Origin of the sequence: Pseudomonas sp. 37 R 15 (assembly GCF_900004865.1) — a bacterium.
GTDB classification, from domain to species: domain Bacteria; phylum Pseudomonadota; class Gammaproteobacteria; order Pseudomonadales; family Pseudomonadaceae; genus Aquipseudomonas; species Aquipseudomonas fluorescens_AM.
Genome location: NZ_CVTV01000008.1, coordinates 57,542 through 112,304, shown reverse-complemented (window position 1 = coordinate 112,304; position 54,763 = coordinate 57,542). Strand labels below are relative to the sequence as shown.

Annotated in this window: 59 protein-coding genes (2 of these 59 cut by a window edge); 32 read left to right on the top strand and 27 right to left on the bottom strand. The window is 60.8% G+C overall.

Translation table 11 applies throughout. The features are described from left to right. A protein-coding gene (locus BFQ04_RS01005) for a pyridoxal phosphate-dependent aminotransferase (RefSeq protein ID WP_065949174.1) crosses the window boundary here: on the bottom strand, positions 1-727 show its 5' portion. Its footprint begins 485 nt before the window's first position; the window shows 727 of its 1,212 coding nt (coding positions 1-727); its start codon is at positions 725-727; its stop codon lies off the left edge, out of view. Positions 728-928: 201 nt separating this feature from the next. On the opposite strand from BFQ04_RS01005, the gene msrB reads away from it, so the two are divergent. Next, complete coding sequence (gene msrB, locus BFQ04_RS01000) at positions 929-1,321, top strand: peptide-methionine (R)-S-oxide reductase MsrB (RefSeq protein ID WP_065949173.1); 393 nt, start codon at positions 929-931, stop codon at positions 1,319-1,321. A gap of 199 nt (positions 1,322-1,520) precedes the next feature. Next, positions 1,521-2,006: a glutathione peroxidase gene (locus BFQ04_RS00995; RefSeq protein WP_065949172.1), complete on the top strand. Its 486-nt coding sequence runs from the start codon at positions 1,521-1,523 to the stop codon at positions 2,004-2,006. Positions 2,007-2,022: 16 nt separating this feature from the next. On the opposite strand, the gene BFQ04_RS00990 is transcribed toward BFQ04_RS00995, so the two are convergent. After that, positions 2,023-4,332 carry a hybrid sensor histidine kinase/response regulator gene (locus BFQ04_RS00990; protein ID WP_065949216.1) on the bottom strand — a complete coding sequence of 770 codons (2,310 nt, stop codon included), beginning with the start codon at positions 4,330-4,332 and terminating at the stop codon, positions 2,023-2,025. A 161-nt stretch (positions 4,333-4,493) separates the two neighbouring features. Here BFQ04_RS00990 and BFQ04_RS00985 point away from each other — a divergent pair, with 161 nt between their 5' ends. Both BFQ04_RS00985 and BFQ04_RS00980 read left to right on the top strand, forming a co-directional pair. Continuing rightward, positions 4,494-5,384 carry an ATP-binding protein gene (locus BFQ04_RS00985; protein ID WP_065949171.1) on the top strand — a complete coding sequence of 297 codons (891 nt, stop codon included), beginning with the start codon at positions 4,494-4,496 and terminating at the stop codon, positions 5,382-5,384. Beyond that, complete coding sequence (locus tag BFQ04_RS00980) at positions 5,381-5,863, top strand: GAF domain-containing protein (RefSeq protein WP_065949170.1); 483 nt, start codon at positions 5,381-5,383, stop codon at positions 5,861-5,863. The genes BFQ04_RS00985 and BFQ04_RS00980 overlap by 4 nt, the downstream gene beginning before the upstream one ends. Positions 5,864-6,021: 158 nt before the next feature. On the opposite strand, the gene BFQ04_RS00975 is transcribed toward BFQ04_RS00980, so the two are convergent. From BFQ04_RS00975 to BFQ04_RS00945, 7 genes are all read right to left on the bottom strand, one after another. Next, positions 6,022-9,657: a transporter substrate-binding domain-containing protein gene (locus BFQ04_RS00975; RefSeq protein ID WP_065949169.1), complete on the bottom strand. Its 3,636-nt coding sequence runs from the start codon at positions 9,655-9,657 to the stop codon at positions 6,022-6,024. Positions 9,658-9,665: 8 nt separating this feature from the next. Beyond that, positions 9,666-10,292 carry a response regulator transcription factor gene (locus tag BFQ04_RS00970; protein WP_065949168.1) on the bottom strand — a complete coding sequence of 209 codons (627 nt, stop codon included), beginning with the start codon at positions 10,290-10,292 and terminating at the stop codon, positions 9,666-9,668. A gap of 264 nt (positions 10,293-10,556) precedes the next feature. Continuing rightward, the gene (locus BFQ04_RS00965; protein WP_065949215.1) at positions 10,557-10,943 is read right to left on the bottom strand and encodes a response regulator; all 387 of its coding nucleotides are present in this window, start codon (positions 10,941-10,943) and stop codon (positions 10,557-10,559) included. A gap of 166 nt (positions 10,944-11,109) precedes the next feature. Next, positions 11,110-12,441 carry a deoxyguanosinetriphosphate triphosphohydrolase gene (locus BFQ04_RS00960; protein WP_065949167.1) on the bottom strand — a complete coding sequence of 444 codons (1,332 nt, stop codon included), beginning with the start codon at positions 12,439-12,441 and terminating at the stop codon, positions 11,110-11,112. Between the two features lie 168 nt (positions 12,442-12,609). Beyond that, the gene (locus BFQ04_RS00955) at positions 12,610-12,948 is read right to left on the bottom strand and encodes a hypothetical protein (protein WP_065885162.1); all 339 of its coding nucleotides are present in this window, start codon (positions 12,946-12,948) and stop codon (positions 12,610-12,612) included. Next, positions 12,945-13,334 (bottom strand): phage holin family protein, encoded by a 390-nt coding sequence (locus BFQ04_RS00950; RefSeq protein ID WP_065949166.1) that lies wholly within the window; start codon positions 13,332-13,334, stop codon positions 12,945-12,947. The genes BFQ04_RS00955 and BFQ04_RS00950 overlap by 4 nt, the downstream gene beginning before the upstream one ends. A gap of 4 nt (positions 13,335-13,338) precedes the next feature. After that, entirely contained in the window at positions 13,339-13,653 is a 315-nt protein-coding gene (locus tag BFQ04_RS00945) for a DUF883 family protein (RefSeq protein ID WP_065949165.1), read from the bottom strand. Between the two features lie 343 nt (positions 13,654-13,996). Here BFQ04_RS00945 and BFQ04_RS00940 point away from each other — a divergent pair, with 343 nt between their 5' ends. The 4 genes from BFQ04_RS00940 to BFQ04_RS00925 all read left to right on the top strand — a co-directional run bounded on the left by BFQ04_RS00940 (position 13,997) and on the right by BFQ04_RS00925 (position 16,886). Next, positions 13,997-15,205, top strand: coding sequence for an ammonium transporter (locus tag BFQ04_RS00940; RefSeq protein ID WP_065949164.1), 1,209 nt, complete (start codon positions 13,997-13,999; stop codon positions 15,203-15,205). A gap of 70 nt (positions 15,206-15,275) precedes the next feature. Then, positions 15,276-15,512, top strand: coding sequence for a glutaredoxin family protein (locus tag BFQ04_RS00935; RefSeq protein ID WP_065949163.1), 237 nt, complete (start codon positions 15,276-15,278; stop codon positions 15,510-15,512). A gap of 74 nt (positions 15,513-15,586) precedes the next feature. Further along, entirely contained in the window at positions 15,587-15,922 is a 336-nt protein-coding gene (locus BFQ04_RS00930; RefSeq protein WP_065949162.1) for a transcriptional regulator, read from the top strand. A 73-nt stretch (positions 15,923-15,995) separates the two neighbouring features. Next, the gene (locus tag BFQ04_RS00925) at positions 15,996-16,886 is read left to right on the top strand and encodes a pseudouridine synthase (RefSeq protein ID WP_065949161.1); all 891 of its coding nucleotides are present in this window, start codon (positions 15,996-15,998) and stop codon (positions 16,884-16,886) included. Positions 16,887-16,941: 55 nt separating this feature from the next. Here the strand turns inward: BFQ04_RS00925 and BFQ04_RS00920 are convergent, their stop codons facing one another. Both BFQ04_RS00920 and mobA read right to left on the bottom strand, forming a co-directional pair. After that, complete coding sequence (locus BFQ04_RS00920) at positions 16,942-17,163, bottom strand: YgdI/YgdR family lipoprotein (RefSeq protein ID WP_005786486.1); 222 nt, start codon at positions 17,161-17,163, stop codon at positions 16,942-16,944. A gap of 79 nt (positions 17,164-17,242) precedes the next feature. Next, complete coding sequence (gene mobA / locus BFQ04_RS00915) at positions 17,243-17,845, bottom strand: molybdenum cofactor guanylyltransferase MobA (RefSeq protein ID WP_065949214.1); 603 nt, start codon at positions 17,843-17,845, stop codon at positions 17,243-17,245. A gap of 76 nt (positions 17,846-17,921) precedes the next feature. Between mobA and moaB the strand changes: the two genes are divergently transcribed. Both moaB and glp read left to right on the top strand, forming a co-directional pair. After that, positions 17,922-18,461 carry a molybdenum cofactor biosynthesis protein B gene (moaB, locus tag BFQ04_RS00910; RefSeq protein ID WP_065949160.1) on the top strand — a complete coding sequence of 180 codons (540 nt, stop codon included), beginning with the start codon at positions 17,922-17,924 and terminating at the stop codon, positions 18,459-18,461. Continuing rightward, on the top strand, positions 18,445-19,671 hold the full coding sequence (gene glp / locus BFQ04_RS00905; RefSeq protein ID WP_065949159.1) for a molybdopterin molybdotransferase MoeA: 1,227 nt from the start codon (positions 18,445-18,447) through the stop codon (positions 19,669-19,671). The genes moaB and glp overlap by 17 nt, the downstream gene beginning before the upstream one ends. 182 nt (positions 19,672-19,853) lie before the next feature. Here the strand turns inward: glp and BFQ04_RS00900 are convergent, their stop codons facing one another. Next, positions 19,854-20,183 carry an EscU/YscU/HrcU family type III secretion system export apparatus switch protein gene (locus BFQ04_RS00900; RefSeq protein WP_065949158.1) on the bottom strand — a complete coding sequence of 110 codons (330 nt, stop codon included), beginning with the start codon at positions 20,181-20,183 and terminating at the stop codon, positions 19,854-19,856. After that, positions 20,180-21,757, bottom strand: a complete 1,578-nt coding sequence (locus tag BFQ04_RS00895; protein ID WP_065949157.1) for a flagellar hook-length control protein FliK — start codon at positions 21,755-21,757, stop codon at positions 20,180-20,182. Before BFQ04_RS00895 ends, BFQ04_RS00900 begins: the two co-directional genes overlap by 4 nt. Before the next feature lie 220 nt (positions 21,758-21,977). On the opposite strand from BFQ04_RS00895, the gene ccmA reads away from it, so the two are divergent. From ccmA to BFQ04_RS00830, 13 genes are all read left to right on the top strand, one after another. Next, the gene (gene ccmA, locus BFQ04_RS00890) at positions 21,978-22,613 is read left to right on the top strand and encodes a cytochrome c biogenesis heme-transporting ATPase CcmA (RefSeq protein ID WP_065949156.1); all 636 of its coding nucleotides are present in this window, start codon (positions 21,978-21,980) and stop codon (positions 22,611-22,613) included. Then, a complete protein-coding gene (gene ccmB / locus BFQ04_RS00885) occupies positions 22,610-23,278 on the top strand; it encodes a heme exporter protein CcmB (protein WP_065949155.1) in 669 nt (222 codons plus the stop codon). Before ccmA ends, ccmB begins: the two co-directional genes overlap by 4 nt. An 84-nt stretch (positions 23,279-23,362) precedes the next feature. Beyond that, complete coding sequence (locus BFQ04_RS00880) at positions 23,363-24,118, top strand: heme ABC transporter permease (RefSeq protein ID WP_065949154.1); 756 nt, start codon at positions 23,363-23,365, stop codon at positions 24,116-24,118. Next, the gene (ccmD, locus tag BFQ04_RS00875) at positions 24,115-24,291 is read left to right on the top strand and encodes a heme exporter protein CcmD (RefSeq protein WP_057722744.1); all 177 of its coding nucleotides are present in this window, start codon (positions 24,115-24,117) and stop codon (positions 24,289-24,291) included. The genes BFQ04_RS00880 and ccmD overlap by 4 nt, the downstream gene beginning before the upstream one ends. Continuing rightward, positions 24,288-24,743: a cytochrome c maturation protein CcmE gene (ccmE, locus tag BFQ04_RS00870; protein WP_065949153.1), complete on the top strand. Its 456-nt coding sequence runs from the start codon at positions 24,288-24,290 to the stop codon at positions 24,741-24,743. Before ccmD ends, ccmE begins: the two co-directional genes overlap by 4 nt. 3 nt (positions 24,744-24,746) lie before the next feature. Next, positions 24,747-26,732 (top strand): heme lyase CcmF/NrfE family subunit, encoded by a 1,986-nt coding sequence (locus BFQ04_RS00865; RefSeq protein ID WP_065949152.1) that lies wholly within the window; start codon positions 24,747-24,749, stop codon positions 26,730-26,732. Beyond that, on the top strand, positions 26,729-27,265 hold the full coding sequence (locus tag BFQ04_RS00860) for a DsbE family thiol:disulfide interchange protein (RefSeq protein ID WP_065949151.1): 537 nt from the start codon (positions 26,729-26,731) through the stop codon (positions 27,263-27,265). Before BFQ04_RS00865 ends, BFQ04_RS00860 begins: the two co-directional genes overlap by 4 nt. Then, entirely contained in the window at positions 27,262-27,735 is a 474-nt protein-coding gene (locus tag BFQ04_RS00855; RefSeq protein WP_065949150.1) for a cytochrome c-type biogenesis protein, read from the top strand. The genes BFQ04_RS00860 and BFQ04_RS00855 overlap by 4 nt, the downstream gene beginning before the upstream one ends. After that, positions 27,728-28,912 carry a c-type cytochrome biogenesis protein CcmI gene (ccmI, locus tag BFQ04_RS00850; RefSeq protein ID WP_065949149.1) on the top strand — a complete coding sequence of 395 codons (1,185 nt, stop codon included), beginning with the start codon at positions 27,728-27,730 and terminating at the stop codon, positions 28,910-28,912. Before BFQ04_RS00855 ends, ccmI begins: the two co-directional genes overlap by 8 nt. A gap of 15 nt (positions 28,913-28,927) precedes the next feature. Further along, entirely contained in the window at positions 28,928-29,323 is a 396-nt protein-coding gene (locus BFQ04_RS00845; RefSeq protein ID WP_065949148.1) for a hypothetical protein, read from the top strand. A 191-nt stretch (positions 29,324-29,514) separates the two neighbouring features. Continuing rightward, positions 29,515-30,081, top strand: a complete 567-nt coding sequence (phnN, locus tag BFQ04_RS00840; protein ID WP_065949147.1) for a phosphonate metabolism protein/1,5-bisphosphokinase (PRPP-forming) PhnN — start codon at positions 29,515-29,517, stop codon at positions 30,079-30,081. A gap of 128 nt (positions 30,082-30,209) precedes the next feature. Next, positions 30,210-30,398, top strand: a complete 189-nt coding sequence (locus tag BFQ04_RS00835) for a type II toxin-antitoxin system HicA family toxin (protein WP_065934378.1) — start codon at positions 30,210-30,212, stop codon at positions 30,396-30,398. Positions 30,399-30,409: 11 nt separating this feature from the next. Beyond that, positions 30,410-30,814 carry a type II toxin-antitoxin system HicB family antitoxin gene (locus tag BFQ04_RS00830; RefSeq protein ID WP_065949146.1) on the top strand — a complete coding sequence of 135 codons (405 nt, stop codon included), beginning with the start codon at positions 30,410-30,412 and terminating at the stop codon, positions 30,812-30,814. Here BFQ04_RS00830 and BFQ04_RS00825 read toward each other — a convergent pair. The 9 genes from BFQ04_RS00825 to gcl form a co-directional block, all read right to left on the bottom strand. Continuing rightward, positions 30,811-32,007: an MFS transporter gene (locus BFQ04_RS00825; RefSeq protein ID WP_065949145.1), complete on the bottom strand. Its 1,197-nt coding sequence runs from the start codon at positions 32,005-32,007 to the stop codon at positions 30,811-30,813. The two genes, BFQ04_RS00830 and BFQ04_RS00825, sit on opposite strands and share 4 nt — an antisense overlap. Positions 32,008-32,226: 219 nt before the next feature. After that, entirely contained in the window at positions 32,227-33,231 is a 1,005-nt protein-coding gene (locus tag BFQ04_RS00820; RefSeq protein ID WP_065949144.1) for a sulfate ABC transporter substrate-binding protein, read from the bottom strand. 96 nt (positions 33,232-33,327) lie between these two features. Further along, positions 33,328-34,152 (bottom strand): ion transporter, encoded by an 825-nt coding sequence (locus BFQ04_RS00815; RefSeq protein ID WP_065949143.1) that lies wholly within the window; start codon positions 34,150-34,152, stop codon positions 33,328-33,330. A gap of 31 nt (positions 34,153-34,183) precedes the next feature. Then, the gene (locus BFQ04_RS00810) at positions 34,184-35,059 is read right to left on the bottom strand and encodes an urea transporter (RefSeq protein ID WP_065949142.1); all 876 of its coding nucleotides are present in this window, start codon (positions 35,057-35,059) and stop codon (positions 34,184-34,186) included. 137 nt (positions 35,060-35,196) lie between these two features. Then, positions 35,197-36,612, bottom strand: coding sequence for a pyruvate kinase (gene pyk / locus BFQ04_RS00805; RefSeq protein WP_065949141.1), 1,416 nt, complete (start codon positions 36,610-36,612; stop codon positions 35,197-35,199). Further along, entirely contained in the window at positions 36,602-37,882 is a 1,281-nt protein-coding gene (locus BFQ04_RS00800; protein WP_065949140.1) for a glycerate kinase type-2 family protein, read from the bottom strand. The genes pyk and BFQ04_RS00800 overlap by 11 nt, the downstream gene beginning before the upstream one ends. A gap of 176 nt (positions 37,883-38,058) precedes the next feature. Further along, the gene (locus BFQ04_RS00795) at positions 38,059-38,949 is read right to left on the bottom strand and encodes a 2-hydroxy-3-oxopropionate reductase (RefSeq protein WP_065949139.1); all 891 of its coding nucleotides are present in this window, start codon (positions 38,947-38,949) and stop codon (positions 38,059-38,061) included. 174 nt (positions 38,950-39,123) lie between these two features. After that, positions 39,124-39,906 carry a hydroxypyruvate isomerase gene (hyi, locus tag BFQ04_RS00790; RefSeq protein ID WP_065949138.1) on the bottom strand — a complete coding sequence of 261 codons (783 nt, stop codon included), beginning with the start codon at positions 39,904-39,906 and terminating at the stop codon, positions 39,124-39,126. A gap of 10 nt (positions 39,907-39,916) precedes the next feature. Beyond that, positions 39,917-41,692 carry a glyoxylate carboligase gene (gene gcl / locus BFQ04_RS00785; RefSeq protein WP_065949137.1) on the bottom strand — a complete coding sequence of 592 codons (1,776 nt, stop codon included), beginning with the start codon at positions 41,690-41,692 and terminating at the stop codon, positions 39,917-39,919. Between the two features lie 255 nt (positions 41,693-41,947). On the opposite strand from gcl, the gene BFQ04_RS00780 reads away from it, so the two are divergent. Further along, positions 41,948-42,388 (top strand): GlcG/HbpS family heme-binding protein, encoded by a 441-nt coding sequence (locus BFQ04_RS00780; RefSeq protein ID WP_065949213.1) that lies wholly within the window; start codon positions 41,948-41,950, stop codon positions 42,386-42,388. 128 nt (positions 42,389-42,516) lie between these two features. Here the strand turns inward: BFQ04_RS00780 and BFQ04_RS00775 are convergent, their stop codons facing one another. Continuing rightward, positions 42,517-43,122, bottom strand: a complete 606-nt coding sequence (locus BFQ04_RS00775) for a TetR/AcrR family transcriptional regulator (protein WP_065949212.1) — start codon at positions 43,120-43,122, stop codon at positions 42,517-42,519. A 135-nt stretch (positions 43,123-43,257) separates the two neighbouring features. On the opposite strand from BFQ04_RS00775, the gene BFQ04_RS00770 reads away from it, so the two are divergent. Next, positions 43,258-44,172, top strand: a complete 915-nt coding sequence (locus tag BFQ04_RS00770; protein ID WP_065949136.1) for a DUF808 domain-containing protein — start codon at positions 43,258-43,260, stop codon at positions 44,170-44,172. 102 nt (positions 44,173-44,274) lie between these two features. Here BFQ04_RS00770 and BFQ04_RS00765 read toward each other — a convergent pair whose 3' ends face one another. Both BFQ04_RS00765 and BFQ04_RS00760 read right to left on the bottom strand, forming a co-directional pair. Continuing rightward, positions 44,275-45,063, bottom strand: coding sequence for an MlaA family lipoprotein (locus tag BFQ04_RS00765; protein ID WP_057722699.1), 789 nt, complete (start codon positions 45,061-45,063; stop codon positions 44,275-44,277). Next, entirely contained in the window at positions 45,056-46,354 is a 1,299-nt protein-coding gene (locus BFQ04_RS00760) for a serine/threonine protein kinase (RefSeq protein WP_065949135.1), read from the bottom strand. Before BFQ04_RS00760 ends, BFQ04_RS00765 begins: the two co-directional genes overlap by 8 nt. A 235-nt stretch (positions 46,355-46,589) precedes the next feature. On the opposite strand from BFQ04_RS00760, the gene BFQ04_RS00755 reads away from it, so the two are divergent. Next, positions 46,590-46,958 carry a hypothetical protein gene (locus BFQ04_RS00755; protein ID WP_065949134.1) on the top strand — a complete coding sequence of 123 codons (369 nt, stop codon included), beginning with the start codon at positions 46,590-46,592 and terminating at the stop codon, positions 46,956-46,958. 80 nt (positions 46,959-47,038) lie between these two features. Here BFQ04_RS00755 and BFQ04_RS00750 read toward each other — a convergent pair whose 3' ends face one another. After that, positions 47,039-48,592 carry a glycoside hydrolase family 17 protein gene (locus tag BFQ04_RS00750; protein ID WP_065949133.1) on the bottom strand — a complete coding sequence of 518 codons (1,554 nt, stop codon included), beginning with the start codon at positions 48,590-48,592 and terminating at the stop codon, positions 47,039-47,041. Between the two features lie 332 nt (positions 48,593-48,924). On the opposite strand from BFQ04_RS00750, the gene BFQ04_RS00745 reads away from it, so the two are divergent. The 3 genes from BFQ04_RS00745 (at position 48,925) to BFQ04_RS00735 (ending at position 51,998) form a co-directional block, all read left to right on the top strand. Beyond that, positions 48,925-49,776, top strand: coding sequence for a glycine betaine ABC transporter substrate-binding protein (locus BFQ04_RS00745; protein ID WP_065949132.1), 852 nt, complete (start codon positions 48,925-48,927; stop codon positions 49,774-49,776). Positions 49,777-50,031: 255 nt separating this feature from the next. Beyond that, positions 50,032-50,343, top strand: a complete 312-nt coding sequence (locus BFQ04_RS00740; RefSeq protein WP_057014105.1) for a DUF485 domain-containing protein — start codon at positions 50,032-50,034, stop codon at positions 50,341-50,343. Next, positions 50,340-51,998, top strand: coding sequence for a cation acetate symporter (locus tag BFQ04_RS00735; RefSeq protein ID WP_065949131.1), 1,659 nt, complete (start codon positions 50,340-50,342; stop codon positions 51,996-51,998). The genes BFQ04_RS00740 and BFQ04_RS00735 overlap by 4 nt, the downstream gene beginning before the upstream one ends. Before the next feature lie 251 nt (positions 51,999-52,249). On the opposite strand, the gene gltA is transcribed toward BFQ04_RS00735, so the two are convergent. Next, the gene (gene gltA, locus BFQ04_RS00730) at positions 52,250-53,539 is read right to left on the bottom strand and encodes a citrate synthase (RefSeq protein ID WP_012723087.1); all 1,290 of its coding nucleotides are present in this window, start codon (positions 53,537-53,539) and stop codon (positions 52,250-52,252) included. A 365-nt stretch (positions 53,540-53,904) separates the two neighbouring features. Here gltA and sdhC point away from each other — a divergent pair, with 365 nt between their 5' ends. The 3 genes in view from sdhC to sdhA are tightly spaced (at most 3 nt apart) and all read left to right on the top strand, a layout consistent with a single transcriptional unit that may run on beyond the window. Continuing rightward, the gene (sdhC, locus tag BFQ04_RS00725; protein ID WP_003172804.1) at positions 53,905-54,279 is read left to right on the top strand and encodes a succinate dehydrogenase, cytochrome b556 subunit; all 375 of its coding nucleotides are present in this window, start codon (positions 53,905-53,907) and stop codon (positions 54,277-54,279) included. Beyond that, entirely contained in the window at positions 54,273-54,641 is a 369-nt protein-coding gene (gene sdhD, locus BFQ04_RS00720; RefSeq protein WP_003233245.1) for a succinate dehydrogenase, hydrophobic membrane anchor protein, read from the top strand. The genes sdhC and sdhD overlap by 7 nt, the downstream gene beginning before the upstream one ends. Before the next feature lie 3 nt (positions 54,642-54,644). Further along, positions 54,645-54,763, top strand: partial view of a succinate dehydrogenase flavoprotein subunit gene (sdhA, locus tag BFQ04_RS00715; protein ID WP_065949130.1) — the beginning only. Its footprint extends 1,654 nt past the window's final position; only the first 119 of its 1,773 coding nucleotides appear in the window; the start codon lies at positions 54,645-54,647; the stop codon falls past the right edge of the window.

Sequence of the window (54,763 nt, the reverse complement as noted above, 5' to 3'; positions counted from 1 at the left end):
CACGGTAGGACTTGGACAAACCGTTGAAGGTCAGGCACAGCAGGTCGGGTGCCAGGGAGGCGGTGCACACGTGGACGGCGTCATCGTAGAGGATCTTGTCGTAGATCTCGTCGGAGAACACCACGAGGTTGTGTTGGCGCGCCAGTTCAAGCATGCCCTGCAGCACTTCCCTGGAATACACGGCGCCGGTGGGGTTGTTCGGGTTGATGATCACCAGGGCCTTTGTGTTCGGGGTGATCTTGGCCTTGATATCGGCCAGGTCAGGGAACCAGTCGGCACCTTCGTCGCAGAGGTAATGCACCGGGTGGCCACCGGCCAGGGTCACGGCGGCGGTCCACAACGGGTAGTCCGGTGCGGGTACCAGCACTTCGTCGCCGTTGTTGAGCAGGGCCTGCAGCGACATCACGATCAGCTCGGACACGCCATTGCCCAGGTAGATGTCTTCAATCCCTACGCCTTCTACCTGCTTCTGCTGGTAATACTGCATCACCGCCTTGCGTGCGCTGAACAGGCCTTTGGAGTCGCTGTAGCCCTGGGCCGTGGGCAGGTTGCGGATCACGTCCTGGAGGATTTCGTCGGGCGCTTCGAAACCAAAGGGCGCCGGATTGCCGATGTTCAACTTGAGGATGCGGTGGCCTTCCTCTTCCAGGCGTTTGGCGTGCTTGAGCACCGGGCCGCGAATGTCGTAGCAGACGTTGGCGAGCTTGTTCGATTTGCTGACCTGCATGGCGATGTGATCCTGAAAATGAACGATCCAGACGGCGTGGGCACTACCGTACTGTGAATCCTGCGCGGCCCGCACCTTAAATACGTTTGAATGCCGGTGGCGCGGGTGCCAGACTGGCGTTTTGAAGAGGCGCAATCATACGTGCCGCCTGATCCACGGAAAAGACACAGATCAGGGTTTTTCAGTTGCCGAGGTGTACCCATGGAAAAGCTGCAGAAAACCGTTGAAGAATGGAAAGCCATGCTCGATCCGGAGCAGTACAACGTGTGCCGTCTCAAGGGCACCGAGCGACCTTTCAGCGGCAAGTACAACGAAACCAAGACCGACGGTGTGTATCACTGCATTTGCTGCAATGAGCCGCTGTTCGATTCCACCGCCAAGTTCGATTCAGGCTGCGGCTGGCCCAGCTTCTACGAGCCGATTGCCGACAGTGCCATGGTCGAGATCCGCGATGTCAGCCACGGTATGATCCGCACCGAAGTCACCTGCGCCAAATGCGATGCACACCTGGGGCATGTGTTCCCGGACGGCCCGCCGCCAACCGGCCTGCGTTACTGCATCAACTCCGTTTGCCTGGATCTGGTGCCGCGCTGAGAAAGCACGTGTTTGGCCAACATGTGGGAGGGGCGGTGTGTCAATCAACCTGTGTATGGGCTGACACGCCGCTATCGGGGGCAAGCCCGCTCCCACATGGAATCCTGGGTTTATGGCACGTCATCATTCCCGCTTATTAGTTTGTACACAATTCAATTGCGTACTATCTTTCTGCTTCCCCTTTGCCAGAGTCACTGCCATGAGCGACAACCTGCTGAGCATCCCTTGCACCACGATCAAGGGTGAGCAAAAGACCTTGGCCGATTTTGCCGGCAAGGCCATCCTGGTGGTCAACACCGCCAGCAAATGTGGTTTCACCCCGCAGTACAAGGGCTTGGAACAACTCTGGCAGCAATACAAGGACCAGGGCCTGGTGGTGCTGGGTTTTCCGTGCAATCAGTTCGGCAAGCAGGAGCCGGGCAATGAAGGCGCGATAGCCGAGTTCTGCGAGCTGAACTTCGGCGTCAGTTTTCCTTTGTTCAAAAAGATCGACGTCAACGGCAGCGACGCCCACCCGCTGTTCGTGCAGCTGAAAAAGCAGGCACCGGGGCTGCTGGGTTCGAAGCATATCAAGTGGAATTTCACCAAGTTCCTCATCGGGCGTGATGGCAGGCAGGTCAAGCGTTTTGCACCGACCACCAAGCCTCAGGATCTGAGCCAGGAGATCGAAGCGCTGCTCAAATGACCGATGCCGGCCCACGTCAGAGGTTTGTCGTCTCAGGCACCCACAGGTCCAGCAGGGCCTTGAGTTCCTCCCGGCGAAACGGCTTGGCCAGGTAATCATTCATCCCCGCCGCACGGCAACGCTCTCGTTCCTCGGACAGGGCGTTGGCGGTCAAGGCAACGATCGGCAGGTCTGGCCAGCGACCGCTCTGGCGAATCTGCCGGCTCGCTTCGTAGCCGTTCATCACGGGCATGTTGCAGTCCATCAACACCATATCGAAACGCTGGTCCTCAAGACATTTGAGGGCTTCGCCACCATGGGCGGCCACAATGACCTCGCAGCCGAGCTTGCCGAGCATGCCTTTGGCCACCAGTTGATTGACCGGGTTGTCCTCCACCAGCAGGATGCGCGCGCGATGGCTGAGGGATGTGACGTCGATTCGGACCGGGTCCGGGATCAGTTGCGTGTCGCTGTGCAAATTACGCTGCAGGATCTGATACAGCGCGTTACGGCTCAACGGGCGGGCTTGCTGTTGCAGCGGTGCCAGGGTCGCGACTTCCTCGCCAGGCATGAAGTTGCCGTAGGCCGTCACTACCAGGATCGGCGCGGTGATGCCCGGCCGCAGGCGGAACAGGCACTCCGGGCAATCGGTGATCAACAGGTCGGGATGCTGGCCGCTCAGGTCGTCTTCCATGGAATAACAACGCGGCGTCAACCCCCAGTGGGGCAGCAGCGTGGTGAGCAACTCTCCCAGGCCACTGCTTTGGTTGGTAATGACGATCACATCCCCCGCCAATGGCACTTGAGCCACCGCCGGCAAGTGGGTGGGGAGCGGGAGGTCAACGCAGAACTGGCTGCCGAAGCCGACCTCCGAACTGATGCTCAAGCGGCCCTGCATGGCCTCGCACAGGTTATGGGTCAATGCGAGCCCCAGGCCCGTGCCGCCAAATTGGCGCGTGATACCGGCGCCGGCCTGGGTAAACGGCTGGAAAATCTTGACCTGCGCGTCCTGCGCAATGCCGATGCCGGTATCGCAGACCTCGATGCGTACTCCATCGCCGTGTTGGCTCAGGCGCACATCCACGCGGCCGAAACGGGTGAACTTCAAGGCATTGGACAGCAGGTTACTGACGATTTGCCGTACCCGCGTCGAGTCGCCAATCACCTGGGCAGGAAACAGCGGGTCGATCAGGCAGGTCAGTTCCACACTGGGCGCGGCGTTTTGCGACAACAGGTTGGCGGTATCTTCCACCAGTGAGCCGAGGTCGAACGGGATACGCTCAAGCTCCAGTTGACCCGCGTCGAACTTGGACAGGTCGAGGATATCGTTGAGCAATTCCACCAGGACTTTGCCGGAGTCGTGGGCGATGGACAGTTGCTGGCGCTGCTCGGCGTTGAGCGTGCTGTCCAGCGACAGGGCAATCATGCCCAGCAGGCCATTGAGCGGGGTGCGGATTTCATGGCTCATATTGGCCAGGAACGCCGCCCGCGCCTGGGCCATTTCCAGTGCGGTCAATCTGGCCGCCTCCAGTTCATCATTGAACTGGCTCAAGCGTTGGTTGCTGGTCTTGAGTTCGAGGGTGCGCGCAGAAACGATGTCTTCGAGCTGGCCCAGGTATTGGGTGAGACGATCCTCGGCATGGCGACGCTGCTGAATCTCGGTTTCCATGTTTTCGAACTGCTGGTTGGCAACGTTGACCAGCACGCCGATTTCGTCATGCTCATGCCCCGGCGGGCAGTCCAGGCGCGCCTGTCTGCGTGTGCTCAACGCTCGAATAATGCGCACCAGCGGTTGGGTGAGCATGACGTAGAACAGGCCCAGCAGGATCCCGGTCAGCAGCAGGCTGCGGATAAAGCCGTTGAGCAGCGTGACCTCGGCGCGGCGCAGGAAGCGGCTGCCAAACGCGTAGGTGTCTACATCAAGGCGCAGCACGCCGAGGGATTCGTTGGGCATGTGGCTGAGGTACAGACGGTCTTCGAATTGACGGTTGGCGCCAAACAGAAAATCGCTGACGGGCCGATAATGGCCTTCCTTGCGCGGCCGGTCCACGTCGGCCAGCACCACGCCGTTGTTATCGATCAACTGGGCGTGAACAATGGCAGGGGAATGCAGCAGGCCCAGGGTCAGTTCCTGGGCGAGTTCGGCATCGATGTTATAGGCGATGCGCGAGGCGGGGTTGTGGCTGATTTCGATCAGCGAGCGTATTTCACGGTTGATGGATGCGTCTTCGCTGGCATAATCAATGCCGATTTGGATAAGACTGAGCAAGGTTCCCAAGACGAAACCGACCAGCACAGTCAATCTGGCTTGTTTATAAGACAAGCGGTGGGCGAACTTGATATCCATCGAGTGTTGAACCACTTCACGTTTCCCTTCGCCCGGCAAGCATAGCTGAACATCCACCAATGCTGACTTGCCCGGCATGAATCGAATTTCGCAGCCATGTGCGGTCTGCCACAGGGTTGCCAATACGCCATCTTTTACAAGAACTTGCCAGAGGAATAGATGTGGATTCTCGATTGAATGCCTTTCTTGAACGGGCTGACGCAGTGCTCGCGCGCCTGGAACCCCTGCTACCCGCTCCGCGCCAAGCCATTGACTGGAATCACTGCCTGGCCGCACGCTGGCAGCGCGAAGGCCGCACAGGCTTCCTGTTGCCGCTGCAAGTCAGCCTGGACATGCGCCTGTCGGACCTGATCGGCGTCGACAAGCAACGAGAAACGCTGGCGCGTAACACCCAGCAGTTTCTTGACGGCTTACCCGCCAACCATGCGCTGCTTTGGGGTTCGCGTGGTACCGGCAAGTCCTCCATGGTCCGCGCCTTGCTCGCCCAGCATGCCAAGGCCGGCCTGCGCCTGATCGAAATCGAGCGTGACCACCTGGCCGACCTGCCGCGCGTGGTCGAGCAACTGCTCAAACTGCCGCAGCGTTTCATTCTGTTCTGCGACGACCTGTCGTTCGAGGCAGGCGAAGGCGACTATCGTGTGCTCAAGAGTGTACTGGATGGCTCCCTGGAGCAGGCGCCGGAAAACGTGTTGCTGTACGCCACCTCCAACCGCCGTCACCTGGTGCCGGAGAACCAGAGTGACAACGACAATTGGAAGCGCGTGGATGGCGAACTGCACCCGAGCGAGGCGGTGGAAGACAAGATCGCCTTGTCCGACCGTTTTGGCCTGTGGCTGTCGTTCTACCCGTTCACCCAGGAGCACTTCCTGAATGTGGTGGAACACTGGATCGGTGAGCTTGCAGGCAAGGCCGGCCTGCAGTGGCAGCGCGATGAACAGCTCGACATTCTTGCCGTGCGCTGGGCTACCGGGCGCGGTAACCGCAATGGCCGCTGCGCCTATCAGTTCGCCCGTTACTGGGTGGGTCTCACATTGCTGGAGCGTCAACCATGATCGATTTGCAACAGGCCGGCACCGGCCTGGATGGCTATGCTTTGCTATGCGCGCAGCTGGAATCGCTGCTGGCCGATGAGCGGGATTTCATCGCCAACAGCGCGCAATTCTCCGCGTTCCTGTTCAATCAACTGGACGACCTGAACTGGGCGGGTTTCTACCTCAATCGTAATGACGAGCTGGTGCTTGGCCCATTCCAGGGCCAGATTGCCTGTGTGCGGATTCCTTTCGGGCGTGGCGTGTGTGGCGCCGCCGCCGCGACCCGGCAGACCCAGCGAGTGGAAGACGTGCATGCGTTTGCCGGGCACATTGCCTGTGACAGCGCGTCGAACAGCGAATTGGTGGTGCCGCTGGTCAAGAACGGCCAATTGATTGGCGTTCTTGATCTCGACAGCCCGTCGCTGGCTCGTTTTACGCCTCAGGACCAAGTAGGTATCGAACAGCTGGCGGCTATTTTCCTGCGCTTGACCGATTGCTGAGCGCGCGGGGAATGCCAGTCAGTTAAGCGTACACCGCCGTTGTAGGAGCGAGCTTGCTCGCGAAGAATGTCAACGATAACGCGTGCTTGCTGAATGAACGCGGTGCCTGTGAGTTTTTCGCGAGCAAGCTCGCTCCTACACTGGGCGAGCCGTGCCTCCTATTGGCTGTCCAGTTCATGCAGTTGAACGTGTAGCGCCCGTTCCAGCTCAAGCATGAGCTTTTCCAGGGATTTGATACCCGCCTCGACCACTCGCCGATCGTCGTCGCGCGAGCAGGCTTGCTCCAGGGCTTCGCATTGCCCGGCCAACGCATTGGCTTGAACGATGCGTGCGGCCCCCTTGATCTTGTGGGCTTGTTCGATGATGTCCATGGATGACGCCTTGCGCTCCAGTAGCGCGATGAGTGCCTGACGATCATGAACGCTGCTGGTCAGCAGTTCTTCGAGCAACCGTCGACTCAGCTGCGGATCCCCTCCCGTCAGCGCGTCCAGGCACTCCAGGTCCAGCCGCTGGCTCGTGGGTTGCGGTGTGATCTGCGCCAGTTGCCGCTCCAGTATCGTGAGACTGATGGGTTTGAACAGGCAGTCATCCATGCCCGCTTCCACGCAGCGTTGTCTTTCTTCCGGTTGGGCATTGGCGGTAAACCCCAGTACCACGCAGGGTGCCAACTGTTCGCGTTGCTCGTATTCACGAATGGAACGGCTTAACTCGTAGCCATTCATGATGGGCATGTTGCAGTCGGCGATCACCAGATCGAACTGTTCCTGGCGCCAGGCCTGGAACCCGGCGGCACCGTGCTCGGCGGCGGTGAATTGATGGCCCAGGTAGCCCAGTTGCTGGCACATCAGCAGGCGGTTCGCCGGGTGGTCATCTACCACCAGCACATTGAGTACCGGGGTAGAGGCCGGCCTGGCTGGCGCATGCTTGTCCACGGTCGTGACCGGATGCAGGCGCGGCATTTTCAGGTTGACGTGTACCTGGGTGCCGACCATGGGCACGCTGCTCAGGCTTAACTGGCCGTTCATCATTGCGCAGAGGCTGCGGCAGATCACCAGGCCCAGGCCGGCGCCGCTTCTGGCCAGGTGCCCGGAGTTGTCGGCCTGGGCGAATGGCTCGAACAGGCGCAGTTGGTCGTCGCGGTTGATGCCTATGCCGGTGTCTTCCACGACCAGCTTCAGTTCGACCTGTTCCGGTGTCTGGCTCGGTTGCACCTCCACCTTGATCTTCACCTGTCCATGTTCGGTGAACTTGATGGCGTTGCTCACGAGGTTGGACAGCACTTGCTTGAAGCGCAGCGGGTCTATCAAGACTTCGAGGTCGTTCAGGTCGGGCTTGAATTCCAAGAGCAGGCTGAGGGTTTTCTGGCGTGCTAGACCATCGAAGACACGCACCACGGACTCAATCACTTCCCGCAGATTGACGCGCTCCGGCGCCAGGCTCAGACGCCCGGACTCAATGCGCGCGATATCGAGAATATCGCCTATCAGCTCCAGTAGATCCTTGGCCGAGTTGTACGCGACTTCTATCGCCGGACGGTCGAGATGCCCCTGGTCGGCGCGCTTGAGCGTCAGTTCCAGCATGCCGATCACGGCGTTCATCGGCGTGCGGATCTCGTGGCTCATGGTGGCAAGGAAGGTGCTTTTGGCACGGTTGGCCTCATCGGCGCGTTCTTTGGCAGCACGCAGCTCATCAAACAACTGGCGCCGTTCACTGATGTCGATCCAGCCGCCAATGATGCCCTGGACTTCGCCGATGGAATCGCGGTAGGGCAGGATCCAGTGGTAGATCGTCAGCTTCCTCTCATAGATATGCAGCGAACGGTCCAGGATCAATGGCGTGCCCTCAGCCACCACCCGCAGGTAATCGGCATGGTACTGCGCTGCTTCGGGCGCCAGGGCCATGCTCATCTGAGTCACGCTTTTGCCGATGACATCCTCTCGCTTGACGTCGAATGTCTGCAGGTAGCTGTCATTGCAGGTTTGCAGCAAGCCGTTACGATCGCGTACATAGATGGGGTGTGGCGTTTCGTTGACCAGCGCGCGCATGAACTCGAACTGATCGTTGAGGGCGCGCTCGGCCATTTTCCGTTGCCTGATCTGGCGGCGCATGTAGGCGTTCCAGGTCAGCGAAACCAGGAGCAACAACCCGGTACCGATGACGATCCTGGCAATCAGTTGGTTGTAATTGCGCCAATAGCTGTCGGACTCGACGGTGTAGCCGCGCCAGCGACTGTTGATCACGCCCATTTCATCCGGGGCGATACTGAGCAGCGCTTTGTCGAGGATCGAGCTCAATTCGGTGGCATGGCGTGATGTGGCCAGGGCGAACGTTGCCGGGCTGGTGCCGATGGTGGTAGTGATCTGCAGCTTGTCCCGGAAAACTTTCGAGGACAGGAAATAGTTGGCGATCAACAGCGTGTTCACGGCGCCGTCCACTTGCCCTTGTGCGAGCAACTCGGATGCCCTGAAGGTATCGCCGGTTTCCACCAGTTGAATCCGGGGATAGTCCTTGCGCAAAGTATCGACCAGCGGGGTACCTTGGGTCACCGCCAGGCGCTTGCCCGTCATCTGCTCCAGGTTCAAGGGCGCTCCAGGCTCTTTGCGGGTCAGCAGCACATAGGAGTTTTCCAGGTACGGGCGGCTGAAACTCAACTGCGCCTCCCGTTGGTTACTCGGTACGATGGCCCCGATCATGTCGATCTTCTGTGTGGCGACCTGCTCGATCATAGCGTCGACCTCACGCCCACGCTGAACCGCGAAACGCAAGCCGGTACGCAAGCGAATGAGTTCAAGAAGGTCGGCGGTGATACCGCGGAAGTTGCCTTCGGCGTCGAAGAAGGTGAGGGGGGCAAAGGTTTCGTTGACGATGACCTTCACCACCGGATTCGCCTTCAACCAGCGTTCTTCGCGCGCGGTCAATTGCAGTTTCTTGTCGGTCAGGAGGATATCGCTGCCGGCGCTCCAACGCTTGGCGATGCTGTCACGTTCGTTGATGGGCACAGCCGCCAGCACCGTGTCGACGATGCTCAAGAGAATGAGGTTGTCGTTGCGCAGGGCAAAGCTGAAACCATAAGCTTCATGCTTGCCGAAATTGGCCATGCGAATGTTCTTGAGGTAGCCCTTGTTAATCATGAAGTGGGTGGAAATGGTGTCGCCAAGAAACACATCCGCCTGGTCGAATGCCACGGCATTCAGCGCATTCTGATAAGAGGGATAGGGGCGGATATCCGCCTTGGGGTACAGCTTCTCCACCTCTTCGAGGGGCAGGTAATGGTAAACCAGGCTCAAGCGCAACCCTTCCAGGCCATTGCTGAGGCTACGGTTTTCTCCTTCGCGAGTGACCAGTACCGGCTGGTCCACGGCATAAGGTGCCGACAGAGTGAGATGGGGGTTTGCGGCCTCGAAGCCATTGGAGGAGCCCAGCAAGTCAATGTCGCCGGCTTCAAGGGCTTGAATGGCGGACAACCGTGAAGGGTAACGAAGAACCTTGACCGGTATGTCGAGCGCCTTGGCCAGCAGACCCGCATAATCTGCCGTGAGGCCCTCGTAGTCGCGTCCACTGGAGGTGAGGTCGAACGGCGGGTAGTCAGGCGCGGCAGTACCCAGTACCAGCTCGCGCTTGTACCGCAGCCACTGGCGCTGGGTCCTGTCCAGTCGAGTGTCCAGTTGAACGGTTCCCGCGCGACTCAATAAGGTGAAATGTTGTGGGGTGATGGAGGAGTCCGCGAGCACGGCAGTGCTGAAGTACAGGCTGGCACTCAATATGAACAAGTAGTCCTTGATACGGCTGGGCATCCGCTTTCTCACACTAGCGCGTTTCGTTTTGCCATCTCGATGAGCTCAACTAAAGATTGGGCTTTTAGTTTTTGCATTAACCGCTTTTTATAGGTGCTGACTGTTTTATTGCTCAGGAACATGCCTTTGGCTATTTCTTTGTTAGTGCGACCTTGTGCAAAAAGTTGCAGGACCATAAGTTCACGGTCGTTAACGGCTTTGAACAGTTCCAATTCCTGGGTGTCTGCACCTTCCGTTCCATTTGCATTCAATGCCTGGCTGGGGAAGTAGTTGTAACCGGATAGTACGGCACGAATAGCGCTCAGCAGTTCGGTCAGGTCGCCTTCCTTGCAGACGTAACCGTCAGCGCCCGAGCGCATGCAGCGCGTGGCAAACAGAGTTGGGCACTGGGCCGTGAGCACCAGGGTTTTCATCGAAGTGTTCATGGCGTTGAATCGGCAGAGTACTTCGAGGCCGTCAAGTTTCGGGATGCTGATATCCAGAATGACCAGGTCGGGCAGGCATTCGCGGACCATCTGTATGGCATCGCATCCGTTATCCGTTTCTCCAACGACTTTGTAGCCTTCATGTTCCAGTAACATTCTGATGGCAAGCCGTATAACGGGGTGGTCGTCGATAATAAAAGCGGTGTTCATAATCAAATTCCATGCAGGTGCAAATAAAGCGGTCACATTAGCTCAGAAGAAGCGGCAGCAGCATGAAGCGGGGGGCGAACAAGTACAAAACAGGAAGTTTCCTACATCAAAAAAGGTATAGGCCTACAAGGTGATAGGTAGTTGTGACACCTGATGTGTGGGTTTTCAGGGTGTCTGGCGTGGCTAACGGTAAAATGAGTTTTACCACGGCGGTCAGGTTATTTTTCGCAGTTGATAAGGTTAAAAGTCTTACTTTGATAGGCGTTAAATCAAGATCATTAAACTTTCAAGTTCATCTCTTTTCAACGGTTTTAACAAACAGCCTAGTAGTGGAAGGTTGCGCTGTGCAGCCTGTGTGGTCAGTTTGAGCAATTCCGCCGCTGGTAGTCCGCTCAATAGAATCGCGCTGGTAATAAATTGACCGCGGCTGGCGATTTCCACCAATTCCAGACCGGGCAGGTCAGGTAGGCATTGGTCGCATAACATCAAGTCGTAACAGAATTCGGACTGAATCATTGTGCGTATGGCCTGCTCCGCATTTTCCACGGGGGTGAGTTGGTCGAAACCGAAGCTTCTCAGCAAGCACTGGGTGGCCAGGAGTTGAAAGGGATGGTCCTCCACCAGAAGAATACGAAGGGGATGTCTGGGCATAAAGAGCACACAGTAAGTCAAGCATCGATGGGAGCGTAGGAGTTGCTCGTCTGGTCCACGGGGGCGTGCGTGATTATTCCTCGGGAATATGTACGAATTCGATCAGGCCGCTCTGTTCCCGTCGTAGGGCAATTCCTTTAGGGCACAGAGTGGCTTGATCCAGATGTTACTGAGGACTGGAACGGCCTGTCATTTCCCGTGCCATCTCGGTGGCATAGCTGTCGGTCATGCCAGCGATAAAATCGATCATGCGCAGGAACGAGGCATGCAACGACCACGCGGGGTCGGGCGCGCTGTTGCCCAGCAAGTCGAGAATGCGCCGGTTCTTGAACGATGGCGTACGTCCGCCGTGTTGCTCCAGGGCCGCACCGCAAAACGCGTTCAGCAGAATCTCCAGGGTGGTGTAGGCGCCGATTTCATGCAGGGTCTTGCGCTTGTCCTGGAAGATTTTCTTGCGCGCCATGTCCTTGGCATCCAGTACACAACGCTTTGCCGGACCGTGCATGTGCTCAACCAGATCGCCAGGCAGGGTGCCGGCAAGCAGAGCGTCCTGCTGTTCGACGAAGGCGCGCGCCGCCGCGTTGGTCAGGTGCTCGATAGCCTTGCCACGCAGGATTGCCAGCTTGCGACGGCGGGAGTCTGACGCGCCCAGCTGTCGATACGTCTGCGGCAGGTCATCACCCACCAGGTCGAGCAGCAGTGACTCGACTTCGGCGTACTCCAGCAACTCCATTTCCAGGCCATCTTCCAGATCAATCAACGCATAGCAGATGTCGTCGGCGGCCTCCATCAAGTACACCAGCGGGTGGCGGGCCCAGCGTTGTTCCTCCAGTTGAGGCAGGCCGAGTTTTTGCGCGATCTGTTCCAGAATCGGCAGCTCACTCTGGTAGCAGCCGAACTTGTGTTTCTTGTAGCCCAACGAGTCCGCGTGGCGGGCAGTCCAGGGGTACTTGAGGTAGGTGCCCAAGGTGGCATAGGTCAGCCGCGTGCCACCGTCGAATTGGTGATATTCAAGCTGGGTCAGTACACGGAAGCCCTGGGCATTGCCTTCAAAGTTGAGGAAGTCATTGCGCTCGGCGCTGTTCATGTCATCCAGCCAGCCGCGCCCGGCGGCCTGTTGGAACCAGTGGCGAATGGCGTCTTCGCCGGAGTGTCCGAAGGGCGGGTTGCCGATGTCATGGGCCAGGCAGGCCGACTGCACCACCATGCCCAGATCGCTTGGGTCGCACCAGTCGGGCAGGGCTGCGCGCAACGTTTCGCCGACGCGCATGCCAAGGGAGCGCCCCACACAACTGACTTCCAGCGAGTGGGTCAGTCGCGTGTGGATATGGTCGTTGCTTGTAACCGGGTGCACTTGAGTCTTGCGGCCCAGACGACGGAAAGCGCCGGAGAAAATAATGCGGTCATGGTCTTTGTGAAAAGGACTGCGGCCCAGTTCTTCAGGGCTGTGCAGCGGCTTGCCAAGACGTTCGCGAGTCAACAGGGTGGGCCAATCCAAGGCGGGTACGCTCCGTACGGTGAATGACAGTTGCAGCTTCCCGTTTCCATGCTGGCGGGGCAAGCGCAAATGTTGAAGACGATTGTTTCGATGGCGATGACCAGCAGGCACTGACCGCCGTTGCGCACATGGCCCGGCGGTCAGGTCGTGGTATTGGGCAAGCGGGGCTTATCGTTTGCGCGAAGCGCCTTGCATGGCCAGTTTGATCAGCGGAATCAACCCGGCTCCAAGCCGTACCAGGCGCGTTACGCTGCTGATACTGCCGCCTTTGGCGCCCTTGCCGGTAAAGAACCCCATCAGGGTCACCGCCGCAACGCCCCACAGCGGCGCGTGCTTGATGCCCAGGCTGTCCTGCCAGTTGTGACGCATGTCGCGCACTCTGTGCAGGGGCGCCATGAGTTGCTGGGATTCATGACGGATTTCCTGACGGTGCATTTCCATGCGCAGGCGAATCAACGCCTTGCGCATTTCCCGACGGGACGTGTTTTGCGGTTCAGGCAGGCTCATGGCAACAGGCGCTCCCGATCATTGGCCAGTTCTTCGAGGGTGGCATGGAACGGCGTGGACTCATCGAACACCGCCGCTTTCAAGCGTACCCCGCAGAACACTGCGGCCAGGCTGTAGAACACACACAGACAAATGATGCCGGTGAGGCGGTAGCCGGTGTCCCACACCAGGATCATTACCAGTGTCGATAACCCTACCAACAGCAGCAGGGCAAACACCAACGCCAGGCCGGCGAACAGCAGAAGGCTGACGGTACGTGCCTTCTGTTCCTGTAACTCGATGCCGAAGAGTTCGACATGGCTGTGCAATAAGCCGAGCACGGCGGCGCCCAGGCGGCGGGAGGTGGTACCTGCGCCCTTTGACGAGCTGGATTCGTCGATAGCCATGATATTAGCGCCTGGTAGCCAGCAGACCGATCAAAAAGCCTACGCCGGCAGCGATGCCGACGGACTGCCACGGGTTGGTCTGCACGTAGTCTTCCGTCGCGGTGATTGCCGCCTGGCCGCGCTCACGCAGGGAGTCTTCGGTCAACTGCAGGGTTTCGCGAGCCTTGAGCAGGCTTTCATGGATCCTGGTGCGCAGCTCATCAGCCTGGTCACCGGCCAGGACGGCGGTGTCGTCCAGCAACCTTTCGGTATCGGCGACGAGGGTCTGAAAATCCGCCATCAGTATTTCTTGAGCAGTCTTTGCTGATTTACCGGCCATGGTTATCTCCGTGTGGCTGTTCTGTACGTGTGGTTTCGAGTCGCGGGGTTTGCCGAAGGTTCACTGCGATTGTGTGGTACAGCTTTTGCTTTGCCTTGGTGCGCACGCCCTGAGGGCTGCGCTGAATCCGGGCGGTCGAGGCGCAAGCCTTGAAAAACCTTACCCTAATTAACTGAAACTCGTGCAAATACCCTGTCGCGGATCGCCGGTTGTGTCGAGCGCTGCGCTAAAGCGGTTCACGGCCTCTGAAGAAGGCCTGGCGCTTTGGTGCCAATTTAGTGCGAGCAATCGCGGTTTGAACCGCTTTGGTGCTTTTTGCCTTACTGCAGGCCTGCCGACCTCCATGGAAAATTTGCAAAGTGCGGTGGACACGCTTGTCCATAGCTCCAACACACTGTTCATCCTGATTGGCGCGGTCATGGTCCTGGCCATGCACGCCGGGTTTGCCTTCCTGGAAGTCGGCACGGTGCGCCAGAAGAACCAGGTCAACGCATTGTCGAAAATCCTCAGTGACTTCGCGATCTCCACCCTGGCGTATTTCTTTATAGGCTACTGGATCTCCTACGGGGTCAGTTTCATGCAGCCGGCGGCGGTGATCAGTGCGGATCATGGCTACGGCCTGGTGAAATTTTTCTTCCTGCTGACCTTTGCCGCGGCGATCCCGGCGATTATTTCCGGAGGGATTGCCGAGCGTGCGAAATTCGCGCCTCAGCTGTGTGCAACGGCCCTGATTGTGGCGTTCATCTACCCGTTCTTCGAAGGCCTGGTGTGGAATGGCAATTTCGGCCTGCAAGCCTGGCTGCTCGCGACCTTTGGCGCCAGCTTCCATGACTTCGCCGGATCGGTGGTGGTGCATGCCATGGGCGGTTGGCTGGCGCTGGCGGCGGTGTTGTTGCTCGGGCCGCGCAACGGGCGCTACCGCGAAGGGCGGCTGGTGGCGTTTGCTCCCTCGAGCATTCCGTTTCTGGCGCTGGGCTCGTGGATTCTGATCGTGGGCTGGTTCGGCTTTAACGTGATGAGCGCGCAGACCCTCAATGGCGTCAGCGGCCTGGTGGCGGTCAACTCGCTGATGGCGATGGTCGGCGGCACCGTCGCTGCGTTGGTGATCGGTCGCAATGACCCGGGCTTTCTGCACAACGGCCCGCTGGCCGGGCTGGTGGCGGTCTGTGCCGGTTCCGACCTGATGCATCCGGTGGGCGCGCTGGTCACCGGCGTGGTCGCGGGGGGCTTGTTCGTGTGGTGCTTCATGGCCGCCCAGGATCGTTGGAAGATCGATGACGTATTGGGTGTATGGCCGCTGCATGGCCTGTGTGGCGTATGGGGCGGGATTGCCTGCGGCCTCTTCGGGCAGACGGCCCTGGGTGGGCTGGGCGGTGTGAGCCTGATCAGCCAGTTGATCGGCACCGCCCTTGGCGTTGCCGTCGCGCTGATCGGCGGCCTGCTGGTGTACGGGGTGATCAAGCGCGTTTGCGGGCTGCGCCTGAGCCAGGAAGAGGAGTATTACGGTGCGGACCTGTCGATCCACAAGATCGGCGCGGTCAGTCAGGATTGATCCGTGTGCGCCGGCCGAGCAGTGTTGGGCTTAGAATGGTGACGTGTTTTTCCATCCGAGAGCCTTTGCCATGCCTGCTGAATGCCAGCTGTTCGGCACCCTGGGTTGCCATCTGTGTGAAATTGCCGAAGCCGAAATCATGCCGCTTGTCGAACGCGGGTTACTCGTGGAGCTGATGGATATCACCGCTCCCGTTGACCTGACGGAGGTCTACGGCCTGCGGATTCCGGTGCTCAGGCGGGTGGATACGGGGGCTGAGCTGGACTGGCCGTTCGACACTGAGCAGGTGGTTGCTTTCCTGCGCTGACGTTTATGCGATGGCGGGTTTCCGAATATTACGTTACTGTATGTTTGTACAGCGATTGAATTGAGGGAACGCCCGTGGTGAATGTCGAACAATTGAAAAGCAGCGTCAATCGCATGTCCGCCGACGTCGTGCGCGATGCGGTGAACGAGCTGCGCCTGGATGGCCTGGTCACGGAAGGCAAGACGCCCTTCAATAAAGTGCATTTCAACACCTGTTTTGCGGAAATCGAAGCGCTGTTCCAGCGTGCCGGTTATCACAAGCAGCTGGATGTCGTGGGCTATCAGGGCCTGCTCTACGCGCTCTATGACCCGGGCCGTTGGGAGGCCGTGGACGTACTGCGCTGGCTCAAGGAGTTTACCGAGGCGGCGAGCGCTTCGCCGGTTTTGCGCGTGCAACTGGCCAAGGCCTGAGATATCTCCTAGGCTCAATCCCGCGCCATGCGGGATAATGCCCGCCTGTTTATTCCAGGCTTTGAGCATCTGCATGTCCACTTCCGGTTTTTCCCCTTCACAGCACCAAGCCAGCACCTTGTATCTGCCGCCTGGACCGTGGGTGACGGTGCTCGATTGCCTGTGCGAGCACTTCCCGGCGATTGCCCGTGAACAATGGCTGGACCGCATTGCCCGTGGGCGGGTGCTGGATAGCAATGGGCAGCCCATCAGGCTGGACCTGGCCTACAAGGAAGGCCTGTGCATCTATTACTTTCGTGAAGTGCCCAACGAGAAAGTGATTCCGGTACAGGAAACCATCCTGTACGCCGATGAGCATCTGGTGGTAGCCGACAAACCGCATTTTCTACCGGTGACCCCCGCGGGCGAGTATGTCGAACAGACGCTGTTGCGCCGTTTGATCCGGCGTCTGGACAACCCCGCCCTGGTGCCCCTGCATCGTATTGACCGGCATACCGCAGGGCTGGTGCTGTTCTCGGCCAATCCCGCCAGCCGCGCGGCTTATCAGCAACTGTTTCCCACGCGGCGTATCGATAAATTCTACGAAGCCATTGCCCCGGCCTTGCCTGGCCTGGCATTTCCCCTGGTGCACAAGAGCCGGCTGGTGGACGGTGAGCCTTTTTTCCGCATGCAGGAAGGCCCCGGTGCCAGCAATACCGAAACGGCGGTGCAGGTGCGCGAAAAGCACGGCGATCTATGGCGCTACGGCCTGTTCCCGGTCACCGGCAAGAAGCACCAGCTGCGTGTGCACATGACTGCGCTCGGGGCGAGTATCTGCAATGACCCGTTCTATCCCGATGTGATCAAGGACGCCGAGGACGATTACGCCAACCCGCTCAAGTTGTTGGCCCAGGGCGTGCGTTTTATCGACCCGATCAGCGGCCAGGTACGCACCTTTGGCAGTGAAATCACCCTGGACTGGTAAGTGCCGGAAACGACAAGGCCCGCGCGAGGCGGGCCTTGTGGGCAAGCGGTAAGGCTTACAAGTCTTTAACGGTGCGAACCTGATCCTTGTTGATGCGGGTGCGCTTGCCGTCAAGCTGTTGGAATTCGTAGAAGCCCGAATCTTCATCAAATTTCGGGGTGTCGACGGCCTGGATTTCGCGACCGTCATTCAGGGTGATCACTGTCGGCGAGGCGCAACCGGCGAGGGTGGCGAGGCCCAGTGCAAGCATGAGAGCGGCGATGGTCCGTTGAGTCATGAGTTTGTCTCCGAGAGAATACTTTTAAAATGCTGACCTTGTGACGTGTGCAACGCCGGCAAAGTTCCTGATGCAAGCCTCATTCTGACACGCCAGGCCTTGTGTGCAACAGGTCCGGTGTATTGAGATTCGCCAGGCGAGGGTCATCGGCCGGGCATTCCAGGCCCACGGCGCCCAGCTGCAGCAGGATTTTACGCGGGCTGCGTTCGCCGGCTTTCCAGGCCCGCTCCACCTGATCCTTCAAGGCGACAGGGATGATGCAGAGCAAGGGTTCCCAGAACTCGCCATGGCGCACCATCACCGGAACCTGCCGGTTGAGTCGTGCGGTCGCACGCAGGTCGGTCAGCAGTCGCGCATCGATTTGCGGCACATCACAGGGCAGGATCAGCAGATGCCCATGGCGTGCGGCGAAGAGTCCCGCACGGATACCGGCAAGTGGTCCGGGAAAGTCCGGGCTCTCGTCGCTCACCAGTTGATCGGCATAGGCCGCATACTGCCCATGGTTGCGGTTGCACGAAATGATCAGATCGTCCGTGAGCGGTCGTGCCAGGCGTTGCAGGTGCGCAATCAAGGGCTGGCCGCGCCACTCCAGCAGGCCTTTGTCCTGGCCACCCATGCGCTGGCCACGACCGCCGGCCAACAACAGAATCGAGCAGGGCAGGGGTAAGGATTCAAGGGGCATGAGGGTTCCGCTGCGGCAGGTAAACAGAGGCTTGTGATATAACATCGGGCTGTTCCTTCGACAACCGGACCGTGCCATGAAAGCCAAGGCTGATGCGCCTTTCGTACCTCTGAATATCGCTGTATTGACCGTCAGCGACACCCGCACCCTGGACACCGACACCTCGGGCCAGGTCTTCGTCGACCGCCTGACCGCCGCCGGCCACACCCTGGCCGAGCGTGTGCTGCTCAAGGACGACCTTTACAAAATCCGCGCCCAGGTTGCCCACTGGATCGCCGAAGACGTGGTGCAGGTGGTGTTGATCACCGGCGGCACCGGCTTTACCGGCCGCGACAGCACACCCGAAGCAGTAAGCTGCCTGTTGGACAAGCAGGTCGATGGGTTTGGTGAGCTGTTCCGCCAGATCTCCGTGGCCGATATCGGCACCTCCACTGTGCAATCGCGCGCCCTGGCCGGCCTGGCCAACGGCACCCTGGTGTGCTGTCTGCCGGGCTCCACCAACGCCGTGCGCACCGGTTGGGACGGCATCCTGGCCGAACAACTGGACAACCGTCATCGGCCATGCAATTTCGTGCCTCACCTCAAGCAGGCCGAGCCCTGTGAAACCCGTGGATAAGCCCGGTAAAACCGGCGCCTTGATGCCGGTGGAAGCGGCCTTGCAGCGTTTGCTGGGCATGGCCGACGCCGTGCCGATCCTCGAGCGCGAAACAGTACGCCTGGCCGAATGCGATGGCCGCGTACTGGCACAGGACCTGGTCTCCACCCTCGACCTGCCACCCTGGCCCAACAGTGCCATGGATGGCTACGCCCTGCGCGTCGCGGACTGGGCCGGCGCGCCATTGCCGGTCAGCCAACGTATTTTCGCTGGCAATGCGCCCGAGCCGTTGGTGCCCGGCACCTGTGCGCGCATTTTTACGGGTGCTCCGGTGCCTCAGGGTGCGGACTGCGTCGAAATGCAGGAAAACGCGATCATTCACGGCGATGAGCGGGTGGGTTTCAGCGAGCCGTTGCAAGCGGGCCAGAACATCCGTGCGCAAGGCCAGGAAACCACGGTCGGCGAGTTGGTGTTGCCGGCAGGTACGCGTCTGGGCCCGATCGAACTGGGCCTGGCTGCGTCGCTGGGGCGTGATCGCCTGGACGTGGTGCGCCGTGTGCGCGTGGCGGTGCTGTCGACCGGCGATGAGCTGATCGAGCCTGGGTTGCCCCTGGGGCCGGGCCAGATCTACAACAGCAACCGCCGCGTGCTGTGCAGTTGGCTGACGCGCATGGGCTGCGAAGTGATCGATGCCGGCATTCTGCCGGACGACCTGGAACAGACCCGCACACGGTTGGCCGGGTTGGGCAGCGTCGACTTGATCCTGTCCACGGGCGGAGTGTCGGTGGGCGAGGCGGATTTTCTGGGCATTGCCTTGCGTGAAGAGGGCGAGCTGGCGCTGTGGAAACTGGCGATCAAGCCGGGCAAACCGCTGACCTTCGGGCATTTTCGTGGCGTGCCGGTGATCGGCCTGCCAGGCAATCCCGCGTCGACCCTGGTGACTTTTGCCCTGTTGGCACGGCCTTACCTGCTGCGTCGTCAGGGTGTGGAGAACGTGCAGCCCCTGCGTTTCGAAGTGCCGGCCGGGTTCGTCTGGGCCAAGCCCGGCAACCGTCGCGAGTACCTGCGCGGGCGCATCGAGCAGGGCACGGCGATCATCTACCACAACCAGAGCTCCGGTGTGCTGCGCAGCGCAGCGTGGGCTGAAGGATTTGTGGAGGTGATGGAAGGGACCACATTAGCCGTCGGCGACCGAGTCAATTTCATTCCCCTGAACGAAGTCCTGAACTGACCTGGATCTGAATGTGGGAGGGCGCTTGCCTAAGGCTTTTTGTAGGAGCGAGCTTGCTCGCGAAAAACTCACAGGCGCTGCGTTCATTCAGAAAGCACGCGTTATCGTTGAGGTTTTTCGCGAGCAAGCTCGCTCCTGCAGACGGCGATGTACGCTTGACTGGCCGGTAGCTTGTGGATTACTCAGTAATCATCCCCACGCTCAGTGACATCGCGCTCCACCGGTCCCGCATCCGGGTCGTACCCCGCTGGAAACTTGCCCTTCAGCGTCCACGCAAACGCGATGATCTCTGCCACCGTGCGGTACAACTCCTCTGGAATACTGTCCCCCAGTTCCATGCGCGCCAGCAGCTTCACCAACTCGGCATTTTCATAGATGGGCACTTCGTTTTCCCGCGCCAGCTTGAGGATCGCTTCAGCCAGGGCCTCGTCGCCCTTGGCGGTCAGGGTGGGCGCTTGTTGGCCGTCGTACTTGAGGGCAATCGCCTGGCGGGGAGGGGCAGGGTTCTTCATGCGGTTTCATCCACCCAGCGTTGTTCCAGTCCGGTTTTTGGCCCGCGTGGCGGCGTGCCGAGGTGGCAATCCAGGTCGCCAACGTCGAGCCCGGATGCCACCAGGCGCTCGCGCAGGCTGCCCAGGTGATTTTCGATCAGGCTGGCGGTGAAGGCGCGGGTCGCCCACAACTGGCTGGAGAGTTTGCCCTGGGTCAATTGCGCCTGCACCTGCAACGGCCCCAGCGGCTCCATATCGAACGCCAGTTCGACACGCCAGAGCATGTGCCTGGGGTCTTTGCGGTCTTTGCGCTCGGGCTGCTCCTTGTCGGGCGTTGGCTCCTCGCGCTGGAACTTCACCTGCAAAGGGACGATGTCCTGCAGGTTGCGCATCGGAATTTCCAGTTGCCAGGTAGTTTGCAGGCGGCCGTCGGCGGTGGTGCCGGTCTGTTCCAGGCTCGACAGCTGATGGCTCTGCAATCGGGCGATCGCCCCGGCGGCCAGGCGCAGCAGGTTTTCCAGGTCGCTTTCGCCTTCCAGCTTGGCCATCAGCCGCTCGGGTAGCGGAAAACTGACCGGGGCCTGCCGCGCGCTGACCTGGCCCAGCGTGTTCAGTGGGCTGCGTACAAAATTGGGCAATACCTGGGCCAGCGTGTTGGCCGCAAGAATGGCGTTCAGGTTGGTACTGGCGGGCAGGGCAGGCAATAAGTCCGCGACAAGGCGCAGCAGTGCGCCCTTCATGTCCAGTGGTGGTATCTGGGGATTCTGCCCTGCGAGTAATCTGGCTTCCAGAAAGGCGCCGCTGTTCTGGATCACTTGAGCCAGGACTTTGGGGTTGCTGACCTGTGCCAGGTCGGGCAACGCAGCGAGCAGACGGTCGGCGGCGGCGCGCAGGTCGGCGGACGTGCTGTCGCCACGGGGCAGGTTTTGCAGGGCGGTGAAGACCGCATCCAGTGAGCCTTGGCGACTTTGCTGGGTCGACAGTTGCTGGGTGACCGCCAATTGATCCTTGAGTCCGCTCAGCGGCACAAAATTCAGGGTTTGCGCGTTCTGCACCACAGCGCTGAGCAAACTGCCCACGCGCAGCGGTTGTGGGCTTTCCACCGTCAGTGTCGCGCCGGCCAAGGCGTTATTGAGCACCGTCACCAACGAACGATAGATCGCCGGTTGCGCCGTGCCCTGGGGCAGCATCTGAGTGGTCAGTACCTTGGCTTGCAACAGCGTACCTTCCGGTACCTTGGCGGTATCGATGTGGGTGAGGGCGGCGACGTTCGCACTGAAGGCCTGTTGCAGGCTGAGGGCCAGGTTGCCCGCCGGCGTCTGGCTCACCGCCACATTGCTGCCCAAGGGCAAGGGCTGGGCGCTGCTGGCCTGCACCAGCGTCTGGCGGCCGCCGTCCAGGGTCAGCTTGAGCAGCAACTGAAAGGCTTCACCGCCTTGTTTAAGGGCGATGACTTCGGCATTCGCGGTTTTCCCAGGATCGATCAGCCCGATCTGCGGCTCCAGCAGTTTGAGCAGTGCGCCAGGCGCAGGCGCGGGGCTTTGCCCGGCTGCCGGGGTGGGAGGAAGCGTAGGAAGGTTGATCTCGCCGGTCATCGTGTGCATCGTCTCTGGGGAAATTGCTCTCTTTAGCGTAGGGCATCGCATGTTAGCGTAGGGCATCGCATGTATAATGCCGCCCGTCTGCAAAGAGAGCGCTAAAAACCTCACAACTATTTGATCCAGCTCTCTAAAATCGGTCGCCAAAGCCGTTATTGTGCTCCTTTCTATAACGGCCGCTGCACCGCCGACTTGAACCGTAAAGGCCCGCGATCTTTTGACCAGCCCTCTTCTTGAAGCCGTAGCGCTCTCCTGTGAACGCGACCTGCGCCTGCTGTTCGAGCACCTCGACCTGCGCCTGGCGGGCGGTGATATGGTGCAGGTCAGCGGGCCCAACGGCAGCGGCAAGACCAGCCTGCTACGGTTGCTGGCCGGGTTGATGCAGCCGACGGCCGGAGTTGTGCGCCTCAACGGCAAGCCCCTCGCCGAGCAGCGCACAGCACTGGCGCGCAGCCTCGTGTGGATCGGCCACGCCGCCGGTATCAAGGACGTGCTCACTGCCGAAGAAAACCTCGGTTGGCTCAGCGCCCTGCATCACCGCGCCAGCCGCGACGCCATCTGGCAGGCCCTGGCCGCCGTGGGCCTGAAGGGCTTTGAAGACGTTCCCTGCCACACCCTGTCCGCCGGCCAGCAGCGCCGTGTGGCCCTGGCGCGCTTGTATCTGCCGGGCCCGCCGCTGTGGATCCTCGACGAACCCTTTACCGCGCTCGATAAACACGGTGTCGCCCAGCTCGAGGAGCACCTGGCGAGGCACTGTGAGCAGGGCGGCACGGTGCTGCTTACCACCCACCACAGCTTGACCCGCCTGCCCGCCGGTTACCGTGACCTGGATCTGGGAAGGTGGTCGGCATGAGCGTATTCGCCCTGTTGGTCGCCCGCGAAGCACGGCTGTTGTGCCGGCGTCCGGCAGAACTGGCCAACCCGCTGGTGTTCTTCGCCATCGTGATCGCCTTGTTCCCGTTGGCGGTCGGTCCCGAGACTAAACTGTTGCAAACCTTGTCCCCAGGACTGGTGTGGGTCGCGGCGCTTTTATCCGTGCTGCTCTCGCTGGACGGGCTGTTTCGCAGTGATTTCGAAGACGGTTCCCTGGAACAGTGGGTCCTTTCGTCGCACCCGTTGCCACTTCTGGTATTGGCCAAGGTGCTGGCACACTGGGCTTTTTCCGGTCTCGCGCTGGTCTTGCTTTCGCCGTTGCTGGCGCTGATGCTGGGCTTGCCCGTCGAATGCTTGCCGGTGCTGCTCCTGTCCTTGTTGCTCGGTACGCCGGTGCTCAGCCTGTTGGGGGCGGTGGGCGCAGCGTTGACCGTCGGTTTGAAGCGCGGTGGCCTGTTACTGGCCCTGCTGATTCTGCCGTTGTACATCCCGGTTCTGATCCTCGGCAGCGGCGCTTTGCAGGCCGCGCTGATGGGAATGCCGGCGACCGGTTACCTCCTGTGGCTTGGCAGCCTGGCCGCCCTGGCGGTAACCCTGACACCCTTTGCCATAGCGGCCGGCCTGAAGATCAGCGTCGGCGAATAATGAGGTCTGGCCAGGCGTGACACGCTTGGCCAGTAAAGACCCTACGCTTCTTGCCGCGACAAGAAGCAACCGTGAGAAACAGCAATGAACTGGACCTGGTTTCACAAGCTCGGCTCGCCCAAATGGTTCTATGGCATCAGCGGCAAGCTGCTGGCGTGGTTGAGCGTCGCCGCCGTGTTGCTGATCGGCATCGGTCTGGTCTGGGGCCTGGCCTTTGCGCCACCGGACTATCAGCAGGGCAACAGCTTTCGCATCATCTATATCCATGTGCCCGCCGCCATGCTGGCGCAGTCCTGCTACGTGATGCTCGCGGTATGCGGCATCGTCGGCCTTGTGTGGAAGATGAAGCTCGCCGACGTTGCCCTGCAGTGTGCCGCGCCCATCGGCGCGTGGATGACTGCCGTGGCGCTGGTCACCGGCGCGATCTGGGGCAAACCCACCTGGGGTTCGTGGTGGGTGTGGGATGCGCGGCTCACGTCGATGTTGATCCTGCTGTTCCTGTACTTCGGCCTGATCGCCCTGGGCAATGCGATCAGCAACCGCGACAGCGCCGCCAAGGCCTGTGCGGTGCTGGCGATTGTCGGCGTGATCAACATCCCGATCATCAAATACTCGGTCGAGTGGTGGAACACCCTGCACCAGGGCGCCACCTTCACCCTCACTGAAAAACCGGCGATGCCGGTGGAAATGTGGGCGCCGCTGTTGCTGATGGTGTTGGGCTTTTACTGTTTCTTCGGCGCGGTGCTGCTGATGCGCATGCGCCTCGAAGTGCTCAAGCGTGAAGCCCGCACCCGTTGGGTCAAGGCTGAAGTCCGAGCCAGCCTGGGAGCGCGTGGATGAGTTTTGCTTCTTTCAGTGATTTTCTCGCCATGGGCCACCACGGCCTGTATGTCTGGACGGCCTATGGCATCTGCCTGGCGGTGCTGGCCCTCAACGTCGCCGCGCCGCTGCTGGCCCGTAAGCGTTACCTGCAACAAGAGGCGCGTCGTCTGCGCCGGGAGACCGATAAGTGAATCCGTTGCGCAGAAAGCGTCTGTTGATCATTCTCGCCATCATGGCCGGCGTCGGCATTGCCGTGGGGCTGGCCTTGAGTGCCCTGCAGCAGAACATCAACCTGTTCTACACCCCGACCCAGATCGCCAATGGCGAAGCGCCGGTCGATACGCGCATCCGCGCCGGCGGCATGGTCGAGAAGGGCTCCTTGAAGCGTTCCGCAGACTCGCTGGATGTGAGCTTCGTGGTCACCGACTTCAGCAAATCTGTGACCATCACCTACCGCGGCATCCTCCCGGACCTGTTCCGCGAAGGCCAGGGCATCGTCGCCCTGGGCAAGCTCAACGCCAGTGGCGTGGTGGTGGCCGATGAAGTACTGGCCAAGCACGATGAAAAATACATGCCGCCCGAGGTGACCAAAGCCCTCAAGGACAGCGGCCAATCCTCCCCAACCCCTGCCAAGGAGGGCTGAGTCATGAGCGCCGCTTTGTTTATTCCGGAACTCGGCCAGTTGGCGATGATTCTTGCCCTGTGCTTTGCCATCGTTCAGGCCGTGGTGCCGTTGCTCGGCGCCTGGCGCGGTGACCGCCTGTGGATGAGCCTGGCGCAGCCGGCCGCCTGGGGGCAGTTCGCGTTCTTGCTGTTCGCCTTCGGTTGCCTGACCTACGCGTTCATGACCGACGACTTTTCCGTCGCCTATGTCGCCAATAACTCCAACAGCGCATTGCCCTGGTACTACAAGTTCAGCGCCGTGTGGGGCGCCCACGAAGGTTCGCTGCTGCTGTGGGCGCTGATCCTCGGCGGCTGGACCTTCGCCGTGTCGGTATTCTCCCGCCAGTTGCCGCAGGTCATGCTGGCGCGGGTGCTGGCGGTGATGGGCATGATCAGCATCGGTTTCCTGCTGTTCCTGATCATGACGTCCAACCCGTTCAGCCGCATCCTGCCGCAGATCCCCGTGGACGGGCATGACCTCAACCCACTGCTGCAAGACATCGGCCTGATCGTGCACCCGCCGATGCTCTACATGGGCTATGTCGGCTTTTCCGTAGCCTTCGCCTTCGCCATCGCCGCCTTGCTCGGCGGGCGTCTCGATGCGGCCTGGGCGCGCTGGTCGCGGCCATGGACCATCGTTGCCTGGGCCTTCCTCGGCATCGGCATCACCCTCGGTTCGTGGTGGGCTTATTACGAACTCGGCTGGGGCGGCTGGTGGTTCTGGGACCCGGTGGAAAACGCCTCCTTCATGCCCTGGCTGGTCGGCACCGCGCTGATTCACTCGCTGGCCGTCACCGAAAAACGCGGCGTGTTCAAGAGCTGGACCGTGTTGCTGGCCATCGCGGCATTTTCCCTCAGCCTGCTCGGCACATTCCTCGTGCGTTCCGGGGTGCTGACGTCGGTGCACGCGTTTGCTTCCGACCCTGCGCGCGGCGTATTCATCCTGATCTTCCTGCTGTTTGTCGTCGGCGGTTCGCTGACCCTGTTCGCCCTGCGCGCGCCAGTGGTCAAGAGCCAGGTCGGCTTCAACCTGTGGTCGCGGGAAACCTTGCTGCTGGGTAACAACCTGGTGCTGGTGGTGGCGGCGTCGATGATTCTGCTCGGCACCCTGTACCCCCTGGTGCTGGATGCCTTGAGCGGCGCCAAGCTGTCCGTCGGCCCGCCGTACTTCAATGCCTTGTTCATTCCGTTGATGGGCCTGCTGATGGTGGTGATGGCGGTCGGTGTGCTGGTGCGCTGGAAAGACACTCCGGTGAAATGGCTGGCCGGCATGCTGATGCCGGTGCTGCTGGGCAGTGTGGCCCTGGCCGTGATCGCGGGGGTTGCCTACGGCGACTTCAACTGGGCGGTGCTCGCCACGTTCCTGCTCGCTGCCTGGGTGTTGCTGGCCGGCGTGCGCGATATCGCCGACAAGACCCGCCACAAGGGCCTGATCAAAGGCTTGCCGACCTTGACCCGCAGCTACTGGGGCATGCAGATCGCCCACATCGGCATCGCTGTCTGCGCCCTGGGCGTGGTGCTGTCGAGCCAGAACAGCGCCGAGCGCGACCTGCGCCTGGCTCCCGGCGAGTCCATGGACCTGGGCGGTTACCAGTTCATCTTCGAAGGCGCCAGGCACTTTGAAGGGCCGAATTTCACTTCAGACAAAGGCACCGTACGCGTGGTGCGCAACGGTAAGGAAATCGCCGTGCTGCACCCGGAAAAACGCCTGTACACCGTGCAGAGTTCGATGATGACCGAGGCGGGTATCGATGCCGGTTTCACCCGTGACCTGTACGTGGCGTTGGGTGAACCCCTGGGCGACGGCGCCTGGGCGGTACGCGTGCATGTGAAACCGTTCGTGCGCTGGATCTGGTTCGGCGGCTTGCTTACCGGGTTGGGTGGTGTGCTCGCGGCGCTGGACCGGCGGTATCGGGTCAAGGTCAAGAGCCGGGTACGTGAAACCCTCGGCATGGGAGCGGCAGTATGAAGCGTGGGTTGATGGTGTTGCCGCTGGCAGCATTCCTGGTGGTGGCGGTGTTCCTCTATCGCGGCTTGTACCTGGACCCGGCCGAGTTGCCGTCGGCCATGATCGGCAAGCCGTTCCCGGAATTCTCGCTGCCCACTGTACAGGGCGACAAGCAGCTGACCCGCGCCGACCTGCTGGGCAAACCGGCGCTGGTCAACGTGTGGGGCACCTGGTGCATCTCCTGCCGCGTCGAACACCCGGTGTTGAACAAACTCGCCGAGAAGGGCGTGGTGATCTATGGCATCAACTACAAGGATGACAATGCAGCAGCCTTGAAGTGGCTGGCCGAATTTCATAACCCGTACCAGCTGGATATTCGTGATGAAGACGGCAACCTGGGTTTGAACCTGGGCGTATACGGCGCCCCGGAAACCTTCTTTATCGATGCCAAGGGCGTGATCCGCGACAAGTACGTCGGCGTGATCGACGAGGGGGTGTGGCGCGAGCAATTGGCGGCCAAATACCAGGCCCTGGTCGATGAGGCCAGACCATGAGGCGCCTGTTAGCTGCCGTGGTCCTGGCGCTGGGCCTGGCCGGTGTGGCCCACGCCGCCATCGACACCTATGAATTCGCCAACGACGGCGAGCGCGAGCGTTTCCGCGAGCTGACCAAGGAACTGCGCTGCCCCAAATGCCAGAACCAGGACATCGCCGACTCCAACGCGCCCATCGCCGCCGACTTGCGCAAGGAAATCTTCCGCATGCTGGGGGAGGGCAAGGACAACCAGCAGATCATCGACTTCATGGTCGACCGCTACGGTGATTTTGTGCGCTATAAACCGGCGCTTACCGGCAAGACCGCGCTGCTCTGGTTCGGCCCCGCCGGGCTGTTGCTGACCGGCGTAGTGGTCATGGCCGTCATCGTGCGCCGTCGCCGCGCCGGGCCTGCCGATGGCAGCGACGCGCTGTCCCCCGAAGAGCGTAAACGTCTCGACCAACTGCTGGACACCAAGACCGATGATTGATTTCTGGCTTGCAGCCGGCCTGCTGCTGTTGATTGCCCTGAGTTTCCTGTTGATCCCTGTCCTGCGCGGCCGTCGTGCCCAACGCGAAGAGGATCGCACCGCGCTGAACGTGGCGCTGTATCAAGAGCGCGTTGCCGAACTGCAAGTGCAGCGCGACGAAGGCGTCCTGAATGCGGCGCAACTCGATACCGGCCGCGCGGAAGCGGCGCGTGAATTGCTGGCCGATACCGAAGGTGTGCAAACGCCGCGCGAATCACGCCTGGGCAAGCCTCTGCCATTGTTGGCGGCGTTTCTTGTGCCGGTGCTGGGCGTTGCGCTGTACCTGCATTATGGCGCGAGCGACAAGGTCGGGCTGACCCGCGAGTTCTCCCAGCCGCCGGTGTCGATGGCCGACATGACGCAGCGCCTGGAACGTGCCGCGGCGGCCCAGCCGGATTCAGCTGAAGGCCTGTACTTCCTCGGCCGTGCCTACATGGCCCAGGATCGCTCCGCCGATGCCGCCAGGGTGTTTGAGCGCAGCGTTGCCTTGGCCGGTCGCCAGCCCGAGTTGCTCGGGCAGTGGGCCCAGGCGCAGTATTTTGCCGACAACAAACAGTGGTCGCCCAAGGTTCAGGCGCTGACCGACGAAGCCTTGAAGCTCGATCCAAAGGAAGTCACCAGCCTCGGCCTGCTCGGTATTGCCGCCTTTGAAGGCCAGCGCTATCAGGAGGCTATCGATTACTGGAATCGTCTGCTGGCGCAACTGCCGCCCGAAGACAATTCCCGCGTTGCGCTGCAAGGCGGCATCGATCGCGCTGCGCAGAAGCTCCGGGAGAGCGGCGGCACTGTCGCGCAAAAGGCCGTGCTGAAAGTGCGCGTGGACCTGTCCGCCGAAGTGAAAGCCAAGGCCCTGCCGGGCGACAGCGTGTTTATCTTCGCCCGCGCCGTCAGCGGCCCGCCTGCGCCGCTCGCGGCCAAGCGGGTCACCGTTGCCGAGTTGCCGGTCACCGTCGAACTGGGCGATGCCGACGCGATGATGCCGCAGTTGAAACTGTCCAACTTCCCTGAAGTCCAACTGGTTGCGCGCATATCCCGGGCAGGTGTTCCAACCGCTGGCGAGTGGATCGGCCGCAGCCAACCCTTGGCCAGCACCGCCACTGCGCTGCAGCAGCTGACCATCGACAGTCCGGACAAGTAATTCGAGGAAACGCCCATGACCGCATTAGCACGTATGACCCTGCTCAGCCTCGTATTGGGCCTGAGTGCCTGTGCGGTCCACCGGCCACCTCCCGGGCCCACTGGGCCGACCATCCCGCCGTCGGGCCCGTCGACCCAGCCCGACACCAAGCCCTCCGGCCCGGTTACCCCGCCGCCCAAGCCAGTGCCGAGCAAATCGCCGACTTTCGCCCCACCACCGGGCGCCGCCAGCCACTGGGACGGCAAGATGCAGGTGTACGTCCTCGACGACCAGCCCGACACCTTCTACCGCCAGCGCACCTATTATCGCTGGAGCAACGGCTGGAGCCGCTCCATCAGCCCCAATGGGCCGTGGGAAGAGACCAGCGTGCAAGGCGTGCCGCCTGGGTTGAGCAAGCAGTACGCGCAATGACAAAAGGCGACCCTCGGGTCGCCTTTTTCTTGCCTCTGGTTGATCGTTCCCACGCTCTGAACTGACCCCACAAAGTTGGACGTTTACCCATCTATGCCTGGCTGCCGGGCAATCGCTGGATATACTCTGCGGTACCGGGCAAACCGGCACAGGGGCCAACCCGTGCGAAAACAAGCAAAGAGAGTGGTGTGATGGCAGGCAGGTTGATCTATCTCATCGGACCCTCAGGTTCGGGCAAGGACAGCCTGCTGGATGCCGCGCGTCCACGGTTGGCCGAGCATGGCTGCCGCATTGTGCGTCGCGTGATCACGCGCTCGGCCGAAGCGGTGGGTGAAGCGGCCCAAAGTGTAAGCCAGGAACAGTTCGCGCTGATGCAGGCTGAAGGCGCGTTTGCCCTCAGTTGGCAGGCCAATGGGTTGTCCTACGGCATTCCCAAGGAGATTGACGAGTGGCTGGCGGCCGGGGAGGACGTGCTGGTCAACGGCTCGCGTGCGTACCTGGCGCAAACCCGTGAGCGTTATCCGACGCTGCTGGTACTGCTGCTGACCGTTGATCAAGCCGTACTGCGCCAGCGCCTGGTCGCGCGCGGGCGTGAGTCCCTGGTGGACATCGAGGAACGCCTGGCGCGCAACGCGCAGTTCACCGAGGCGCTGATCGCCGCCCATGGTGCGGGTTTGTTCGTGCTGGATAACTCCGGCCCGCTGGAACACACAGTCGCCCGTTTGCTGTGTTGCCTGGACCACGCGCACTCGGCTTGAGCCTGAAGCGGCGCCGAACCTCTCATCAATATCCGGTAAAACAACCGTCAGTCAGGCTTGGTCATTCTGTGCTTGAATAAATATAACTCTAGGGTTACGTTTATTCAGTCCGAGCCAAGGAGGCGACGGTGCAAAGCAGGCTATTGATCAAGGAATTGCTGGAAGCGGGCTGGGTGCTGGATAGGGTCACCGGCAGCCATCACCTTTTCACCCACCGCTATAACCCGTACACGATACCGGTGCCCCATCCGAAGAAGGATCTGCCGTTGGGCACCGTCAGAAGCATCAGGAAACGCGCCGGGCTGTTTCAGTTTTAAGGAGAGCATGCATGCAATACCCAATCTGTATCGAATGGGGCGATGACTTCACCGCCACCGGTATCCAGATCCCCGATATTCCGGGCGCCGTCACCGCCGGGGACAGTTTCGAAGAGGCCTACAACGCGGCCGTGGAAGTGGCGCACCTCATGCTGCATGAGATTGCCGCAGAGGGCGGGGTGATTCCAATGCCAACCTCGGTCGCCACTCATCACGCCCATGAAGGCTACGCCGGTATGGGCTGGGGTATGTTGGAGCTGGATATCTCGCCCTATCTGGGCAAGACCGAGAAGGTCAATGTGACCTTGCCCGGTTATGTGATCCAACGCATCGACCGTTACGTGCGTGAACACAACGTCAAAAGCCGCTCGTCATTTCTGGCGGATGCGGCTTTGGAGAAGTTGGTGCGTTCTTAAGCGTTGGCGACCGCTACCTGCCGCGACGCACTGAGGAACCGCAACAACGCCACCAGCGGGAATGCACTGCCCACCAGCATCACGCCCAGCCAACCGCCGTGTTCGTACACGCTGCTGGCAATCGCCGAGCCGAAGGCACCGCCAATGAAGATGCTGGTCATGTACAGCGCGTTCAGGCGGCTGCGACTATGGGCGTCGAGGGCGTAGACGGCACGCTGGCCGAGCACCATGTTCATCTGCACGCAGAAGTCCAGCACGACGCCCGTTACCGCCAGGCCGATCACGCTGTACAGCGGGTGCACGAAGGCCGGCAGGAAGCTCAGGGCGCCAAACAGCATGGCCAGCAACGATGCGCGGTGGGTGTGGCCGGCATCGGCCAGGCGCCCGGCGATAGGTGCGGCGATGGCGCCGATGGCACCGACCAGGGCGAAGATCGCGATCTGGGTCTGGGTGAGGCCGTGGTTGCGCACCAGTTCCAGTGGCGCGGCGGTCCAGAACAGGCTGAACGCGGCAAACATGCAACCTTGATAAAACGCACGCTGGCGCAGTACCGGCTGCTCACGCAGCAAGGTACCCAGCGAACCCAGCAACTGGCCGTAACTGGCGCTGTGCGTCGGTTGACGCTTGGGAATGGTCAGCATCAACACCACGCTGATAAACGCCATCAACGCCGCCGCCGCCATGAACATCGCCCGCCAGCCGAAGTGGTCCGCCACCACGCTGGACACCGGCCGCGCCAGCAGAATGCCCAGCAGCAGGCCGCCCATGATGCTGCCCACCACCCGGCCACGTGACTCGGCAGGCGCCAGGTGTGCGGCCAACGGGATCAGGATCTGCACCGACACCGAACTGAAGCCGATCAGCAGCGACACCAGCAAAAACAGGTTGGGCTGCTCGGTGAACGCGGCGCCCAACAGGCTGGCGATGGCCACCACGGTGGTGACGATCATCAGCCTGCGATTTTCCAGCAGGTCCCCCAGCGGCACCAGGAAGAACAGGCCCAGGGCATAGCCGATCTGCGTGAGCGACACAATCAGGCTGGCCATGGCCGGCGTGAGGCCGATGTCCGGGGCGATCAGTTCGATGATTGGCTGCGCGTAGTAGATGTTGGCGACGATGGCGCCGCAGCAAAACGCAAACAGCATGACCATGCCGCGGGTCATGGTGCCGGTAGCGTGGGGGGTAGCATTCATGGGGTTCTCATGCAGGCGAAGGACGATGGAATGAGAGAATAAAGACATCGGCCGACAGTGAGTAGGCCGCTTGTGGTGATAACTGTCATGCCGCGAAATAATGACTCAATGTAATTAAATGTGGGAGGGGGCTTTGTAGGGGCGAGGGGGGCGCCTACAGACTGGCATTGGGGCAAGCCCTCTCCCACAGTCATGACGGTGTTTAACCAGCCGGAACGCTTACTGGCCGGTGTAAATCTGGTCAAACACCCCGCCATCGTTGAAGTGGGTTTTCTGCACGGTGCGCCAGTCACCAAAGGTCTTCTCCACTGACAGGAAGTCGACTTTCGGGAAACGGTCGGTGTATTTGGCCAGCACGCTGGGGTCACGCGGGCGCAGGTAATTGTTGGCGGCGATTTCCTGGCCTTCAGGCGACCACAGGTACTTCAAATAGTCTTCGGCGGCTGCGCGGGTGCCTTTCTTCTCGACCACTTTGTCGACCACCGACACCGGCGGCTCGGCCTCGGCGGACACGCTTGGGTAGATCACTTCGAACTGATCACGACCGAACTCACGGGCGATCATTTCCGCTTCGTTCTCAAAGGTCACCAGCACGTCGCCGATCTGGTTGGTCATGAAGGTGGTCGTTGCAGCCCGGCCACCGGTGTCGAGTACCGGCGCTTGTTTGAACAGCTTGCCGACAAAGGCCTTGGCTTTTTCTTCATCGCCGCCGTTTTTCAGCACATAGCCCCAGGCCGACAGGTAAGTGTAGCGGCCGTTACCCGAGGTCTTCGGGTTGGGCACGATCACTTGTACGCCATCCTTGAGCAGATCCGGCCAATCTTTCAGGGCTTTCGGGTTGCCTTTGCGCACGATAAATACAGTGGCCGAGGTGAACGGCGCACTGTTGTTCGGCAGGCGGGTGACCCAGTTGTCCGGCACCAGCTTGCCGTTGTCGGCCAGGGCGTTGATGTCGGTGGCCATGTTCATGGTAATCACGTCCGCCGGCAGGCCGTCGATCACCGAGCGCGCCTGTTTGCTGGAGCCGCCGAAGGACATCTGCAGGGTCAGCTTGTCATTCGGGTGCTCGGCGTCCCAATGCTTCTGGAAGGCGGCGTTGTAGTCCTTGTAGAAATCACGCATCACGTCATAGGAGACGTTGAGCAGAGTGACCGGAGCCGCCTGGACGGCGCCGGCCAAGGCCAGGCCGGCGGCCAGGAGGGAGGCGCTGAGGATGTTTTTCACTGCTCATTCCTTGTTGTTCGAGAGACGGGGGGAGGCACAATGCCAGCGACTATAGCCGGGGCTGCATAGTCGCTTAAAGATTAAAAAGAACTTTGCTTATTCCACTTTCTTAAAGAGGTTGCTGCCACAGCGTGAGCAAAACGCTGCATTCGGCTCGTGACTGTTCTTCTTGCACACCGGGCAGTCGGTCTGCAACTGTTCACCGCGCATGGCACTGGCCAGCTCGGCGGTGAATATCCCGGTAGGCACGGCAATAATCGAGTAACCGGTGATCATCACCAGCGAGGAAATGACCTGGCCCAGGGGAGTCTTGGGCACGATATCGCCAAAGCCCACGGTGGTGAGCGTCACGATCGCCCAATAAATGCCCTTGGGAATGCTGGTAAACCCGTGTTCCGGGCCCTCGATCACGTACATCAGGGTGCCGAACACCGTCACCAGGGTGCACACGCTGACCAGGAATACCACGATCTTCTGCTTGCTGCCGCGCAGTGCCGCCATCAGGTAGTTGGCCTGCTTGAGGTACGGACTGAGCTTGAGGACGCGGAAGATCCGCAGCATGCGGATGATGCGGATGATCAGCAGGTACTGCGCGTCGCTGTAGTACAGCGCAAGGATGCCGGGAACGATGGCAAGCAGATCCACCAGGCCATAAAAGCTGAAGGCGTAGCGCAATGGCTTGGGCGAGCAGTACAGGCGCAGGCCGTACTCGATGGCGAAGATCAGCGTGAAGCCCCACTCGATATAGGCCAGCACGTCAGCGTAGTTCTGGTGGACTTCGTCGATGCTGTCGAGCATCACGATCACCAGGCTGGCGAGGATGATCAACAACAGGATGCCGTCAAAGCGCCGCCCGGCGACGGTGTCGCTTTGGAAAACCATCACGTAGAGCCGCTGGCGCCAGTCGTTGTTGCTGTCCATAAATCCCGCTCGAATTGAATATCGGCAAAGCCTAGGGGGATTCGTACGGACTGTCCATGCGCGGTTTGCGCAGTATTCGCTGGCTGGCGCGCACCAGCCAGCAGGTCAGAATGAATGGCGCGGTCAGCGCCGGCAGGTGCAGTGCGGCGAAGCCGGGTGTGAGCATGATTGCCAGGACGATGCCGATCAGCGGCAACCAAGGCTCGCGGCGCGCCTGGCTCAATGCCAGGGCGGCAAGCGCTGGGTTATAGCTGTGCAGACCGAGCAGGGCGCCGCTGGTTTCGCCCGGCAGCAAGGCGACCAGCACGCCGGCGATGGCGCCGGTCAGTGCCCACACAGCGGCGCGCCGGTCAGCCAGCAGCAGGCCGAGCGCAATCAAGGCCCCGGCCACGGGCTGATCCAGCAGCATCACTTGCGCCAGGCCGGTAAACGGCGCAGCGATTACCGTCAGGGTATCGGGCTCGCTCAGGGCCAAGGTAGCGGGGGCGATGTTGCCCAGCAACAACCAGCCCAGGACGACAAAGGGTGTGGTGTAGGCGGGCAGATCCTGGGGTTGGGCGGCGTATTTCGACCACTGCCGCACCAGCATCGCGCTCAAGCCGCCACAGGCCAGGATCAGCGGCGGCACCAATGCCGACCAGGCGAAGTGGTGGCTGATCAACAAGCCCAGCAATACGCCGTTGTAGCTGTACAGTCCGGCCTGGCGTTCAGCCTTGGGGTAGCCCCGTCGCTGGGCCGTGAGCAAGCCCGCGAGGCCGCCCAGCAAGGCGCCGCCGAGCAAAGCCGGCGCGCCGACCAGGATCGCCAGCAGGCACAGCAGGCCGCACAGCGGATGGCGCTGGAGGAAGATCTGGCTGAAGCCGTTGAGCAGGGCTTCGGCCCAGTCGGGGCAGGTTGGATTGTGCATTGGGGGGCGTCAATGAGACCGAGTTGTGCCTATCGGGGGCAAGCCCCCTCCCACATTGGCCTGCATTCACAATCGCAACTATGTGAACCCAATCAAGTGTGGGAGGGGGCTTGCCCCCGATGAGGCCCGAACAGACGTTAAATCAGGGTTTCGATACGCAAGGAATTGGTCGACCCCAACTGCCCGAACGGCACCCCCGCAGTAATCACCAAGGTATCCCCACGCTGCGCCATGCCCTGGGCCTGGGCGATCTCAAGCGCGGTAGAACACACCTCATCCACCTGTCGAAGCCGATCATTGACCACCGAGTGCACCCCCCACGCCACGCTCAAGCGCCGCGCTGTGGACAGGTTCGGCGTGAGCGTGAGGATCGGCGCCACCGGCCGCTCCCGTGCCGCGCGCAGGCTGGAGGCGCCCGACTCGCTGTAGTTCACCAGCACCGCCACCGGCAGGATGCTGCTGATGCGGCGGATCGCGCAGCTGATGGCGTCCGACACCGTGGCGTCCGCCCCGGGCCGGCTGACATCCAGTTGGGCCTGGTAATCCGGGCCGTTTTCCACCTGACGGATGATCTTGCTCATCATCTGCACGGCTTCCAGCGGGTACTCGCCCGAGGCGGTTTCGGCCGACAGCATCAGCGCATCCGCACCTTCAGCTACCGCATTGGCCACGTCGGTGACTTCGGCGCGGGTCGGTGCTGGAGAGAAACGCATGGATTCGAGCATCTGGGTCGCCACCACCACGGGTTTACCCAGTTGACGGCAGGTTCGGATGATGTCCTTCTGGAGGTGCGGCACGCTCTCGGCCGGCACTTCCACGCCCAGGTCGCCGCGGGCCACCATGATCGCATCGCTCAATTGGGCGATTTCGCGCAATTGTTGAACCGCCGAGGGCTTCTCGATCTTGGCCATCAGGAATGCCCTGTCGCCGATCAGTGCGCGGGCTTCGCGGATATCTTCCGGGCGCTGCACGAACGACAGCGCCACCCAGTCCACGCCCAGCTCCAGGCCGAAGCTCAGGTCGCGACGGTCCTTGGCGGTCAGCGGGCTGAGTTGCAACAGTGCCTGTGGCACATTCACGCCTTTGCGGTCGGACAGCTCGCCACCATTGAGCACGGTGGTGTCGATGGCGTCGGCGTGCCGGGTGATGACGCGCAGGCGCAGTTTGCCGTCGTCCAGCAACAGATCCATGCCGGGCTCCAGTGCCGCGATGATTTCCGGGTGGGGCAGGTTGACCCGACGTTGATCGCCCGGTGTTTCATCCAGGTCCAGGCGCAGCGCCTGGCCGCGCACCAGTTGTACCTTGCCCTCGGCAAAGCGCCCGACGCGCAACTTGGGCCCTTGCAGGTCCATGAGGATGCCCAGCGGGTAATTCAGTTGGCGCTCTACCTGGCGAATCCACTGGTAGCGCTGCGCGTGATCGGCGTGGTCACCGTGGCTGAAATTGAGGCGAAAGATATTCACCCCGGCCTGCACCAGCTCGCGTATGTCGTCGATCCCATCGGTGGCCGGGCCCAGGGTGGCGAGGATTTTGACCTTCTTGTCAGGCGTCATGTTTGGCAGTCTCAAGGATCAGGATGGCGCGCAAGTCGTTGACGTTGGTGCGGGTCGGCTCGGTGACGATCAAGTCGCCCAGGGCGGCGAAATAGCCGTAGCCGTTGTTGTTATCCAGCTCGTCGCTGGCGCTCAGGCCCAGGGCTTCGGCACGGCGGTAGCTGCACGGGGTCATGAGCGCGCCGGCGTTGTCTTCCGAGCCATCGATGCCATCGGTGTCGCCGGCCAGGGCGTACACGCCAGGCAGGCCCTTGAGGCTGTCGGTGAGGCTGAGCAGAAATTCCGCGTTGCGCCCGCCACGGCCATTGCCGCGTACGGTGACGGTGGTTTCGCCGCCGGAGAGGATCACGCACGGCGCCGCCAGTGGCTGGCCGTGCTGCACGATTTGCCGGGCGATGCCGGCGTGCACCTTGGCCACCTCGCGCGCTTCACCTTCGAGGTCGCCGAGGATCAGCGGGCTGAAACCGGCCTGGCGGACTTTTACCGCCACCGCTTCCAGGGATTGCTGCGGCCGGGCGATCAATTGGAAGTGGCTGCGGGCGAGCAGCGGGTCGCCGGGCTTGACGGTTTCCGAGGCGGGATCCTGCAGCCAACTGCGCACCGAGGCGGGGACGTCAATGCCATAGCGCTTGAGGATTGCCAGGGCCTGCTGCGAGGTACTGGGGTCACCGACGGTAGGGCCGGAGGCAATTACCGTGGCCAGGTCGCCCGGCACATCGGAAATTGCGTAGGTATAAACCGTGGCCGGCCATGCCGCCTTGGCCAAGCGCCCGCCCTTGATCGCCGAGAGGTGCTTGCGCACGCAGTTCATCTCGCCAATGGTGGCGCCGGACTTGAGCAGGGCTTTGTTGATGCTTTGCTTGTCGGCCAGGGTGATGCCGTCGGCGGGCAAGGCGAGCAAGGCGGAGCCGCCACCGGAGAGCAGGAAGATCACGCGATCGTCTTCGTTCAGATCGCTGATCAGTTCCAGCACGCGTTTGGCCACGGCCAGGCCGGCAGCGTCGGGCACGGGATGCGCGGCCTCGACCACTTCGATTTTCTTGCACGGTGCGCCATGGCCGTAGCGGGTGACGACCAGGCCGCTGACCTCGCCCTGCCAGCTGTTCTCCACGACCAGCGCCATGGCGGCTGCGGCCTTGCCGGCGCCGATCACGATCACACGGCCGCTGCGGTCGGCGGGCAGGTAAGGTTCAAGGACTTGCCGGGGGTGGGCGGCGGCGATGGCTGTGGCAAACAGCTCGCGAAGCAGGTGTTGCGGATCGGCCGACATAGGCGGGCTCCCGGGGATTCTTGTTATTAGAGATGCAACAATCCAGCGATGAAATGAGGGCCGAATGTGGGAGGGGGCTTGCCCCCGATAGCAGTGTTTCAGTCACATCACCTATACCTGATACACCGCAATCGGGGGCAAGCCGCCTCCCACACTGGATTGCATTTCAAGGTGGGTTACTTGTCGCGAATCGAGAAATTCGCCATATGCTCCAGGCCCTTGATCAGCGCCGAATGGTCCCAGTTGCCGCCGCCAAGCGCGGCGCAGGTGCTGAACACTTGCTGGGTGCCGGCGGTGTTCGGCAGGTTGATCCCCAACTCCTTGGCCCCGGCCAGGGCCAGGTTCAGATCCTTCTGGTGCAGGTTGATGCGGAAACCCGGATCGAAGGTGCCCTTGATCATGCGTTCGCCATGCACTTCGAGAATCTTCGACGACGCAAAGCCGCCCATCAGCGCTTCACGCACCTTGGCCGGGTCCGCGCCATTTTTCGAGGCGAACAGCAGTGCTTCGGCCACCGCCTGGATATTCAGCGCGACGATGATCTGGTTGGCAACCTTGGCGGTCTGGCCATCGCCGTTGCCGCCGACCAGGGTGATGTTCTTGCCCATGGCCTGGAACAGCAGCAGGGCGCGCTCGAAGGTCTGCGGCTCGCCACCGATCATGATGCTCAAGGTGCCAGCCTTGGCGCCGACTTCACCGCCGGACACCGGTGCATCCAGGTAGTGCGCGCCGGTCTCGTTGATCTTTGCCGCGAACGCCTTGGTGGCGGTGGGGGAGATCGAACTCATGTCGATCACCACTTTATTGGGCGACAGCCCGGCGGCCACACCGTCGGCACGGAACAGCACGTCTTCGACCTGCGGGGTGTCCGGCACCATCACGATGATGAATTCGGCTTCCTGGGCGACTTGCTGCGGGTTGGCCAGCGCCACCGCGCCAGCAGCGATCAGCTCGGCCGGCGCTTTGCCGTGATGCTCGGAGAGAAACAATTGATGTCCTGCTTTCTGCAGGTTGGCGGCCATGGGTTGGCCCATGATGCCGGTGCCGATAAATCCGATTTTAGCCATGATCAAAATCCTCTTTTTTATTCGGTAGGCAGACTTGTTGAGGTCTGCCAGACACGGCAAGTCCAATGTGGGAGGGGGCTTGCCCCCGATAGCGGTGCATCAGCCGGCACATCTGTTGAATGAGACATTGCTATCGGGAGCAAGCCCCCTCCCACATTTTTTGTGTTGTGTCTGTTAGATGGCGTTATGGGTTTTGAGCCAACCCAAACCCGCTTCGGTGGTGGTCAACGGCTTGTATTCACAGCCAACCCAACCCGCGTACCCGATGCGGTCCAAATGCTCGAACAGGAACCGGTAATTGATCTCCCCCGTTCCCGGCTCGTTACGCCCCGGGTTATCTGCCAGCTGGATATGGTTGATGACCCCCAGGTGCGTCGCCATGGTCCGCGCCAAGTCGCCTTCCATGATTTGCATGTGATAGATGTCGTATTGCAGGAACAGGTTGTCACTGCCCACCTGCTCGCGAATCGACAGGGCCTGGGCGGTGTTGTTCAGGTAGAAGCCTTGGATGTCGCGGGTGTTGATCATCTCCATCACCAGCCTGATGCCCGCCGCCTGCAACGTGTCGGCGGCGTACTTGAGGTTGGCGACGAAGGTCTTTTCCACGGTTTCGTCATCCACGCCTTGCGGCCGGATACCCGCCAGGCAGTTGACCTGGGTATTGCCCAGCACCTGGGCGTAGGCGATGGCCAGCTTGACCCCGGCGCGAAACTCCTCGACCCGGTCGGGGTGGCAGGCCAGGCCGCGCTCGCCTTTGGCCCAGTCCCCGGCCGGCAGGTTGAACAGCACCTGGGTCAGACCGTTGGCGTCGAGCTGCGCCTTGATGTCGGCTGAACTGAATTCATACGGGAACAGGTATTCCACACCTTCGAAGCCCGCATCGGCGGCCGCTTTGAAGCGGGCAAGGAAATCCTGTTCGGTAAACAGCATGGACAGGTTGGCGGCAAAGCGCGGCATAGGGTTCTCCTTAATCGAGCAGGGAAATGGCGGTCGGTGCGTCGTTGCCGACCAGGGCCAGGTCTTCGAATTCGTTGACGGCGTTGATCTCGGTGCCCATGGAAATATTGGTCACCCGTTCCAGAATAATCTCAACGATCACCGGCACCTTGAATTCTTCGATCATTTGCTGGGCGCGGCGCAGCGCCGGCTGGATCTGGCTCGGCTCGAACACACGCAACGCCTTGCAACCCAGGCCCTCGGCGACGGCCACATGGTCGACGCCATAACCGTTGAGTTCCGGTGCGTTGAGGTTGTCGAAAGACAACTGCACGCAGTAGTCCATTTCAAAGCCGCGTTGCGCCTGGCGGATCAAACCCAGGTAGGAGTTGTTCACCACCACGTGGATATACGGCAGCTTGAACTGCGCGCCGACTGCCAGCTCTTCGATCATGAACTGGAAATCATAGTCGCCGGACAACGCCACGACTTTGCGGCTCGGGTCGGCCTTGACCACGCCGAGCGCCGCCGGAATGGTCCAGCCCAGGGGGCCCGCCTGGCCGCAGTTGATCCAGTGGCGTGGCTTGTACACATGCAGGAACTGCGCGCCGGCAATCTGCGACAGGCCGATGGTGCTGACGTAGCAGGTGTCTTTGCCGAACACCTGGTTCATCTCTTCGTACACCCGTTGCGGCTTGACCGGTACGTTGTCGAAGTGGGTCTTGCGATGCAGGGTGGCCTTGCGCTGCTGGCAGTCGTGCAGCCAGGCGCTGCGGTCCTTGAGCTTGCCGGCGGCTTTCCACTCGCGGGCCACTTCAATGAACATCGTCAGCGCGGAACCGGCGTCGGACACGATGCCCAGGTCCGGGGTGAACACGCGCCCGATCTGCGTGGGTTCGATGTCGACGTGAATGAATGTGCGGCCTTCGGTGTACACCTCCACCGAACCGGTGTGGCGGTTGGCCCAGCGGTTACCGATACCCAGCACCACGTCCGACTTGAGCATGGTCGCGTTGCCATAACGGTGGGACGTCTGCAGGCCGACCATGCCCACCATCAGCGGGTGATCGTCGGGGATGGTGCCCCAGCCCATCAAGGTCGGGATCACCGGGATACCCGTCAGCTCGGCGAATTCCACCAGCAACTCGCTGGCATCAGCGTTGATGACCCCGCCGCCGCTGACCAGCAAGGGGCGCTCTGCCTGGTCGAGCAGGGCCAGGGCCTTTTCCACCTGGATGCGTGTCGCCAGTGGCTTGGCCAGGGGCAGCGGCTGGTAGGCGTCGATGTCGAACTCGATCTCGGCCATCTGTACGTCGAACGGCAAGTCGATCAATACCGGGCCAGGGCGGCCGGAGCGCATCTCATAAAACGCTTTTTGAAACGCGTAGGGCACTTGGCCGGGCTCCAGGACCGTGGTCGCCCACTTGGTCACCGGCTTGACGATGCTGGTGATGTCCACCGCCTGGAAGTCTTCCTTGTGCATCCGGGCACGCGGCGCTTGCCCGGTGATGCACAGGATCGGGATCGAATCGGCCGAGGCGCTGTAAAGGCCGGTGACCATGTCAGTGCCCGCCGGGCCCGAGGTGCCGATGCACACGCCAATATTGCCGGCCTTGGTGCGGGTGTAGCCCTCGGCCATGTGTGAGGCGCCTTCAACGTGGCGAGCAAGGACGTGATCGATGCCACCCACCTTCTGCAAGGCCGAATACAGCGGGTTGATCGCGGCGCCTGGGATACCGAAGGCGGTGTCCACCCCTTCACGGCGCATCACCAGGACGGCGGCTTCGATTGCTCTCATTTTGCTCATGGTTTTGGTGCCTCTTGCGTTTTGTAATTGTATACAAGTGGTGTCAGGGCAAAGTGTATTCACGGCGAGCGGCGTAGGTCAATGCATTTCATAAGCTGACTTTTTCGTTCGTCCGAATCGCTTTTTTCGACGTATGGAAGGTTTGTTTGAAAATATTGTATACAAAAACAAATATCATTGTGTTCTATTTGTTCGATGCGGCATCTGATCAAACAGACGCTCCAACGTATTCCCAATAACAAGAAGGACGGCACCATGAGCGCTTTAACCTTGAAGATTGCCACCCAACTGGCCAGCCAGGCCCTCGCTGCGGGCCGCACCATTGCCGCCGCGCCGCTGGCCATTGCAGTGCTCGACAGTGGCGGGCACCTGGTCGCCCTGCAGCGCGAAGACGGCGCGAGCCTGCTGCGCCCGCAGATCGCGATCGGCAAAGCCTGGGGCGCGATTGCACTGGGCAAAGGCTCACGCCTGCTGGCGCTCGATGCGCAACAGCGGCCGGCGTTTATCGCAGCGCTGAACAGCCTGGGGCAGGGCAGTGTGGTGCCGGCGGCGGGCGGGGTGTTGATTCGAAATCAGGATGGCGTGGTGCTGGGGGCGATCGGGATCAGTGGGGACACGTCGGATATTGACGAACAGTGTGCGATCACGGCGATCGAGGGGGTGGGGTTGAGGGCGGATGCGGGGGTGTCGGCTTAAAGTACTGAGTGACTGTCAGGGCCTCATCGGGGGCAAGCCCCTTCCCACAGTTGACCGCATTCTCAAAGTGAACATCGGTGAAGTGTGGGAGGGGGCTTGCCCCCGATTGGCACAGGCACCTCAGTGCGTCAGTCCGGCTCACACCCCTTGAGCACCAACCGAATGATCGTCTGCGCCGCCGCCTCATAATCGGCCTCATCCAACTTGGCCTTTCCCGTCACCGCAGAGATCTGCCAGTCGAAATCCGCATAGGTCTGGGTCGCCGCCCAGATGCTGAACATGAGGTGATTAGGCTCGATCTTCGCGATCAGGCCGCGCTCCACCCAGTCCTGGATGCAGTCGATATTGTGCCTGGCCTGGGCATTGAGCTGTTCGACCTGCTCGGCGCTCAGGTGCGGCGCGCCGTGCATGATTTCACTGGCGAACACCTTGGAAGCAAACGGCAGGTCCCGGGATATGCGGATCTTGGAGCGGATGTAGTTGCTCAGTACTTCCTTGGGATCGCCATCGGCGTTGAAGGGCGTGGAGGCAGCCAGGATCGGCTCGATAATGCTCTCAAGCACCTCGCGGTAGAGGTTGTCCTTGGACTTGAAGTAATAGTAGACGTTGGGCTTGGGCAGCCCGGCCTTGGCGGCGATGTCGCTGGTTTTGGTCGCGGCGAAGCCCTTGTCGGCAAACTCCTCGCTTGCCGCCCGCAGGATTTTTTCTTTGTTGCGCTCGCGAATGCTGCTCATAAACCAGAGGTTTCCTTGCCATGACAGGCGGTTGCGCATGGTAGCACCGGCCATCCGCGCGCCTCAACAATGTGCCCGCTAAGCACTGCGCCGCGCTATGCTCGCCTCATCTATCACTTAACGGATACCCGATTCATGGCAGGAAGCAGCTTGTTGGTTTTGCTCGACGATATCGCCGCGGTACTCGATGACGTTGCACTGATGACAAAAATGGCGGCGAAGAAGACCTCGGGTGTGCTCGGCGATGACCTGGCGCTCAATGCCCAGCAAGTCTCCGGCGTGCGCGCCGAGCGGGAAATTCCCGTGGTGTGGGCGGTGGCCAAGGGCTCGTTCGTCAACAAGTTGATCCTGGTGCCGACCGCACTGTTGATCAGCGCTTTTGCCCCTTGGGCGGTGACGCCACTGTTGATGCTGGGCGGCGCCTACCTGTGTTTCGAAGGGTTCGAAAAACTCGCGCACAAATTTCTGCACAGCAAGGCGCAAGACCAGGCCGAACACGCGCAGTTGAGCGAAGCGGTGGCCGACCCGGCGACTGACCTGGTGGCCTTCGAAAAGGACAAGATCAAAGGCGCGATCCGCACCGACTTCATTCTGTCGGCTGAAATCATCGCCATCACCCTCGGTATCGTGGCCGATGCGGCGTTGACGCAGCAGGTGATCGTGCTGTCGGGCATCGCCATTGTCATGACCGCAGGCGTTTACGGGCTGGTGGCGGGTATCGTCAAACTCGATGACTTGGGGTTGTGGCTGACACAGAAACCGGGGCAAGTGGCGCGCAGTATTGGCGGCGCCATCCTGAGTGCCGCGCCTTATATGATGAAAAGCCTGTCGGTGATCGGCACGGCGGCGATGTTCATGGTCGGCGGCGGTATTCTCACCCATGGCGTGCCGGTGGTGCATCACTGGATCGAAACCGTCAGCCAGAACAGCGGGGCGCTGGCGTGGCTGATGCCGACGTTGTTGAACGCGGTGGCGGGGATTATTGCAGGGGCTGTGGTGTTGGCCGTGGTCAGCGTGGTCGGCAAGGTTTGGAAAGCGTTCAGGGCATGAAGTAGCAGGCATAAAAAAGGCCATTCGATTGAATGGCCTTTTTTTGTGGTCAGGAGATGATCGTTCCTTTGCTCCGCGTGGGAACGATCTAAGGGGCGCTGTTTACTCGGCAATCTGCAACTTGCGCGATTCGGTGTAGATGTACCGCACCTTCTCATACTCGAACGGCGAGTTCATCTGCCCATAGCGGAAGCTGGTCTGGTAGCGCTTGTCCACAGCGCGCAACGCCCAGATTTCCGGGTGGTTGGAGCTGACTTCGGACACATTGAGGAAGTTGATCTGCGATTCTGCGGTGTAGTCCACCAGCAATCCGGTGGTATCGCGCAGGTTCGACGGGCCGAAGATCGGCAGCACCACATAGGCCCCGCCGGGTACGCCGTAGAAGCCCAGGGTCTGACCGAAGTCTTCGCTCTGGCGCGGCAGGCCCATGGCGGTGGCCGGGTCCCACAGGCCGGCGATGCCGATGGTGGTGTTGACCAGCAGGCGTCCGGTGGTTTCCAGGGAGCGATGGCCCTTGAGTTGCAGCAGGCTGTTCAACAGATTGGGCACGTCGCCCAGGTTGTTGAAGAAATTGCTCACGCCGGTGCGCAGGAAACTTGGGGTGACGTAGCGGTAACCGTCCACCACCGGCAGGAACACCCACTGGTCGAAGCGATAGTTGAAGTGATACACACGGCGGTTCCACGACTCCAGCGGGTCGTAGACGTTGAGTGCGGTCAGCGACGAGCGCTCGAATTCACGTTGGTCCAGACCTGCGTTGAACTTGAGTTTGGTCAACGGTTCCTTGAACCCGTCGGCATCGACCTTGACCGGTTCGTGGGCCTTGCTGTTGTCGGCATTGGCCACGCCTGCGCACATCAGTGCGGCAAGCAGCAGAAGATATTTAGCCACGGAAGAACTCCAGCATGGCGTCGGCGTTGACGCGGTAATTGAGGTTGCCGCAGTGGCCGCCCAGCGGGTAGACGGTCAAGCGATCGCCGAAGGTTTTACGCAGGAAACCCAGGTCGCCCGGGCCGAGGATCACGTCGTCGGCGTTGTGCATCACGGCGATTTTCGGGCTGGCGTGCAGGTAGTCCTTGAGCGCATACAGGCTCACCTGGTCCACCAGTTGCAGCAGACTGCCGCCGTCGGAACGGGCGCGCCACATCGGGATCACCTGTTCGGTGAGGTAGCAGTCGAAGTCGCATTGCAAGGCACGCTTGAGGAACGGCGTGAGGCTGGTGCCTTCGGTGATCGGGTATTTCGGCGGGATGATCAGGCCGCGGCGGTTGATCAGGTCCGAGGTAAAGGCGATGTCGGCGGCAGAGAAGCGGAACGAGGTGCCGATCAGCATGGCCATCTGTTCGTTGGTCAGGTGCTGCTTCGATTGCTGGAAGTCGTAGAGCAGGGCGTCATTGAGGTCGATGTAGCCCTTTTGCTGGAAGTAGCGGGTCAGCTTGCTCAACACCAGCTCATAGAAGGTAGTGGTGTTGTTGATGCCCTTGACCTCGGTCTGGACCAGCTTGTCGAGGTTGGTGATCGACGTGTAGAGGTTGACCGGTGGGTTGAGCAGCAGCACTTTCTTGAAGTTGAAGCTGCGACGGGTTTCGTCGAGCTTGCTGACAAAAGCTGCATCCAGGGCGCCCAGGCTGTAGCCGGTGAGGTAGAAGTCGGTCACTGGCAACGAAGCGTTCTGCGCGCGCACGGCTTGCATCACGCGGTACATGTCTTCGGCGTCTTCCTGGGTGATACCCGGGGTGGCGAAGCGCGACGCGGCGCTGATGAAGTCGAAGCTGGTCGGCGATGACAACTGCACCACGTGGTAGCCGGCCTGGTAATACAGTTTCTTCAGGTATTCGTTGATGCTGCTGTCGAAGCGCGCACCGGTGCCGGCGATCAGGAAGATCAACGGCGCGGCGCGGTCCTGCTTGGCGATGCGGTAGGTGAGTTTCTTCACCGCCCAGAAGTTGTCCGGCAGGCTGAACTCGCGCTCGGGGCGCATGTTCAAGGTGTAATCGGATTGATTGATCTCCTCGTCAGTCGGCAACGTGGGCCGAAGATCGGGCGGCGTGGTGGCGATGGTCGCTTCGAACGGGTTCGTCAAAGGGTAGCCATAGCTGGCCTGGTCGATATCGACGGCCAGTGCTGACGCACTCAAAAAAAGGCTGCCCAGTAAGGCAGCACAGCGCAAGGAACGGAGCATGACTTAATCCCTAAGAGGAAAGGTGCTGAATGAAATTCGCAGGCTATGACCACCGCGTTGCCCCCGAAGTGCCAGCCTTCGGCACGAAAAGTCGGAAATAAACGTCGGAATCGGGGTAATAGCTGGCAGAAGATACACTTTGCCACGCATTGATGAACAGATATCTGCGCGGACACCTTGCTAACGGCCGCTGTGGGATTAAGCTGAGCGCCGTTTTTGCCTATCGGAGTGCCTTATGTCCCGTCGTTTGCCATTGATCCTGCTGCTTATCGCCCTGCCGTTATGGTTGGCGGCCAGTTATGCCGCGCGGTATGGCTTCATGGAGGACGGGCAGTGGGTCGGCATTTGTGCTGATGAAGCCAGTCGCTGGGAATGCCAGGTGCGTTCGAACCTTGGGTTGATGATCCACTTCAAGGTGCTGGGTTGGGCGGCGCTGGCCACGTCAATACTGGCGTTTATCGTGCCGGGGCGTGCGGGTTGGGCCTTGGCAGTCTTGGCGATGGTGTTCGGGTTGCCGGCACTGGCGTTGTACAACACCACGTTTGCGGTGTTTGCGGTAGTGATTGCGGGGTTGCGGTTGGTCAGGAAGCCTCGCGCCGTCTGACAGGGCCAATCGGGGGCAAGCCCCCTCCCACAGGGGAACGCATTCCAAATGTGGGAGGGGGCTTGCCCCCGATGGCGGTGTCAGGCCTTGCGCACCCGCAGGCAACGCCACAAAGCCACAACCATAAGCACGCTCACCACCGCCCATCCCCAAGCCTGCTGATTCAACAATCCCTCACGGTACAACTGCGGCGCAATGCCGGCACCGATGATGAAGGCCAGCAGCGCAATTTCCCGACGCGGTCCGGTCACCGGACGCACCAGGTACACCAGGGCCGGCAGTACCAGTGCCGCGCTCGGAAAGCTGCGATAGCGCGGGTCAAACACCAATGCGAGCATCATCACCGCGCCGGCAAACCCGGCAATCGCCACCAGCCAGCCCGCCCGTTGCTCCAGCCAGTTGAACGCTCGCTCACGCCACCCATCACGGACGCCGAGCGCCAGGGCAGCGTGGGCCAGTACCAGCAGGTTCAACCCCACCAGCAAGCCGGCCCACACCCACTCATCATTAAAGCGTGCAGTCACGCGGGTCAGTTCGGCCCAGGTGCCGATGGAGCACGCCGCGATCGCGCCGAGCAATGGCAGTGCAAGAGCCGCGCGGGTCGTATGGACCCGTCCGCCCAGCACCAAGGTACCCAACAGGATGATCCCGCCCACTCCCAGCCATAGCGGCCAGTACGGCACATTGGTCACCGGCCCTGCGAGGATGCCTTTGTCCTGGCGGTCTGCATCGAACAGCCCCCAATAACCGCCCACGGCACCTTCACTGGCGCGCTTCCACGGCTGGTCAAAGGCTTCAATCAGGTTGTAGCGCCAGCCATTGGCTTCGGCCATGGCGACAAAGCCGCGCATGAACCTGGCTTCATTGACCCGGCTCGGCACGGCGGTTTCGCGCTGACGTCCTTCACTGGGCCAGCCGGTTTCGCCAATCAGGATGTCCTTGGGCGCGAACTTGTGTCCGAAGGTCTGGCGTACATCGCCTACGTGCTTGAGCGCCTGGTCGATGCCGGACGGCTCATCTTCCCAGTACGGCAGCAGGTGGATGGTCAGGAAGTCCACCGCCGGAGCGATCTCCGGGTGCTGCAGCCAGAATTCCCAGACATCGGCGTAGGTGACCGGCTGCCTGATCTGGCGTTTGACGGCCTGGATCAGCGTCACCAGTTGCCTGGCGGTGACTTCCTTGCGCAACAGCGCTTCGTTGCCGACGATGACCGAGGTCACCACGTCCGGGTTGGCATTGGCTGCCGTGATCAACTCGTCGATTTCCTTTTGAGTCGCCACCGGGTCGCTGCTCACCCAGGCTCCGGCCATCACCTTCAGGCCATGCTTGCGCGCCATCTGCGGCAAGGCTTCGAGGCCGGTCATGGAGTACGTGCGAATGCATTCAAAGCGTGTGGCCAGCAGGGCCAGGTCGGCGTCCATGCGCTCGGGACGCAGCTTGAACGGCTGGTCGAACGGCGATTGGTCCTTGTCGAAGGGCGTATAGGACGCACATTGCAGCTTGTGGCTGGCGCTCGCCACATCCGGCAGCACCACGGGCCGGCCGAGGCCATACCAGTAGCCGACAAGGGCGAGCACACCCAGGATCAACGCAAGAAAATAGGGCAGGACGGGGAAGCGGGCAGTCGCGGGCATGGTCGGCTTATCTGGGAGAGCAAAGGCGCGCATCTTACCCGGATTTGGCCTGTGCCAGTGCGGCTGCATAATTTTGACATGCAAACTTCGGGCGTGATTCTGACGATAACTCCTACAAAACGTCCTGCTGGCTATGTGATGTCGTTTCCTGCTCAACCAAGGTCGCTGACAGAGCAGGGCAAAGGCCTACGCAGGTTGATGATAAAACTGTCAGTACTCCACTGATGCCTCAGCAACCGGCTCGATGCGCGTGAAGGGGGCGCGGTGCACCGTATAACAACAGGTTGACGTCGCTCGGCATTCGTCGGGCGCAGCACTTTCGGGGAAGTACTATGAAGATGCGACGACTCTTGGGCGCAGCTGCCACGCTGGTAGTTGCGATGGGCTCCACACTGGCCAGTGCCGACAGCAAAACCCTGAGCATCGGCTATGTGGATGGCTGGTCCGACAGCGTGGCCACCACCCACGTGGCGGCAGAAGTGATCAAGCAAAAGCTCGGCTACGATGTGAAGCTGCAAGCGGTCGCCACCGGGATCATGTGGCAGGGTGTGGCCACCGGCAAGCTCGACGCCATGCTGTCCGCCTGGCTGCCGGTGACCCACGGTGACTACTGGACCAAGAACAAGGACAAGGTGGTCGACTACGGCCCCAACTTCAAGGATGCAAAAATTGGCTTGATCGTGCCGGAGTACGTCAAGGCCAAGTCCATCGAAGACCTCAAGACCGACACCACCTTCAAAAACAAGATCGTCGGTATCGACGCCGGTTCAGGCGTGATGCTCAAGACCGACGAGGCCATCAAGCAATACGGGCTCGACTATAAACTGCAAGCCAGCTCGGGCGCCGCAATGATCGCCGAACTGACCCGCGCCGAAGACAAGCAGGATTCCATCGCGGTCACCGGTTGGGTGCCGCACTGGATGTTCGCCAAGTGGAAGCTGCGTTTCCTGGATGATCCAAAAGGGATTTATGGTGCTGCTGAAACCGTCAACAGCATCGGCAGCAAGGGCCTGGAGAAGAAAGCACCGGAAGTTGCGGCCTTCCTGAAGAAATTCCAGTGGGCCTCCAAGGATGAGATCGGCGAAGTCATGCTGGCCATTCAAGAAGGCGCCAAGCCCGATGCGGCGGCCAAGGATTGGGTGGCCAAGCACCCTGAGCGCGTAGCCGAGTGGACTGCTGACTAAAAGCCAATGCTGTAGCCCTGTGGGAGGGGGCTTGCCCCCGATAGCGGTGTGTTAGTCAACGATGCTCTGACTGAACACTCGCCATCGGGGCAAGCCCCCTCCCACATTGCTTTTATTCGGCCTCAAGTTTTTCTGCGTCCCAGCAAACCCTCGCTACACTCGATCTACTACTAAGGTCGTCTGGAACCCTTTCCACAGCCGCATACAGTGGATACGTTCCAATAATAAAAAAGCTGTGCTGCGAGGATAAAAACAATGAACGACAGCATTTACCTCTCGATTCAAAACAGCCCGCGTTTCAAGGAGCTGGTCAGGAAAAGGGAAAGGTTCGCCTGGATTCTCTCGGCGATCATGCTAGGGCTTTACTCCGGATTCATCCTGTTGATCGCCTACGGGCCGCAAGTGCTGGGGGCCAAGCTCAGCCCTGGTTCATCGATCACCTGGGGCATCCCTATCGGGGTCGGGCTGATTGTCTCGGCCTTCATCCTCACCGGCATCTATGTACGACGCGCCAACGGCGAATTCGACGACCTGAACAATGCGATTCTCAAGGAGGCTGCGCAATGATCCGTCGTCTATTGGCCGTGTTCGGCGCTTCAGTCTTTGCGCCCGCCGTTTGGGCGGCAGATGCATTGACCGGTGAAGTGCACAAGCAACCGCTGAATATTGCAGCGATCCTGATGTTCGTGGCCTTTGTCGGCGCGACGTTGTGCATCACCTACTGGGCTTCCAAACGTAACAATTCGGCGGCCGACTACTATGCGGCCGGCGGCAAGATCACCGGTTTCCAGAACGGCCTGGCGATTGCCGGCGACTATATGTCGGCCGCGTCCTTCCTGGGGATTTCCGCGCTGGTGTTCACCTCCGGTTATGACGGCCTGATCTACTCGATCGGCTTCCTGGTGGGCTGGCCGATCATTCTGTTCCTGATCGCCGAGCGCCTGCGCAACCTGGGCAAGTACACCTTTGCCGACGTGGCGTCCTATCGCCTGGGGCAAACCCAGATCCGCAGCCTGTCGGCCTGTGGTTCGCTGGTGGTGGTGGCGTTCTACCTGATCGCGCAGATGGTCGGCGCGGGCAAGTTGATCCAGCTGCTGTTCGGCCTCGATTACCATGTGGCGGTGATCCTGGTGGGTATCCTGATGTGCCTGTACGTGCTGTTCGGCGGCATGCTGGCGACCACCTGGGTGCAGATCATCAAGGCGGTGCTGCTGCTGTCCGGTGCCTCGTTCATGGCGCTGATGGTCATGAAGCACGTCAACTTCGACTTCAACATGCTGTTCTCCGAGGCGATCAAGGTTCACCCCAAAGGTGAAGCGATCATGAGCCCCGGCGGCCTGGTGAAAGATCCGATCTCGGCGTTCTCCCTGGGCCTGGCCCTGATGTTCGGTACCGCTGGCCTGCCGCACATTCTGATGCGCTTCTTCACAGTGAGCGATGCCAAGGAAGCGCGTAAGAGCGTGTTGTATGCCACAGGCTTCATCGGCTACTTCTATATCCTGACCTTCATCATCGGCTTCGGTGCGATCCTGCTGGTCAGCACCAACCCGGCGTTCAAGGACGCGGCCGGCGCCTTGCTCGGCGGCAACAACATGGCGGCAGTGCACCTGGCCAACGCGGTGGGCGGCAGTATCTTCCTGGGCTTCATCTCGGCAGTGGCCTTCGCCACCATCCTTGCGGTGGTTGCCGGCTTGACGCTCGCGGGTGCATCGGCGGTGTCCCACGACCTGTACGCCAGCGTGATCAAGAAAGGCAAGGCCAACGAGAAGGACGAGATTCGCGTGTCGAAGATCACCACCATCGCCCTGGCGGTGCTGGCTATCGGCCTGGGGATCCTGTTCGAAAGCCAGAACATTGCGTTCATGGTCGGCCTGGCGTTCTCGATTGCCGCCAGCTGTAACTTCCCGGTGCTGCTGCTTTCCATGTACTGGAAAAACCTCACCACCCGTGGCGCCATGATTGGTGGCTGGCTGGGCCTGATCAGCGCCGTGGGCCTGATGATTTTGGGTCCGACCATCTGGGTCTCGATCCTGCACCATGAAAAAGCCATCTTCCCGTACGAGTACCCGGCGCTGTTTTCGATGATCATTGCGTTCGTGGGCATCTGGTTCTTCTCCATCACCGACAAGTCGGCGGCGGCAGAGAAAGAGCGTGCGCTGTACTTCCCGCAGTTTGTGCGTTCGCAGACGGGCCTGGGGGCGAGTGGGGCGGTTAACCACTAAGCTTTTAGAGGGATAAGGAAATGCCCCGGTTGAAAGGCCGGGGTATTTTTTTGTCTGCAGATTTGTGGTGCCTGGTCTGGCCCCATCGGGGGCAAGCCCCCTCCCACATTTGACTGTATTCACACGTTCAGATGTGTGAACCCAATCCAGTGTGGGAGGGGGCTTGCCCCGATGAGGCCAGCTCAGGCAACACAAATAAAAACGGCCTCCACTAAGGGAGGCCGTTCTCAACACAGCTTGCAGCTAAATGCTTACTTGCGATCTTCCAGCTTGGTGATATCACGCGACTCGTAGCCGGTGTACAACTGGCGCGGACGGCCAATCTTGTACGGGCTCGAGAGCATTTCCTTCCAGTGGGAGATCCAGCCCACGGTCCGCGCCAGGGCGAAGATCACGGTGAACATGCTGGTTGGAATGCCGATCGCCTTGAGGATGATCCCCGAGTAGAAGTCGACGTTCGGGTACAGCGAGCGTTCGATGAAGTAAGGGTCGGTCAGGGCGATCTCTTCCAGGCGCATGGCCAGTTCGAGTTGCGGATCGTTCTTGATGCCCAGTTCCTTCAACACTTCGTCGCAGGTCTGCTTCATGACGGTGGCGCGCGGGTCGCGGTTCTTGTAGACCCGGTGACCGAAGCCCATCAACTTGAACGGGTCGTTCTTGTCCTTGGCCTTGGCGATGAACTTGTCGATGTTGGACACATCGCCGATTTCATCGAGCATGGTCAATACGGCTTCGTTCGCACCGCCGTGGGCAGGGCCCCACAGTGCGGCAATGCCGGCGGCGATACAGGCGAACGGGTTGGCACCCGAAGAGCCGGCCAGGCGTACGGTAGAGGTGGAGGCGTTCTGCTCGTGGTCGGCGTGGAGGATGAAGATCCGATCCATGGCCTTGGCCAGCACCGGGCTGATCGGTTTGATCTCGCACGGCGTGTTGAACATCATGTGCAGGAAGTTTTCCGCGTACGTCAGGTCGTTGCGCGGGTACATCATGGGTTGGCCCATGGAGTACTTGTAAACCATTGCGGCCAGGGTCGGCATCTTGGCAACCAGGCGGATCGCGGAAATTTCGCGATGCTGCGGGTTATTGATGTCCAGGGAGTCGTGATAGAAGGCCGACAGGGCGCCGACCACACCGCACATGACGGCCATCGGGTGGGCGTCGCGACGGAAGCCGTTGAAGAAGGTCTTCAACTGCTCGTGAACCATGGTGTGGTTCTTCACGGTGCTGACGAACTGGGCTTTCTGCTCGGCTGTTGGCAATTCGCCATTTAGCAGCAGGTAGCAGGTTTCCAGATAGTCCGACTGTTCGGCGAGTTGCTCGATCGGGTAGCCGCGGTGAAGCAGAATGCCATTGTCGCCATCGATATAGGTGATCTTCGACTCGCAAGAGGCGGTCGACATGAAGCCTGGGTCGAAAGTGAAACGGCCCGTGGCCGTCAGGCCCCGTACGTCGATAACATCGGGACCAACGGTGCCGGTTAAAATGGGCAGCTCGACGGGGGCTGCGCCCTCGATGATCAACTGCGCTTTTTTGTCAGCCATGTGGCCTCCTATTTATGCTTCAAATCATCAGACAGACCCCCCACGCAGGGCCCGCACCACTATAGTGAGATAAATTCAGATGTCAATTTGCCTAAAGTCTTGCTCCAGAAGGCTTTAACCGTACTTTTTCGTCGAAATTGCCTGCCATTTACGCCTTTTATCCCGCCAGCGCAATCAGCTATTAGGGTGAGGTGTGCGCGTTGTCATTAGTAACCTAACTGTCTATACTCGGCCACCGACCGCCAAGGGCTTTTGGGCTTGCTTTCATTGGGGGTCGCACTCCCTGGGTGGTGCTTACCTGACCAGTCGCACTCCCCAACAACTTTGCCCTGATTGTTAGGGGCTCTTCAGTGTGAAAAAAAGCCGTGAATAGCCAACGACCTGTAAACCTAGACCTAAGGACCATCAAACTCCCCATCACCGGCGTTACGTCGTTCCTGCACCGTGTTTCCGGCATCATCCTGTTCCTGGGCCTGGGCATCATGCTTTACGCATTGAGCAAATCCCTGGGTTCCGAGGAAGGTTACGCCGAGGTGAAGGCATGCTTGACCAGCCCACTGGCCAAGTTCGTAGCATGGGGCCTCCTGTCCGCTCTGCTGTATCACCTGGTAGCCGGTGTGCGCCACTTGATCATGGACATGGGCATCGGTGAGACGCTGGAAGGCGGCCGCCTGGGCTCGAAAATCATCATCGCCATTTCCGTGGTGCTGATCGTTCTGGCAGGAGTTTGGATATGGTAACCAGCGTAACGAATCTGTCGCGTTCGGGCCTCTATGACTGGATGGCACAGCGTGTGTCTGCGGTCGTTCTCGCGGCTTATTTCATTTTCCTGATCGGATACCTCGTCGCAAACCCGGGCATCGGCTATGAGCAATGGCACGGCCTGTTCGCCCACAATGCGATGCGAATCTTCAGCCTGCTGGCCCTTGTAGCCCTGGGCGCTCACGCCTGGGTCGGCATGTGGACCATCGCGACCGATTACCTGACGCCAATGGCGCTGGGCAAGTCCGCGACCGCAGTCCGTTTCCTCTTCCAGGCAGTATGCGGCATTGCGATGTTCGCTTACTTCGTCTGGGGTGTGCAGATTCTTTGGGGTATCTGATTCATGGCTAACATTCCAACTATTTCATTCGACGCCATCATTATTGGTGGCGGCGGTGCCGGCATGCGCGCTGCGCTGCAGCTGGCCCAGGGTGGCCACAAGACCGCTGTGATCACCAAGGT

Coding starts and splice junctions, on each gene's coding strand:
- msrB (WP_065949173.1), top strand. CDS start 929: ATGGAAAAGCTGCAGAAAACCGTTGAAGAATGGAAAGCCATGCTCGAT.
- BFQ04_RS00995 (WP_065949172.1), top strand. CDS start 1,521: ATGAGCGACAACCTGCTGAGCATCCCTTGCACCACGATCAAGGGTGAG.
- BFQ04_RS00990 (WP_065949216.1), bottom strand. CDS start 4,332: ATGGATATCAAGTTCGCCCACCGCTTGTCTTATAAACAAGCCAGATTG.
- BFQ04_RS00980 (WP_065949170.1), top strand. CDS start 5,381: ATGATCGATTTGCAACAGGCCGGCACCGGCCTGGATGGCTATGCTTTG.
- BFQ04_RS00975 (WP_065949169.1), bottom strand. CDS start 9,657: ATGCCCAGCCGTATCAAGGACTACTTGTTCATATTGAGTGCCAGCCTG.
- BFQ04_RS00970 (WP_065949168.1), bottom strand. CDS start 10,292: ATGAACACCGCTTTTATTATCGACGACCACCCCGTTATACGGCTTGCC.
- BFQ04_RS00965 (WP_065949215.1), bottom strand. CDS start 10,943: ATGCCCAGACATCCCCTTCGTATTCTTCTGGTGGAGGACCATCCCTTT.
- BFQ04_RS00955 (WP_065885162.1), bottom strand. CDS start 12,948: ATGAGCCTGCCTGAACCGCAAAACACGTCCCGTCGGGAAATGCGCAAG.
- BFQ04_RS00950 (WP_065949166.1), bottom strand. CDS start 13,334: ATGGCTATCGACGAATCCAGCTCGTCAAAGGGCGCAGGTACCACCTCC.
- BFQ04_RS00945 (WP_065949165.1), bottom strand. CDS start 13,653: ATGGCCGGTAAATCAGCAAAGACTGCTCAAGAAATACTGATGGCGGAT.
- BFQ04_RS00940 (WP_065949164.1), top strand. CDS start 13,997: ATGGAAAATTTGCAAAGTGCGGTGGACACGCTTGTCCATAGCTCCAAC.
- BFQ04_RS00935 (WP_065949163.1), top strand. CDS start 15,276: ATGCCTGCTGAATGCCAGCTGTTCGGCACCCTGGGTTGCCATCTGTGT.
- BFQ04_RS00925 (WP_065949161.1), top strand. CDS start 15,996: ATGTCCACTTCCGGTTTTTCCCCTTCACAGCACCAAGCCAGCACCTTG.
- BFQ04_RS00920 (WP_005786486.1), bottom strand. CDS start 17,163: ATGACTCAACGGACCATCGCCGCTCTCATGCTTGCACTGGGCCTCGCC.
- mobA (WP_065949214.1), bottom strand. CDS start 17,845: ATGCCCCTTGAATCCTTACCCCTGCCCTGCTCGATTCTGTTGTTGGCC.
- moaB (WP_065949160.1), top strand. CDS start 17,922: ATGAAAGCCAAGGCTGATGCGCCTTTCGTACCTCTGAATATCGCTGTA.
- BFQ04_RS00900 (WP_065949158.1), bottom strand. CDS start 20,183: ATGAAGAACCCTGCCCCTCCCCGCCAGGCGATTGCCCTCAAGTACGAC.
- BFQ04_RS00895 (WP_065949157.1), bottom strand. CDS start 21,757: ATGACCGGCGAGATCAACCTTCCTACGCTTCCTCCCACCCCGGCAGCC.
- ccmB (WP_065949155.1), top strand. CDS start 22,610: ATGAGCGTATTCGCCCTGTTGGTCGCCCGCGAAGCACGGCTGTTGTGC.
- BFQ04_RS00880 (WP_065949154.1), top strand. CDS start 23,363: ATGAACTGGACCTGGTTTCACAAGCTCGGCTCGCCCAAATGGTTCTAT.
- ccmD (WP_057722744.1), top strand. CDS start 24,115: ATGAGTTTTGCTTCTTTCAGTGATTTTCTCGCCATGGGCCACCACGGC.
- BFQ04_RS00865 (WP_065949152.1), top strand. CDS start 24,747: ATGAGCGCCGCTTTGTTTATTCCGGAACTCGGCCAGTTGGCGATGATT.
- BFQ04_RS00860 (WP_065949151.1), top strand. CDS start 26,729: ATGAAGCGTGGGTTGATGGTGTTGCCGCTGGCAGCATTCCTGGTGGTG.
- BFQ04_RS00855 (WP_065949150.1), top strand. CDS start 27,262: ATGAGGCGCCTGTTAGCTGCCGTGGTCCTGGCGCTGGGCCTGGCCGGT.
- ccmI (WP_065949149.1), top strand. CDS start 27,728: ATGATTGATTTCTGGCTTGCAGCCGGCCTGCTGCTGTTGATTGCCCTG.
- BFQ04_RS00845 (WP_065949148.1), top strand. CDS start 28,928: ATGACCGCATTAGCACGTATGACCCTGCTCAGCCTCGTATTGGGCCTG.
- phnN (WP_065949147.1), top strand. CDS start 29,515: ATGGCAGGCAGGTTGATCTATCTCATCGGACCCTCAGGTTCGGGCAAG.
- BFQ04_RS00830 (WP_065949146.1), top strand. CDS start 30,410: ATGCAATACCCAATCTGTATCGAATGGGGCGATGACTTCACCGCCACC.
- BFQ04_RS00825 (WP_065949145.1), bottom strand. CDS start 32,007: ATGAATGCTACCCCCCACGCTACCGGCACCATGACCCGCGGCATGGTC.
- BFQ04_RS00815 (WP_065949143.1), bottom strand. CDS start 34,152: ATGGACAGCAACAACGACTGGCGCCAGCGGCTCTACGTGATGGTTTTC.
- BFQ04_RS00810 (WP_065949142.1), bottom strand. CDS start 35,059: ATGCACAATCCAACCTGCCCCGACTGGGCCGAAGCCCTGCTCAACGGC.
- pyk (WP_065949141.1), bottom strand. CDS start 36,612: ATGACGCCTGACAAGAAGGTCAAAATCCTCGCCACCCTGGGCCCGGCC.
- BFQ04_RS00800 (WP_065949140.1), bottom strand. CDS start 37,882: ATGTCGGCCGATCCGCAACACCTGCTTCGCGAGCTGTTTGCCACAGCC.
- BFQ04_RS00795 (WP_065949139.1), bottom strand. CDS start 38,949: ATGGCTAAAATCGGATTTATCGGCACCGGCATCATGGGCCAACCCATG.
- hyi (WP_065949138.1), bottom strand. CDS start 39,906: ATGCCGCGCTTTGCCGCCAACCTGTCCATGCTGTTTACCGAACAGGAT.
- gcl (WP_065949137.1), bottom strand. CDS start 41,692: ATGAGCAAAATGAGAGCAATCGAAGCCGCCGTCCTGGTGATGCGCCGT.
- BFQ04_RS00780 (WP_065949213.1), top strand. CDS start 41,948: ATGAGCGCTTTAACCTTGAAGATTGCCACCCAACTGGCCAGCCAGGCC.
- BFQ04_RS00775 (WP_065949212.1), bottom strand. CDS start 43,122: ATGAGCAGCATTCGCGAGCGCAACAAAGAAAAAATCCTGCGGGCGGCA.
- BFQ04_RS00770 (WP_065949136.1), top strand. CDS start 43,258: ATGGCAGGAAGCAGCTTGTTGGTTTTGCTCGACGATATCGCCGCGGTA.
- BFQ04_RS00760 (WP_065949135.1), bottom strand. CDS start 46,354: ATGCTCCGTTCCTTGCGCTGTGCTGCCTTACTGGGCAGCCTTTTTTTG.
- BFQ04_RS00755 (WP_065949134.1), top strand. CDS start 46,590: ATGTCCCGTCGTTTGCCATTGATCCTGCTGCTTATCGCCCTGCCGTTA.
- BFQ04_RS00750 (WP_065949133.1), bottom strand. CDS start 48,592: ATGCCCGCGACTGCCCGCTTCCCCGTCCTGCCCTATTTTCTTGCGTTG.
- BFQ04_RS00745 (WP_065949132.1), top strand. CDS start 48,925: ATGAAGATGCGACGACTCTTGGGCGCAGCTGCCACGCTGGTAGTTGCG.
- BFQ04_RS00740 (WP_057014105.1), top strand. CDS start 50,032: ATGAACGACAGCATTTACCTCTCGATTCAAAACAGCCCGCGTTTCAAG.
- BFQ04_RS00735 (WP_065949131.1), top strand. CDS start 50,340: ATGATCCGTCGTCTATTGGCCGTGTTCGGCGCTTCAGTCTTTGCGCCC.
- gltA (WP_012723087.1), bottom strand. CDS start 53,539: ATGGCTGACAAAAAAGCGCAGTTGATCATCGAGGGCGCAGCCCCCGTC.
- sdhD (WP_003233245.1), top strand. CDS start 54,273: ATGGTAACCAGCGTAACGAATCTGTCGCGTTCGGGCCTCTATGACTGG.